Consider the following 56,567-nt stretch of genomic DNA (forward strand, 5'->3'; position numbering starts at 1 on the left):
GCCCCCCACCTTCCCAGCGCGGCGCCCACGGCTGGCGCGGTGCCCCGGCCGCGAGGCGCCTCCGCCCGTTGGCAGTGGTCGACGATGCACGCCACTCGCCCACCACTCACAGGCCGAAGGCGATTACCTGTAGTTGACGAACTGCAGGGCGATCCCGAAATCCTCACCGTCGAGAAGCGAAATGACGGCCTGCAGGTCGTCCCGTTTCTTGCTGCTGACGCGCAGCTCCTCACCCTGAATCTGGGCCTTCACGCCCTTGGGTCCTTCGTCGCGGATCTTCTTGGAGATCTTCTTCGCGTTCTCCGTGCTGATTCCCTGAACCAGGCTGCCGGACAGTTTGAACACCTTGCCCGACTGCGCGGGCTCGCCGGCGTCGAACGCCTTCAGTGAGATGTCGCGCCGGATCAGCTTCTCCTTGAAGACATCGAGGGCTGCCTTCAGGCGCTCCTCGGTGTCTGCGGTCAATGTGATCGATTCCTCACCGGACCAGTCGATCGACGCCCCGGTGTTGCGGAAGTCGTATCGCGTCGACAACTCTTTGCCGGCCTGATGCAGCGCGTTGTCCACCTCTTGTCGGTCGACCTTGCTCACCACATCGAAGGACGAATCAGCCACGTCACACTCCCGGTCTCGTCTTGTTCTGCCCGCTCCGGTCCCGCAGCGGGTGCCCGACCTCATCGGTGGGGCCCGATCGACGCTATCGGTTCGCAACCACCCGTAGCCACCCGGTTTGCAAAACGGGGGCAGGTTCGTTGTATTCTTCTCAGCGCATCGGAGATCGATTTCCTACCGAAATCGGGCTCCACGTGCGACGGCAGATTGCCCGAGCGGCCAATGGGAGCGGACTGTAAATCCGTCGGCTTTTGCCTACGTAGGTTCGAATCCTACATCTGCCACCCACAGAACCCCGGCGAACTTCGGTTCGTCGGGGTTCTGTCGTATGACGGACGCCCCCGAACCCTGTGAGTGGTTTGCGAGTCTCTGGACTCGTTGACCACTCACAGGGGAAGGTGGTCTCACCAGCCGGTTTGGTAGTCGACGGGAACTCTGTGTAATCTCGTCAAGGCTTCAGCGCGCAGCGATGCGCAACCGAAGCACGCCCCCTTAGCTCAGTCGGCAGAGCGTTTCCATGGTAAGGAAAAGGTCAACGGTTCGATTCCGTTAGGGGGCTCGCTGGATTGTGGTGAAGCGCCCAGTGCGCGACACTCGACACCGAGGCGGTGTAGCTCAGTTGGTAGAGCAAACGACTCATAATCGTTGCGTCGCCGGTTCAAGTCCGGTCACCGCTACACAGTATGAATGAACCACCCTGATCGGCAGTTGATCAGAAATACCCGAAAGAAGGCATCCCGTGGCCTCGACCGACGTTCGGCCCAAGATCACCTTGGCCTGCGAGGTATGCAAGCATCGCAACTACATCACGAAGAAGAATCGGCGCAACGACCCCGATCGCCTCGAGATCAAGAAGTTCTGCCCCAACTGCGGAACTCATCAGGCTCACCGCGAATCCAAGTAATACCAAACCTGGGTTCGGCCAGAGGACACGAAGAGGACGCTGACGCCGCCTCTTCGTGTTGTCCGTCCAGGGGGAAGTAGGGGAGTTCGTGACCGATATCAACGAGACCCAGGCAGTGCCGGATCCACAGGTCGATCCAGCCGCGCACGCGAAGGCCATGGTCGGTCACCACTACCGTGTCGACGACTTCTACGAGGTCGGACGCGAGAAGGTGCGCGATTACGCTCGTGCCGTCCAGGATTTTCATCCGGCGCACTGGAGTGAGAATGCTGCGAAGGGCCTAGGTTATGACGGCCTGGTCGCGCCGCTCACCTTTATTTCCATGGTGGGTTTGATCGCCCAGCGCCGCCTGTTCGACGAGATCGTCACCGGCTACGACTTGAGCCAGATCATGCAGGCCGACCAGATCCTCGAGTTCGCCAAGCCCGTCCAGGTCGGCGACCGACTGGTGTGCGATGTGTACCTCGACTCGTTCCGTCAGATGGCCGGCAGTGATCTGATCGTCACCAAGAACATCGTCACCGACCAGAACGACGAACTGGTCATGACCACCTACACCACACTCGTTGCCCGTAGCGGTGGGACCGTGGACGAGAACTGGATGGACGCGGTCAAGGAGGTGGTCATGCATGGTGTCGCTTCGTAAGTTCGCGGACATCGAGGTGGGCCAGGAACTCCCTGCTCGCACCGTCAAGCTCACCCGCGGCGACCTGGTCAACTACGCCGGCGTCTCCGGGGACGCGAATCCGATCCACTGGAGCGACGAGGTCGTGAAGCTGGCCGGTCTCGACGACGTCGTCGCGCACGGCATGCTCACGATGGGCCTCGGAGCCGGGTTCGTGACGTCGTGGCTCGGTGATCCGGGTGCGGTCACCGCATACAACGTCCGATTCACCAGTCCGGTCTACGTCGGTGCGCACAAGGCTGCGTCCGTCGAATTCACCGGAAAGGTGAAGTCCGTGGACGAGGACAACAAAACTGCAGTCGTCGCAATCGTGGCCAAGTCCGAGGGTAAGAAGATCTTCGGGCGGGCCACGGCAACGGTCCGTCTGGCCTGATTTTCAGTCGGATTGGGTTAGTTCCGGGGCTTGAAGTACACTGAGATTTCTGGGATTACTCAGCGCTGCGCGCTGCCCTACGGTGCTGTTTCGCCGAGGAGGGTAGCGCGCGTGTCGTGTAATCGCAGAGTGGTCGGTCGATTCGATTCGTGAGAATCGGTCCGTCCGACCGAAGGGGCGTAGCTCAACTGGCAGAGCAGCGGTCTCCAAAACCGCAGGTTGCAGGTTCAAGTCCTGTCGCCCCTGCCCCCGGATGCCAGCGACTGAGAGGAACGACGTGAGCGAGGAGCGCGGAAAGCGCGACGGCGACACTTCAGGGTCCACGCGCCCGGAGGGTGTCGACGACACCGACGCCGTCGCAGGTACGCGTTCCAGTGCTCCGACGGGAAAGCCGAGCGGTAAGCGTTCGGCCCGTCGCCGGCAGGACGACGTTGTCGCCACCTCGGTGAAGGCACCGGCAAAGCCCGCGCGGACCTCGGCGAAGGATTCGAAGGACCAGGCGAAGAAGCCGAACATCTTCAAGCGCCTTCGTCGGTTCATCCGCGAGGTCATCGCCGAACTTCGTAAGGTGATCTGGCCGAATCGTAAGCAGATGATCACTTACACCAGCGTTGTGATCGTGTTCCTGATCTTCATGGTGGCGTTCATTTTCGGCGTCGACCTTGCGGTCGGCCAGGGTGTCACTTGGTTGTTCGGCTGACAAGACGTGTAAGCGGATTCGCGATGTATGTGAGTGACGAGAGGAAGCGAGTGCCCCAGTGAGCACCCCCGAGAACGACACGAATGAGCCTGTGGCCGACGACGCCGCGGTCGACGGACGTGTCTCTGCCGAGGCGGCAGCCGAAGTGGATGTCGAGGCTGCAGGCGAGGGCACGGAGTCCGCGACCGAAAGCACGGAGTCCGCGACCGAAAGCACGGAGTCCGCGACCGAAAGCACCGAGTCCACGGACGAGGCCGTAGCGGCCGAGGACGGCGCGGAGGCTTCCGAGGAAGCGGTCGACCCCGTCGCCGAGATGAAGGCGGCTCTGCGTCGCGCCCCCGGCGACTGGTACGTCATTCACTCCTATGCGGGCTACGAGAACAAGGTCAAGACCAATCTCGAGACCCGTGTTCAGAACCTCGACGTCGGCGACTACATCTTCCAGGTGGAGGTCCCGCTGGAAGAGGTCACCGAGATCAAGAACGGCCAGCGCAAGCAGGTCAACCGCAAGGTGCTGCCCGGCTACATCCTGGTCCGGATGGAACTCAACGACGAGTCGTGGGGAGCTGTGCGCAACACCCCCGGCGTCACCGGGTTCGTCGGTGCAACGTCTCGTCCGTCGCCATTGACCCTCAACGAGGTCATCAAGTTCCTGCTCCCGCAGCAGGAGGCGAAGAAGCAGGCAGCTGTCGTCGCCGACACGGCCTCCGGCGAGACCGGCACCGAGGCCGCAGCCAAGCCGCTCATCGAGGTCGATTTCGAGGTCGGCGAATCGGTCACCGTCATGGACGGCCCATTCGCGACACTTCCTGCGAGCATCAGCGAGGTAAACGCCGAGCAGCAGAAGCTCAAGGTTCTCGTGTCGATCTTCGGCCGTGAGACTCCTGTCGAGCTGTCGTTCACGCAGGTCTCGAAGATCTAGCAGGTCCGCACGGACTCTGCCCCACACTTGCAATGCAGTACGCAAGAACCACACCCGCAAGAAACTAGGAACTGAGATGCCCCCCAAGAAGAAGAAGCTCGCCGGGCTCATCAAGCTTCAGATCCAGGCTGGTCAGGCCAACCCTGCACCGCCCGTGGGTCCCGCGCTTGGTCAGCACGGCGTGAACATCATGGAATTCTGCAAGGCCTACAACGCAGCGACCGAGTCGCAGCGTGGCAATGTGGTGCCTGTCGAGATCTCGGTCTACGAAGACCGTTCGTTCGACTTCAAGCTGAAGACCCCTCCGGCCGCCAAGCTGCTCCTGAAGGCTGCAGGCGTGCAGAAGGGCTCCGGCGAGCCGCACAAGACCAAGGTTGCTTCCGTGACCATGGATCAGGTGCGCGAGATCGCGAAGACCAAGGCAGAAGACCTCAACGCGAACGACATCGATCAGGCCGCGAAGATCATCGCCGGTACTGCACGTTCGATGGGAATCACGGTCGAGAGCTAAAAGCTCCTCGACGAGGTTCCGCCTCGACATAGATCGCGTGGGAGGGCCGGCCAGGCCCGAAACCACAACTGAACCATTCGCCCGGTAACGGGTGAGAAGTAAGGACAGAAGAAATGGCAAAGCGCAGCAAGGCATACCTCGCCGCCGCCGAGAAGATCGACGCCACCCAGCTCTACAGCCCACTGCAGGCAACGAAGCTGGCGAAGGAGACGTCGTCGAGCAAGATGGACGCAACCGTCGAGGTTGCTGTTCGTCTCGGTGTCGACCCCCGCAAGGCGGACCAGATGGTGCGCGGCACCGTCAACCTCCCGCACGGCACCGGCAAGACGGCTCGCGTGGTCGTGTTCGCCGTCGGTGAGAAGGCCGCAGAAGCAGAAGCCGCCGGCGCCGACGCCGTCGGTTCCGAGGATCTGATCGAGCGCATCAAGGGCGGCTGGACCGACTTCGATGCCGCGATCGCGACCCCTGACCAGATGGCCAAGGTCGGCCGCATCGCCCGCGTCCTCGGACCGCGTGGCCTCATGCCGAACCCGAAGACGGGCACCGTCACGGCGGACGTCACCAAGGCTGTCAACGACATCAAGGGCGGCAAGATCAACTTCCGTGTCGACAAGCAGGCCAACCTGCACTTCGTGATCGGCAAGGCATCGTTCGACGACGCCAAGCTGGTGGAGAACTACGGCGCCGCACTGGACGAGATCCTGCGTGCGAAGCCGTCCTCCGCGAAGGGTCGTTACGTCAAGAAGGTCACGGTCTCGACCACCACCGGACCGGGCATCCCGGTGGACCCGAGCCGTACCCGCAACCTCCTCGAGGATGCAGACGCGTAACTCACGTTCAGACAGTTCGGCCGGTACGGAGAATCCGTACCGGCCGAACTGCGTTTCGGGGCTCAGTCGAGGTCACCGGATTCGGGTTGCTTTCGCCATGCCAGCATCACCGAGTCCGTGCGAGCAGGTCCCCATGGCATGAACAGCGCGACGATCGATCCGAGTACGGCGACGCCGAGGGCTCCGCCGATCTCCCGGGTCGTGTCGTTCACGGCTGATCCCGCCCCGGCTTCGTCGAGTGGCAACGACGCCATGATCGACTCGGTCGCGGGCCCCTGCACGATGGCCAGACCGAGGGCCATCGAGTCCATGGAGGGAAGGACGTCGGTGAATTGATTGCTGTCGACCCTCTCGACCGCCGAGGTAGAGACCGACGCCGGTCAGGAGGAGGCCGAACACGATGACGGGGGTTGTTCCGGTTCGCTGAGCCAGCAGCGTGGCCACGGGCGCGCTGACCGCCACCGACACTGCGAACGAAGCGGCGCGACTCCGAACTCGAACGGCGTGTACTCGCGCACCCGCTGGAACTACTGCGTTATGAGGAACAGGAATCCGAACATCGAGAAATACCCGATGGCGATCGCGAGTGCAGGTAGCGAGAACCTGCGGTTGCGGAAGAGATCGAGGTCGAGGATCGGGTGTTCGGTACGCAGTTCCCAGACCACGAATCCGATCAGGACCGCGATCGAGAACGTCACCGCGCCGACTGTCACCGCCGACGTCCACCCGTGGTGTGGGGCTTCGATGATCACCCACACGAGGGCGGTGATGCCCGCCATCGGACCGATTGCGATCGCGAATCCGACCATGGCAGTCCATGCGGCGATGGCAAGTGTTCTTTCGTGCACGTCGGTGAAGATGTTGATGATGAGGGCGAGGGTTGCGGGAAACACCGCAGCCGCAAAGACCCCCATGGCGGCGCGTGCTGCGATGACCTGCCCCAGGCTCTCGGGGTTCGCGCCTGCGATCGAGATGACGGCGACGCCGATCGACGGGAGGGCGACGTTGACGATGGTGTTGTCGAGTACGACCAGCAGTTCGGCGAGGCAGATCACGGCGAGCGCCAGGAACCGGCGCGTCCGGGTCCCGGCCGGACGACAGTGTGGGATGAGTCACGAACTGCTGCGGCGACGGTCCGATTTGGCGTTCTCGCTGTTCTCGCGTAGTCTGGCCTGCGGAGTTCAGCGCATTATTCGAACTTCACCCAAATCATGTTCTACCCAAGACCGTTGGTGATCGACCCGCAAGGGAATCGATTGAAAGTCCGGAAATGCCCGGCGGCCCACGCAGGAGGACGAGGTATGGGGATACGCCGACCGTGTCCGTCACGTTCGCTGGTTTCCTTTCACGCCCCGTGTGCCCTGCACCGGGGCGTTTTGCATGTCGTGGACTGTGCGCTTCGGATCCCCGTGGCGCACAGCGGTTCCGAAGTGGGATAACGACTGTCATGAGAGGAGGCGAAGTATGGCAAAGGCCGAGAAGGTTTCCGCAGTTGCGGAGATCACCGAGCAGTTCAAGGGTTCGACCGCAGCCGTGATCACGGAATACCGTGGTCTGTCGGTGGGTAGTATCTCGACACTGCGACGTGCTCTCGGAGAGGGTGCCACCTACTCCGTCGCCAAGAACACCCTGGTCAAGCGTGCCGCTGCTGAAGCGGGCGTCGAGGGCCTCGACGACCTGTTCGTCGGTCCGACCGCCATTGCATTCATCAAGGGCGAGCCGGTCGACGCTGCGAAGGCTCTGAAGAACTTCGCGAAGGACAACAAGGCACTCGTCATCAAGGGCGGGTACATGGACGGCGCACCGCTGTCCGTGGACCAGGTCAACCAGATCGCGGACCTCGAGTCCCGCGACGTTCTGTTGGCCAAGCTCGCCGGCGCGATGAAGGGCAACTTGGCAAAGGCTGCAGGCCTGTTCAATGCTCCCGCGTCGCAGGTTGCCCGTCTGGCAGCTGCACTGCAGGAGAAGAAGGCTGCCGAGGGCGGAGCGGAAGCTCCCGCCGAGGCTGCCTCAGAAAGCTGATCCGCACCCGCGCATCACTGCTACAACCCCGCCCGGTCGCGGATCAGCGACATGGGACTTACAGGAAGGACCGCCACAATGGCGAAGCTCAGCACCGAAGAGTTGTTGGACCAGTTCAAGGAGCTCACCCTCCTCGAGCTCTCGGAGTTCGTTAAGGCATTCGAGGAGACCTTCGAGGTCACCGCTGCTGCCCCGGTCGCCGTTGCGGCTGCCGGTGCCCCCGCTGCCGGCGGCGAGGCTGCTGCCGAGGAGCAGGACGAGTTCGACGTCGTCCTCGAGTCGGCCGGCGACAAGAAGATCCAGGTCATCAAGGTCGTCCGTGAGGTCGTCGCAGGCCTCGGCCTGAAGGAGGCCAAGGACATGGTCGAGGGTGCTCCGAAGGCTCTTCTGGAGAAGGTCGACAAGGAAGCTGCCGACGCAGCCAAGGAGAAGCTCGAGGCTGCAGGCGCCAAGGTTTCCGTCAAGTAAGACGGAACACTCGCGCTGCCTCTCGGCAAGCTCTGAAAGAAGGGCCGTTCCCCGTTCGGGGAGCGGCCCTTCTTCGTGTCGTGGAGCCGTGTCGGTTTCGGAGCCCCGAGGCAGTGCTTTAGTAGGACTTCAGTCGTCTGGCCAGTGCTTCGTCCGAACGCTGTGAAATATGGGCACCCTGCCTTGTCAGTCGTTCTTACTCCTGAGTAGCATTCACTGTCACTGGTAACACTCCGATGAGATAGAGTGACCCAACCCACAAGGGTGATCGCATCGGAAGTCGCGGAGGTAATGGTGGGAGTCGAGGTTGCAGTAGAGGGACTGACCAAGTCCTTCGGCTCGCAGAGGATTTGGCAGGACGTTTCGTTGACTCTCCCGGCGGGTGAGGTCAGTGCGTTGCTCGGACCGTCGGGTACGGGTAAGTCGGTGTTCTTGAAGTCGCTGATCGGTCTTCTCCGTCCGGAGGAGGGGTCGATCGTCATCGACGGCACCAATATCCTCGAGTGCTCCAGCAAGGAGCTGTACGAGATTCGTAAGCTGTTCGGCGTCCTGTTCCAGGACGGTGCTCTGTTCGGCTCCATGAACCTGTACGACAATGTTGCGTTCCCGTTGCGTGAGCACACGAAGAAGTCCGAGTCGGACATCCGCAAGATCGTGATGGAGAAGCTCGAATTGACCGGTCTCGTCGGGGCCGAGGACAAGCTTCCCGGTGAGATCTCCGGCGGTATGCGCAAGCGTGCCGGTCTTGCGCGTGCTCTGGTGCTCGACCCGAAGATCATTCTGGTGGACGAGCCCGACTCCGGTCTGGATCCGGTTCGCACCACCTACATCTCGCAGACGTTGATCGACATCAATGCCGAGATCGACGCCACGATTCTGATCGTGTCGCACAACATCAATCTGGCGCGTACGGTGCCGGACAACATCGGCATGTTGTTCCGTCGCAACCTCGTCATGTTCGGACCTCGCGAGGTTCTGTTGACCAGCGACGAGCCGGTCGTAAAGCAGTTCCTCAACGGCACCATGATCGGTCCCATCGGTATGTCCGAGGAGAAGGACGAGACGCAGATGGCTCAGGAACAGGCCATGGTCGATGCCGGTCACCATGCCGGTGGAGTCGACGACGTAGAGGGCATCGTGCCGCAGATGAAGGCCACGCCTGGAATGCCGTTCCGTCAGGCCGTTGCTCGTCGTCAGGAACGAGTTCGCCAGATCATGCACACCCTGCCCGAGAACGCTCAGATCGCGATCCAGGAGAGCCTCGCCGACGACCAGACCACCCAGGTGATCCCCGTGTACACGGACGAAGGCTACGAGGCCTCCTCGTACGAGCGCGGGTAATCGAGGCATGGGGGATACGAGTAGAGCGCTGCTCAAGCCTGTCAACGGGGCATTCACTCAAGCCGGAAATATCGTCGAACTGTTCGTCGATGTCGTACGGCAGACGTTCAAGCGCCCGTTCCAGTTCCGCGAGTTCATCGAGCAGGCGTGGTTCATCGCGAGCGTCACCATCCTGCCGACGGCAATGGTTGCCATTCCGTTCGGCGCCGTGGTGTCACTCCAGACCGGCTCGCTGATCAAGCAGCTCGGTGCGGAATCGTTCACCGGTGCGGCCAGCGTGCTTGCCGTCATTCAGCAGGGCAGCCCGTTGGTGACTGCTCTACTCGTCGCGGGTGCGGCAGGGTCGGCCGTCACAGCCGACCTCGGTTCACGAACCATTCGTGAAGAGATCGACGCCATGGAAGTTCTCGGCATCAACCCGATCCAGCGTCTGGTCGTGCCGCGAGTGCTCGCAATGGTGTTGGTCGCGATCCTGCTCAACGGCCTCGTGTCGGTGGTCGGTATCGCGGGTGGCTACTTCTTCAACGTCATTCTTCAAGGCGGTAACCCGGGTGCGTACCTCGCATCGTTCTCTGCCTTCGCGCAGCTTCCGGACATCTGGATCGGTGAGCTCAAGGCAGCGGTCTTCGGACTGATTGCCGGCGTAATCGCGTCTTATCAGGGACTTCATCCGAAGGGTGGCCCCAAGGGCGTGGGCGACGCGGTGAACCAGTCGGTGGTCATCACGTTCCTTCTCCTGTTCTTCGCGAACCTGATTTTGACGATGGTGTACCTGCAGGTCGTTCCGGCGAAGGGATCATGACGCGATGACAATCGCGAAAGGCCGCGGTGACCGGACGGTCATGCGGCTCAGGAAGGTCGGCCAGGCACCGCTCGGTGTTCTGGACAAGGCCGGGCAGCAGATGTCGTTCTACGCGCGTTCCATCGCGTGGATGCCGCATACACTCGTGCACTACCGCAAGGAAGTTCTGCGGCTCCTCGCAGAGGTGACGTTCGGGTCCGGTGCGCTTGCTGTGATCGGCGGAACCATCGGCGTCATCGCAATGATGTCCGGTTTCACCGGTGTCGTCGTCGGCATGCAGGGTTTCGCAGCTCTCGAGCAGCTGGGCAGCTCGGTCCTCACGGGCTTCCTGTCCGCCTACGTGAACACGCGTGAGATCGCACCGATCGTTGCGGCACTTGCGTTGTCCGCGACGGTGGGTTGTGGTTTCACGGCGCAGCTCGGCGCGATGCGTATCTCCGAGGAGATCGACGCGCTCGAGGTCATGGCGGTTCCCAGTGTTCCCTTCCTGGTGACCACTCGTATGATCGCCGGCTTCGTTGCCGTCATCCCGCTTTACATCGTCGGTCTTCTGGCCGCCTATTTGGCTTCGCGATTGATCAGTACGGTGTTCAATGGACAGTCTCCGGGCTCATACGACCACTATTTCAATCTCTTCCTTCCACCTCAGGACGTGTTGTACTCGTTCGCGAAAGTGCTCGTGTTCGCGTTCATCCTGATCCTGATCCACTGCTACTACGGCTACCACGCCTCCGGCGGTCCGGCCGGCGTGGGCGTGGCAGTGGGTAGGGCGGTACGTACCGCGATCGTGACCATCGCGGTGCTCGACTTCTTCCTGAGCCTGGCGATCTGGGGTACGACGACGACAGTGAGGGTGGCCGGATGATCGAGACTCCGTCGGTTCTACGCCGCCGCGTGCTGGGGCTCGTCTTCTTCCTCGTGCTCGCGCTCTTCCTGGTCTTCACGATCGGCACTTTCAACAAGGCTTTCACCAAAGTCGTGAAGGTCGATCTCATCACCGATTCGGTCGGTAATGCGCTGCCGCCCAACGCGGACGTCAAGGTTCGCGGGATGATCGTCGGCGAGGTTCGCGAAACCTCGAGCGACGACGGGGTTGTCACAGCGCAGTTGGCGATCGACCCGGACAAGGCCGAGTTGATTCCCTCCAACGTCACAGCCCGTCTTCTCCCGAAGACGCTGTTCGGTGAGCGGTACGTTTCCCTGATCATTCCCGAAGGTGACCGCGCTACTCCGTTGGAGGCGGGCGACACCCTCATGCAGGACCGCAGCGGCAACGCGGTCGAGGTCGGCGACGTCCTCGACGGGCTTCTCCCGCTCCTGCAGGCGATTCCGCCGCAGGATCTGGCGAACACTCTCGGCGCCCTGTCCCAGGGACTGAGCGGCAGGGGTGCAGAACTTGGACTCACGCTGGATCGGCTCGAGCAGATCTTCGCGGGCGTGAACACCGAGCTGCCCAATCTTCAGGAGGGTCTGCGTGGTCTTGCCGACTTCTCCCAGACCTACTCGGAGGCTGCGCCTCAGCTCATCGACGCGTTCGACAACCTGACGGTCACCGGCAACACCGTCGTGGAAAAGCAGGACGATCTTTCCTCGTTGCTGACGTCGTTGACAGGTACGTCGGCGAGCACCGCGGACCTCCTCGAGAGGAACGCCGATTCGATCATCAGCTTCTCTGCGGATTCGCGTGAGGCGCTCCAGATTCTGGCGCGGTACTCACCGATCTTCGGCTGCACCTTCGAAGGCTTCGCACGCACGGCGCCGGTTGCGCGTGAGCTGCTGGCTCCGGATGATCCGCATCCCGGCGTGCGCGCCAATGTGCAGTTCACCAACCCCAAGGGGCGGTACCTGCCCAACCAGGACGAACCGCGTCTCATCGACAACCGCGGTCCTGCTTGCTACGACAAGTACAACGAGCCGGGCAAGAAGTTCCCGCAGTATCCGGGCGGGTCCTCCTACAACGACGGTGCCTACCAGGTGCCTTCGCGTAACCCCGGTTCGACCGACCCGTTGGACATCTTCCCGCCGCCGCCGGGCATTCCGGACAAGGTTCCCACGTTCGGTGAGGCCACCCAGGCGAGCTATGCCGGGTCGCGTGCCGAGAAGGACACTTTGGATGTCGTGTACGGGCAGGCGAACGGTATTGCGCCGCAGGATGTACCGAGTTGGACGACGAGGCTGGGTGCGCCGGCGTTGAGGGGAGCAGAGGTGAGCTTCGAATGAGGGGATTGACGGCACCGCTCGTCAAACTGATCGTTTTCGCCGTCGTGACAGTCCTGGCCACCGGCCTGCTGGCTGCCACCATCGCGAACCTCGGGGGGGGCGGCGGAACCAAGTTCAACGCCGTGTTCTCCGATGTCACGTCGCTGAACGAAGGTGACGAGGTACGTATCGCCGGTGTCCGCGTGGGCCAGGTCGAGAAGATCGCGATCGTCAACGACAATCAGGCGAACGTCGAGTTCACGGTCGACGACCGCGATTGGCTTCCGGGAAGCGCAACCGCCACCCTCCGGTTCCGGAACCTGGTGGGCCAGCGCTACATTTCGCTGGCGCAGGGTGAGGGCGCGCAGGGCGAGAAGCTCACAGCGGGGGACACGATTCCTCTGGAGCGCACCAAGCCGGCGGTCAACCTCACCACGCTGTTCAACGGTTTCCGACCACTGTTCCAGACCTTGAGTGCGGAAGACGTCAACAAGCTGTCCTTCCAGATCATCCAGGTCTTCCAGGGTGAATCGGGCACGATCGAGGATCTCGTCCGGAATACCGCGAGCCTGACCAACACGATCGCCGACAAAGATGCGGTGATCGGCAGTGTGATCAACAACCTCAACAACGTGCTCGCGACAGTGAACGAACGTGACGATCAACTGGACTCGCTGATCACCAACACACAGCAGTTGGTGACGGGGTTGTCCAACGAGCGTGGTGTGGTCGGGTCGGCAGTGACGTCGCTCGCCGGTCTCACGGACGCGACCTCGGACCTCCTCGAACCGACACGGCCTTCTATTCAGGGCTCGGTATCCGCACTGAACACGTTGGCCGGCACCTTGAACCGAAACCGTGACACGGTCGACGGGGTCCTCGAAACCTTGCCGGTCAAGTTGGAGAAGCTGGGACGCGCAGCAAGCTACGGCTCCTGGTTCCAGTTCTACCTCTGCGGTGTCGATATCGCGGCCGGTCCGGGATCGTCGCCGTACCTGAACCTGCCAACCGGTCTTCCGACCGTGAACCAGCCGCTCTACACCAATGCGGCGAAGCGATGCACGCACGACGGTCTACAGGAGTTGCAGCAACGATGAGAAAACGACGCAGCCCAGCGGTCGCGGGCGCTCTCGGCATCGCTGTGGTGCTGCTTGCAACCGTGTCTGCCTTCTTCATCGACTCGCTGCCGTTCGTCGGCGCGGGATCGACGTACACGGCAGAGTTTTCCGAAGCAGCAGGACTCAAGTCGGGCAACGAGGTTCGTATTGCGGGCGTGAAGGTCGGCAAGGTGTCCTCGGTCGATCTCGACGGTGATCGTGTGGCCGTGGACTTCAAGGTGAAGGACGCCTGGGTAGGCGACCAGACTTCGGCGTCCATCCAGATCAAGACCCTCCTGGGTCAGAAGTATCTGGCCCTCGAGCCCCGCGGTACCGAACCACTCAACCCGAGCGATCGAATTCCGTTGGAGCGCACGACGGCGCCGTACGACGTCATCGAAGCGTTCTCGAGTGCGTCCGAGACTGTGGGCGAGATCGATTCCGATCAGCTCGCCACGAGCATGCGGACGCTGTCCCAGGCCTTCGAGGGAACGCCGGACGACATTCGCGCCTCGCTCGACGGTGTCAGTCGGTTGTCGACCACGATCGCGAGTCGTGACGAGGACCTTCGACGCCTGTTCGATGCCACCAGCACCACCTCGAAGGTGTTGGCCGATCGCAACGAGGAGTTCACACGTCTGATCAGTGACGCGAGCCTTTTGCTGAACGAGCTCAACACGCGTCAGCAATCGATCGCCCAGCTTCTCACCGGAACTCAACGTTTGTCGCAGCAGTTGACCGGCCTGGTCCGGGAGAACGAGGAGCAGATCGGGCCGGCGCTCGAGCAACTCAACGGCGTCGTCGACCTTCTGCGTGAGAACAACGAGAACCTCGACAAGGCCACGAAGTTGTACGAGCCGTTCGTGCGGCTCTACACCAACGTGGTCGGAAACGGACGTTGGTTCGACCAGGTGGTCGTGAACCTGCTGCCGCCAGGTCTGCCAGACATTCCGGGTGACCGTCCGCCCTTGCGTACTTTGGGAGGAAACTGATGAGCGCCGTCGACAACGCGTCGGGCGGGGGTAAGCGAGGCCGGTTGGCTCTCGTTGCTGTCGGTCTCGTCGTGGTGCTGGTCGTGGCCGGGGTGCTGTGGTGGGTGTTCACCCGCGCCGGAACCACGAAGATCGCCGCCTATTTCGACAAGTCGGTGGGCATTTACGAGGGTTCGGACATCCGTGTTCTCGGGGTCAAGGTCGGATCCGTGGATTCCGTCGAACCACAAGGCGATGTCGTCAAGGTCGGGCTTCGGGTCGACCGGGGCGTGGATATTCCGGCGGACGCCAAGGCCGCTCAGATCACGCCATCTGTGGTCGCGGACAGGTACATCCAGTTGGCCCCCGTTTACAAGGGTGGCGAGAAGATGCCGGACGGCGCGGTCATCGACAAGAGTCGCACCGCGACTCCGGTCGAGGTGGACCAGCTGTATTCGAGCATCGACAAGCTGACCGCGGCTCTCGGCCCGGACGGTGCCAACAAGGACGGCGCGCTCTCGGAGTTCGTCGAAACCGGTGCGGAGAACCTCCAGAACAACGGTGCGGCACTCGGGCAGACCATCACTGAGCTGTCGTCTGCTGCACGCACTTTGAACGAGAACCGCGACGACATCTTCGCGACGGTCGACAACCTGGAGGTCTTCGTCGGTGCTCTTGCCGCGAACGATCAGCAGGTCCGCGAGTTCAACACCCAGCTCGCCGACCTTTCCGGCTTCCTCGCCGGCGAGCGTGAGAACCTCGGCGCGGCACTGAATCAGCTTGCAGGGGCATTGGGCGAGGTTGCCACATTCGTCGCCGACAATCGCGAGATGTTGGCGAAGAACGTCAACGACCTGGTGCCGGTGACTCAGACGCTCGCCGACAACCGTCAATCGCTCGTGAACTCGTTAACACTTCTTCCTCTGGCTACCAGCAACCTCGCGAATTCCTACGATGCAGAGGCGGGTGTGCTCGCATCACGTCTCGCATTCCCCGACCTGCAGGATCCGGCGGGCGCGGTGTGCAAGTTGCTCGACCTCGGCAAGTTGGTGCCCGGTGATCCGCGCTTCGAGCAGCTCGGCGCGCAGATGCAACCACTGCTCGATCAGTGTGGCCGGGTGACTTCCGAGATCACCGAGGGGCTGAAGACTCCAACGCTGAACCTGCCTTTCGGAATCATGAGCGCGGACAACATCCAGCGACGCGTCGTACCAGGCACTGTGCCGGGTGTCGAGTCGCCCCGACTCAATGTCGGCGGAGAGGGGGAGTGACGATGAAGCGTCGCGCCATCGTTGGTGCAGGGGTCTGCGCAGTCGCCCTTGCCGTCACGTCGTGCTCGTCGGAAGGTATCTACGGAATTCCCCTTCCGGGCGGTGCCGACGTCGGTGACAACCCGATGCGGATCTCGATCGAGTTCGACGACGTTCTCGATTTGGTCCCGCAATCCGCCGTCAAAGTCGACGGGGTGCCGGTCGGCAGGGTCGATTCCATTTCGGTGGGCCCGGATGGCTGGAACGCCGACGTGGACGTCGTCATCGACTCCTCGGTCGATCTGCCGGCGAACGCGCTGGCCGCTGTGGAACAGACGAATCTACTCGGCGAGAAGTTCATTCAGCTGTCGGTCCCGGAAGGTGACCAGGATCCGAATCGATTGCAGTCCGGCGACAGGATCGCATTGGCGCAGACGCGTCACGCGACCGAGATCGAGCAGGTACTCGGCGCTATGTCGTTGTTACTCAACGGTGGCGGTGTGGGGCAGCTGCAGCCGGTCATCCACGAGCTGACGACGGCGCTCGACGGTCGCGAGGGTCGTGTCAAAGACCTGTTGCAAGAGGCGAACACCTTGGTCGACGGTCTCAATCAGCAGCGTGACGACATCACGCGCGCTCTCGACGGCCTCGACACGTTGACTGCCAGAGTCAACGACCAGAACGACAAGATCGCAAAGGTCCTCGACGAGCTGCCGGTTGCCACTCAGGTGCTCAACGAGCAGCGCCCACAGCTCACAGCAATGCTGGGGCAGCTGGACCGGCTCGGCGCCGTGGGTACGGACGTGATCAACAAGTCGAAGGACGACTTGATCAAGGATCTGATCGCATTGCGACCGACGCTGCAGGCGCTCGCCGATTCCGGAGACGATCTCCCGAACTCGCTGGCGTTCATCCCGACGGTGCCGTTCCCGGACGGTGTCGAGCAGATCGCACTCGGTGGATCGGTAAACCTGTTCTTGACGGTCGACATGCAGATCGGCGACACGTTGTCCGGTCTCGGCGTCGGACAAGGAGATCCGCAATACGTTCCGCCGAAGTTCGGTTCGCCCAAGCCGAATGTCGATCCGTCGAACCCGTATTACAACGGGAACGGCCCCGCGCCCGGCTGGCCGACGATCTCTTTGTTGCCGCTGCCTCCGCTCAAGACGGTCACAAATCCCGTTCCGGGGATGCCGCGAATCCCAGGTCTTCCGGGAACACCGGGCGCGCCTGCGGACGGCCGGACTCCTGCGAGTGGCAACGCGCCGGCGAGCGATGAAGAGCCTCCTTCGTCGAACCCGATCGAGGGAATGATCAAGAACCTCATTCCAGGGGGTGGGGAATGAGATCCCGCATAGTCAGAATTCAGTTGGTGGCGTTCATCGTCGTCGCGGTACTCGGTCTCACGTACGTGGGTGCGAAGTACGTGCGGTTGGACAACCTGCTCGGGTTCGGTGAGTACAGCGTCGACGCGCAGTTCAAAGATTCCGGCGGCATCTTCACCAATGCCGAGGTCACCTACCGCGGCGTTCCTGTCGGCCGCGTGGGCGAGTTGTCGCTGACACAGGACGGCCTGAACGTCGAGTTGAAGCTCGATAACGGTGGGCCGGACATCCCGGCCTCCGCAAAGGCGATCGTTGCCAACCGATCGGCGATCGGTGAGCAGTACGTGGACCTACAGCCGGACACCGATCAGGGGCCGTACCTCGAGGACGGCTCGATCATCACGGACACCGAAACGCCGATTCCGGTCGACGAGGTTCTGATGAGCATCAACGGTCTCGTGAAATCCGTTCCGGTCGACGATCTTCGGGTAGTCGCGCAGGAACTGGGAACGGCCTTCGACGGCAAGGGGGACAGCCTCAAACAACTGACCGATTCCTTGTCGACTCTGACGACGACCAGTGTCGAGCATCTTCCGCAGACGCTGTCTCTGATCAGGGACACTCGCACGGTACTGGACACGCAGTCGGATCAATCTTCGGCGATCCGGCAGTTCAGCACCGACCTCAACGCAGTGACTGCTCAGCTCCGGTCGAGCGATCCAGACGTGCGGGCACTGATCGACAACGGCAATCCGGCGAGCAACGAACTGGGACAGCTTGTGGCAGATGCCGGCCCCGGCCTCACGACGGACCTCACCAATCTTGCTGCGTTGGGTAAGAGTCTCGCGCCCCGCGCGATCGCTCTGCAGCCGCTGTTGATCTTCTTGCCCGGCCTGGCCGCTGGTGCGTCCACGATTGCACCGGGCGACGGCACCGTGCACCAGGGCATCGTCGTCGAGGCGAACCGGCCTCCCTCCTGCACGATCGGGTACGAGGGTACGCAGGAGATCCTCGATCAGATGAAGCGGGAAGATCCCAACTTCGACGACACTCAGCAGGATTTCCCGTTCAACACGGAAGCGAACTGTGACGCCCCTCAGGGCAGCGTCACGGGTGTGCGTAGCGCCGATCGGATCGTCTATGCGGATCCGAAGACGCCGCAGCCATGGGACAACAAGCCGAAGGTCGATCCGGACAAGTTGAACTTGAATCCGATCGCTTCCCAGCTGGCACCGCTCATCGGAGTTACTCCGAAGTAGCAGGCCACGTCGGCCGTGGGATGCCGACTCGAACAATCAGTAGGGTGTATTGGTGTGACGCGAACAACCACGACGCCGACGGCGGCAGAGCCGTCGTCGGGGCCGACAACGAAACTGACCGCAGCCTTCGTCGCGGTGGTGGCGCTGCTCGTGGTCGCGGTCGTCGCAGCCGGATGGTTCGGGTACCAGTGGGCACACGCCCTCGTGGTAGACCGTTCGACTGCACAGACCCGTGACGACGCGCTGTTCGGTGCCGAGCAGGCGGCTATCAACCTGAACACGGCAGATGCGAACAATCTCGAAGAGTCCTTGGAGAACATGCGCTCGTCGATCACCGGCGACACGATGACCAAGAGTCTCGAGGACACTATCGCCGGCATCACCGATCAGATGAAGAGCACCAAGGCCACCCAGTCGGCCGAGCTTTCCAACGGTGCCTTGCTGGAACTCGACAAGGACAACGACACGGCGAAGGCACTCGTAGCGTTGAAGGTGCGTTACGAATGGCCTACCCAGTACGAAGTCAATGTCGTCACCATGCGCATGACCGTGGAAAACGTCGACGGTGTATGGAAGGCGTCGGCGGTCGAGCCGGTCGGTGACCGAGTTCCGATCGAGCAGGGACCGACCCCGGGTGCAGAAGGCCAGCCTGCCGATCCGAATGCCGCACCCGCCCCGGAGGGCGCACCTGCGCCCGAAGAACAGCCGGCCGCACCTGCGCCCGAAGAACAGCCGGCCGAACCCGCGCCCGACAACGGCGGTCAGTAGCCGCACAGCGGAATGTGGATTGCCAGGGCGTCCGGAACGTACGGAACGCCGCGCAACGAGAGAGTGGTGAGAAGTGCCCCCGAAGCGTAAGAACAACGTGCCGACCGGCGCGGCAAAGGGTCGGCGTCCGCGCGTTGCCGGTACCCGCGGGCGGACGGTCGAACCGGGGAAGCCTGCGACCGAGAAGTCTGTGCCTGCGACCGAGAAGACTGTGCCTGCGACCGAGAAGACTGTGCCTGCGACCGAGAAGTCTGTGCCTGCGACCGAGAAGTCTGTGCCTGCGACCGAGAAGCCGGAGTCGGCAACGCCGGTGGAGTCGCCTGCGTCGGAAGCCCCCGAAGTCGCGGAGTCGAGCAAGACGGAGACGGCCGCTGCACCCGAGGCGAAGCCGACGCCTTCGGACGAGGGCGAGAAGGCGGACACGAAGGTCGAAGAGTCGGCCGATTCCGACTCGAAACGGGAAACCGCTGCTGCCCCGCCAAAAGCACGCGTCGCGAACCGAATGCCGCGGATGGGTGCGCGCCCGCAGTCGGAGGCGGCTTCCGTGTCCGGGGACGGGCCTGCACCGACGAGTGGCGACAGCCGTGTCACCTGGCGCTTGGTGAGCATCCTGGGAATCATCGCGTTGGTGTTGGGCATCTTCGCCGTCGTTGCGGCCTTCAAACCTTTTGCACGATTCGACAACACGGCCTGGATCGACGGGCCGACGACCGCCGAGGTGTCGGCTGCAGCAAAAGAAGCCTCGGAGGCGACGTTCAGCTACGGGTTCGAGACCGTCGACGAAGACTTCGACCGTGCGCGCACGTACATGAACGACGAGATGCGCAAGGAGTTCGACCAGACTGCGGACACGACCAAGACTGCGGTACAGCAGACTAAGACGGCTACCCAGGCCGAGGTGTCCGACGTCGGTGTCAGCATCCTCGACGGTGACCGCGCAACCTTGGTCGCGTTCATGAACGTGAGTTCGACGAACGAGGGTGCGGCTCAGGGCAGTACGTCCGGCTCTCTGGTCATCGACATGGAGCGCATCGACGGCAAGTGGGTACTCGCGGGCATCCGCGACGCCTGAGACGTAGAAGAACCCGGAGAGGGCCCGTATTGCTGTATCAGCTGGCGATACGGGCCTTCTCCGTTGCGGCGCGAGCTGCCGCGGGAAGCTTGATCATCACGTTTTCCTCGGGTCCGCCCCGGCCGATCTTGGCACGGCCGAGTAGTCCGCACCCGAACATTTCGTAGAACGGGACGTTCTCGTTCTTGCAGACCCCGATGACGGGCAGCGACATGGAGTCCGCCTTGCCGAGAAATGACCGAACGAGCGCTTCGCCGACCCCACGTTTCTGCAGATGCGGATCGCAACCGAGATACACACCGAAAATGTGGGGAACACCGGGAGTGATCTTTGCGAAAGTGGAGTCGAGTGACATCCCGGCGAAGACCCGTGATCGCATGGCCCACATCAATTGCGGCCCGGAAACGAAGTTGTGCCACGGGGTTCGCCGCGCCGGGTGGGTGTTCCACAGGCACACTCCCACCACGGTGCCGTCGACGACCGCGACCTCCGCGCCGTTCTGCGGAATGAATCGCCGACGGATGAGGATCGACATCATGCGCACCTGCCGTGTGTGGCGGGTGCGCCCGTCGGGAAACAGGTACTCGCCGACGGGGTCGTCCTCGAGGAAGGCGCGACCGAGCACTGCTGCCATCGCGGGAATATCGCTGCGCCCTGCTGGACGAATCTCAACGTCCACTTGGTTCGACACCTGGACTCCTTCGCTGATCGATGTGGGGTATCAGTGTCTGACGACCAGTGCGCCCCAGATGAATCCGGCGCCGATGGTCGCGATGACCGTGGTTTCACCCCGGGTCAATCCACCGGCACGGCGTAGTTGTGCGAGCGCGGTGAATATGCTTGCCGATCCGGTGTTTCCCAGCCGATCCAGACTGATGGGAGCCTTGGACCTGTCGACTCCCAAGGAGTCGAGCGCCGCATGGATGATGTTGATGTTTGCCTGGTGAAAGATGAAGTTGTCCACGTCGTCGATCTCCAGCCCGGCTTCGCGGACCGCGTCGGTGATCGCCTCGGGGAGCTTCTTGGTGGCCATCTCCATGACGCGTCGACCGTTCATGTGGATGAGATGTTCGCCCGCGTCCAGCGTCTCGTGAGTGAGTGGTCGCGCCGAACCACCGCCCCTGATGCCGACGGACATGTCGAGTTCCGAATCGATCACCGAGGAGACGATGCCGCGTCCGGGCTCGGCGTCTCGGGTGACGATTGCCGCGCCTGCCGCGTCACCGAAGAACACGCGGATTGTCCGGTCGGTGGGATCTGTTTGGCGCGAGAGAACTTCGACCGCGATCACCAATACCGTCGTGTAGCGGTCGCAGCTCACCATGCTCGAGGCCAGTTCCATCGCCATGAGACCACCGGAGCACGCGGCCTGGGTCAGATCGAGGGGGAGTGCACGGGTTGCCCCGATCTTCTCCTTGACCATGACTGCGCACGACGGAAAGGGCTGGTCGGGGGTACCGGTGGAAATGACGATTGCGTCGAGGTCGCGCGCATCGATACCGGCTTCGTCGAGGGACTTTCGGGCCGCTTCGGCGGCAAGGTCCGACGCTGCCAATCCCTCCTCGAGGTAGCGCCGATTCTCGATACCCGTGTTGGTCACGATCCATTCGTTCGAAGTGTCGAGGACGGCACAGAGGTCGGCGTTGCTGACGACCGTGTCGGGCACTGCCTCGTTGAAGTACGACACCGTGGCAGTTCGTGTTGTGCTCGATCCGATCTGTGTCATGTTCCAGGCCTTTCGTGGTGGCTCAGACTTCTGCGACGACTGTGCGGAGTGTGTCGATGGTGTGCTCGAGTTGTTCGGTCGTGTGCGCTGTGTTCACGAAGAAGCGCAGTCGCTCTTCTCCCTCGGGTACCGAGGGGTAGACGATGGCGTTGACGTTGATGCCGGCTTGCAGCATCTTCGCCGAGCAGGTGATTGCCTTGCTGCCCAGAATGATCGGAACGATCGGTGTGCCTTCCGAGATTCCGGTGTCGAACCCCGCTTCTCGCGCGAGGCGACTCAGTGTCGCCCCGTTGTTGCGGAGGGCGGCGACGCGTTGTGGCTCCTCGTCGAGGATGCGCAACGATTCGAGTGCCGCGGCAACGGCCGACGGCGCGGGCCCGGTGGCGTAGAGACTGAGACCCGGCGCCGTGTACTTGAAGGCCTGGACGAGTTCGTGACTGCCGGCGACGAAGCCGCCCACACTGCCCATGGCCTTCGAGAGGGTTCCCATCCACACGTCGACAGCGTCTCCGGGAAGGTCGAACAGTTCGCGCACACCCTTGCCGGTTTCGCCGAGAACACCGAAGGAATGAGCTTCGTCGATCATGATCGAGCATCGGTGTTTGCGAGCCACCTCGATGATCTCGGGTAGCCGGGCAATGTCGCCGTCCATGCTGTAGTGACCTTCGATGATCACCATTGCCCTGCCGAAGCTGCCACGCGACATCGACAGGATGGCGTCCAAGGACGCCGGGTCGTTGTGCCGGAAATTCAGCCGGCGGCAGCCCGCCCACTGCGTCCCGGACAGGACGCTGCTGTGCACGAGTGAGTCGCACACGGCGAGGTCACTGTTGCTCAGCAGGAAGCCGACCGTGGCCGCGTTGGTGAGGTAACCACTCGCGGTGACGATCGCGTCGTCGACGTCGTACAACCGCGCGAGGTGGGATTCGATGTCGTAGTACAGCGGGATCTCACCGGAGACGATGCGGGCTGCGGACACCGAGGTGCCGTAGGTGTCGATGGCGGCTTTCGCTGCCTCCCGAACCCGCGGTTCCACCGCCATGCCCAGATAACTGAAACTTCCGAAGTTCGGGATGTCTTCGTCGAAGTAGCGGACGGTGGGTCCGTTCGTGTCCTGGTGGGGAAGGTAGAACGGATTGGGAAGGTCGACCGCCGAGAAGACGGAGTCCAGATTCCCGAATGTGGATTCTGCTTCGACCACACCGGGATGCGTGCTGAAAGTGGGGTCGAAGTCCTGCCCTGCCGCAGGCTTGCCTGCGCCGCGTACTGCCGGCGCCGGCGTAGTGGACGGTGCGGGCTCGGCCCGTGCTGCAGGCGCCGAGCCCGCAGCACGGGCAAGCATCTGGCGGGCGATGTCTCTGGCGTCGGTGGTCATGTCACTCCACCGCCCCGGCGAGTTCACCCGCGTCGACTGGCTTCTCTGTGGCTGGGGCGCCTGCGGTCGTGGCCGGCGCAAGCGTGCTGCCCGCATCGGATCGAGGACCCTGGCTGGCCAAGTGAGCTGCCATTTTCGTGCCGACGTCGGACAGTCCGAGTCCACGGCCCATCTCGAGCGCCGAGATGTCCATTCCGAGGGTCTTGCCGGCACGCGCCGCGAACTCGACAGCCATGAGCGAGTCCATGCCGAGATCGGGGAGTGGCGTGACGACGTCCACGGACTCGGCGGGCACACCCATCACCACAGCGAGTTGCTCGGCAAGGATGTAGGTCACGACCTCGCCTCGCTGTTCCTCGGGGAGAGCGAGGATCTCGGCCTGCAGGGCAGAGGCACCGGAAGCGCCTTCACCCGCTGCTTCGACGTGTTCGGAGAAGCGAGGATTGGTCGCGCTCGGGTGGTTGGTCAATGTCCACTGTTTCCAGTCGACGTCCATTACAGCCACGTGCGGAATGCCCAGTGCCAGGCACTCACGCATGTAGAGCGTGGCGGCATCCATGTCGATGGGCGTGAATCCCAGCAGGGCGAGGAACCGAACGACCTCCTCGGTCGCTTCGGCCATGCCACCGCCTGCCATGGACCCCCAGCTGATCGTCAAGCCAGGCTTGCCCTGTGAACGCCGCGTCCACGCGAGCGCATCGAGCACGGAGTTCGCTGCCGAGTACGCGAGCTGGGGCGCGCCGCCGGTCAGTGCGCTGACCGAGGAGAACAGGACGAACAGTGAGAGATCGGCTCCGAGTTCTTCCACAGCCCTGTCGAGGTTGAGTGCGCCCTGGACCTTGGGGGCGAACACCTCCTCGAGAGACTCGAGGGTGACCTGGTGGACCGGAAGGTTGTTGACGACGCCGGCAGTGTGGAACACACCGCGTAGCGGATGTCCGCTGGTCTGGGCCCGCGTGACAGCGTCTCGCACCTGCGCGTAGTCGGACACGTCGACCCGTTCCGTGATCACCTCGACGCCTGCGGAGACGAATTCGTCCACCTGCGCCTTGGCCTGGTGGGTGGAGGCGCCGCTGCGTCCGACCAGGATGAGGTGCTTGGCACCTTCGGCGACCAGCCAACGGGCAGTGGCGAGTCCGAAGGCCCCGAAACCACCGGTGACGAGATACGAACCCTCGGGGTCGACTGCCACCGTGGGGATAGCGGGCAGGACAGGTGGCTCGGGGTCGTCGAGGGCGAGTACCACTCGGCCGTTCCGTGAAGCACGGACAACAGCTTCGAATGCCTTGTCCAGGTCGGCCAGTGAGAACTTCTCGAACGGCAGGTTCGTGTAGGTCCCGTCGCCGAGTGCTGCGTTGACACCACGCATGACCGACCGCACGACCTCGGGTCGTTTGGCGAGCATTCGGTCGACGTCCACCGCGAAGTAGGACAAGTTGCGGTCGAAGGGCTTCAACTCGAGGACTCCGCCGCCGTAGATGTCGGCTTTGCCGATCTCGACGATACGTGCGAACTCCGCTGCCACCCTGAAGTTCTGCTGAACGATCTCGCCCGGAGCCGAGTTGAGTACCACGTCGACGCCCTCGCCGTCGGTCAGGGCGAGAACCTCTTCGACGAAATTGAGGGAGCGAGAGTTGAGCGCATGATCGGCACCGGCTTCGAGAACCTGGCGGCGGCGGTCGTCGGTTCCTGCCGTGGCGATCACCGTGGCGCCGTAGCGCTTCGCGACCTGGATCGCGGCGAGACCGACACCACCTGCGGCGCCGTGGACGAGAACGGTCTCGCTCGCCTCGAGTCGTGCCAGGCGCAGCAGCCCGATCTCCGAAGTCATGAAGGGAAGCGTGGAACTGCAGTGATCCGGGACCGTGTTGGGTGCCGCGAGCATCGTGGCCCCTTCGTCGGCGTCGATGGTGAGGTAGCGGCTGATCATGTTGCGCGCACAGACCGCTACCAGGTCACCAGGGGACAAGTGGTCCACCCCGTCGCCCACGCGGGTGACGACGCCGGCCCCCTCCATACCGGCAAAGGTGTCGAAGTAAGTTCCGGCAAGGTCCTTCTCGGTGAGTAGGCCCATGATCTTCAGGGGGTCCTTGTAGTTGAGACCCACTGTCTTCATTTCGATCTCGATCTGACCGGCCTTGGGAGCCACGCGTTCGACAGTGCGCAATCCGACGTCCGAGATGAGCTTCGATTTCGGGACTTCGAGGGTGAACGACTTCTCGGGATCGGTCATGACCGCCGCTTGTTGCCTGACCCCGAGATGATCGGCGAGAGTGCGACGTACCCGCAGTACCCACCGCGCGCCCTGTCGCAGGCACACTTCGTCGGCGACGTCCTCGACTTCGCTGCCGTCTCCGAATACCTCGGCTGTGAGTTCCGCGGCGCCGGTATCGGAATCGGTGTCGACGAAACGCCATTGTGCCTGCGGCTGCTCGTTGCGTAGGGACCTGCGAGCTCCGGTGAGCGCGGAGTGTGCGGGGGCGGCTCCGTCGACGTCGCTGGGAAGACAGAATCCGCGCTCGGCGACGATCACCGCGCTGACGGTGCGCTGCCGCTCGGCGGCCGACGCGGTCTCGTCCTCTGCGTGGATGACGAGACTGATGGCCTTGGCGACCTCCACGATGGCGTGAACGTTCTGTACCGCGTCGAACTCAGTACCTGCAACGACGACCACGCGTGCGGTTTCTGCCGTGTTCAACCCCTCGGCGATGAGTGCGCCGAGATGTTCGGCGACGTCTTCGGTGACGGGTTCGACGATGTTCGTGATGATGGAATTCGGATGTGCGTCGGCGATGTGCTGTGCGTTGCGTGACGTTTCTGATCCCAACGCGACGACGAGAGCGAATTCGCCCGAGACAGGTGCTGTCGATCTGCGGTTGTCCCTGAGTTCCCACTCGGGCTCGTAGAAGATTGGATCCAGCTGCGAATGCAGGGGTGCCGAAGGCGAGATCGGCCGGAACTCGACGCCGGCCATGTCCACCGACACGTTGCCGGAGCGGTCGGAGATCGAGATGTCCGCGGTGAACGGAGATATCGTTCGCCTGCGCACGACGACGCGGGAGGCCGCCGCGAGCGGGCGGTACCGCCTGATCGAGTCGACACTCGACGGGACCGTGGCGCCCGCGCCGGCCGAACCGGATGCGATGAGGGCAGCCACGCACTGCAGGGCAGTGTCCACCACCGCCGGGTGCGCCAGGTGATTTCCGGCGGAGGCGATGGCGGAGTCGATGTCCGCCACCACGATTCCGTCGCCGACCTCGGCCGATTCGATTCCCTGGAAGGCAGAACCGTAAGAGAGTCCCGCAGCCGACAGTCCGGCATACAGGTCGGTGCCGGCGATCCTCGTGAAGCCCTCCGTGTCGACAGGCTCTGCCATGACCGGATCGAGCGCGCCCTGGCGAAGGCGGCCGGTGGCGTGCACCGTCCAGTTGGTGGAGGTCGCCTGCCTGGATCTGATCGTGACACGTCGGGTCGATTCCTCCACCGACAACCGCACGACGGGGATGTCGTGCTCGTCCAGGACCAATGGTACGACGAACTCGACGGATTCGAGGGACAACGTTTCGTTTCCGGTGCGAGCGCACGCGGCGCTCAGTGCCGCATCGAGGTAGGCCGCGCCGGGCAGAACCACGCGACCGTTGACGACGTGATCGGGCAGCCACGGGAACCTGGTGGCAGAGAGCTGAACTTCCCATTCGTCGGCAGCGGAGTCCGTCCGTTCTCCGAGCATCGAGAACGTGCCCGCGACGCCCAGGCGGTCCTTCGTGATGGCTTGGTCCTCGGTCCAGAGCCTGGTCCGCTGCCACGGGTACGCCGGCAGGGGCACATGCGGGGTGGAAATGCTCGACAACCCCGGTGCGCGCGAAGAATCGAGGGCGCCATGGGCGTACAGGTTGCCCAGCGCGCGAAGCATCGACGCCCGGTCGTCTTCACCGCGCACGAGGGTGCCGATCGAGGTGCCGTTCTCTCCGGCCCGGACCAGGATCTCGCGGATGTTGCCGCCCAGCACGGGGTGTGGACCGATCTCGAGGAAGAGTCGGTGGCCACGACCGACGACGGCGGCAACGGTATCGGCGAAACGAACGGGCTCGCGAACGTTGTCGCACCAGTACTGCGGCCCCCACGAAACCTCGGCGACTTCCTCTCCGGTGACCGTCGAGAACAGGGGCAGAGTGGGAGTTCGGGGTACGAGCGATGCCAAGGATTCGCGAATTTCGTCGAGAATCGGGTTCATCAAGTGACTGTGGTAAGGCACCTCCACCTTCAGCGTTCGCGCGAAAATCCCTGCTTCCGTGAAGCGTTCCTGCCAGCGGGCGATCGTCTCGTCGTCTCCGGCCAGCGTCGTCGCGGAGGGGCTGTTGACGGCTGCGATCGAAATGGATGCGCCGTCCGGGTCACCGTCCAGCCAGGTTGCGGCGTCCTCGGCGGACAGCCCGACGGCGAGCATCCCGCCCGTTCCCGCGGTCGTCGCCTGCAGCCGAGAGCGGTGGAAGCTGACGAGAAGAGCGTCGTGCAACGACAATGCACCCGAGACGTACGCTGCCGTGACCTCGCCGACGCTGTGTCCGAGCACCGTGTGCGGGTGCACTCCGACGGAGGCGAGTTCGGCGACGAGCGCGGCCTGGACGAGGAAGTTTGCGGGTTGCGCGAATTCGGTACGCGGGATACGCGACTCGTCTTCCTCGCGCAGTAGCTCCTCGATGATCGACCAACCCGTGATTTTCACGAACTCGGCGTCGATGCGGCGTGCTTCATCGGCGAACGCTCCTTCGGCGTTCAGGAGCTGTCGACCCATCGCCCACCACTGTGGCCCCATGCCGCTGAAGACGAAGACCGGTCTTGCCGCTCCGTCGGGGAGCGCCCGGGTGGTCGCGCTTCCGGCTCCTTCGGCGAACTCGGCAAGTTGGGCAACGAGATCGTCCCTGTCGGTGAAAGGGAACGCGATACGAGCGGGGTGGTGTGCGCGACGGGACCATGCGGCGGTGACGAAGGACCCGAACTCGTCCGGGGAGCACGACGCAAGTGCATCGGCGGTGCGGGTTGCCAGATCGCGGGCAGCCGCGTCGTTACGTGCCGACAGCGGGAACAGCGACACGACGGGCTTCTCGTGTTCGACGACCACCGTCGGCTCCGGTGCTTCCGTCATGAGCACGTGGGCATTCGTGCCACCGTATCCGAATCCGTTCACAGCAACAGCGGCCCGCTGGCCGTTCAGGGTGAGAGGCTCCGGTTCGGTCGGTACGCGAAGGTTCAGGTCGTCGAACGGAATCTCCGGATTCAGAGTGTCCAGCCAACCCTGCGGAGCGACCGTGCGGTGGTGCAGCGTCAGTGCTGCCTTGATGACGCTGGCGACACCGGCGGCGGCTTCGGTATGCCCGATCGAGGCCTTGATGGAGCCGACGACGAGAGGGTCGCGTCGGCCCTCCACCGCTCCGTACGCGTTGCCGAGTGCGGAGAGCTCGAGCGGATCGCCCACCGACGTACCGGTGCCGTGTGCCTCTACGTACGAAACTTCGTGTGGGGCAATGCCTGCTTCTGCGGAAACCCGCTCGGCGAGGTGTTGTTGCGAAACGGGGTTGGGAACCGGGATGGCGAGAGTGCGACCGTCCTGGTTGGACCCGGTTCCGCGGACCACCGCATAGATGCGGTCACCGTCGGCACGTGCAGCGTCGAGTGGCTTCAGCAACACCATGCCCGCACCTTCGCCGCGGCCGTAGCCGTCGGCCGCGGCATCGAAGGTCTTGCTTCGTCCGTCCACGGCGAGGAAGCGCCCCTTGCACATGGAGATGAAGGTTTCCGGCTGGATCATCGCATTGACACCGCCGACGAGGGCGACCTCACACTCGCCTCGGGCAATTGCCTGCGTCGCCTCGTGGAACGCAACGAGCGAAGAGGAACAAGCCGTGTCGATCGTCATGCTGGGCCCCTGCAGATCCAGGGCGTAGGAGATGCGGTTCGACAGCAGAGTGAATGACGAGCTGGTCGGGGTGTGCAGGTTGATCGAGGCCCGAGCCGATGCAGCCACCCGCGCGTACGCCGAGTCGTTGGTGAATCCGCCTACGTACACACCGACGCTGCGTCCCCCGACGCGCGCAGCCATACCGGCATCGTCGAGTGCTTCCCAGGCGACTTCGAGCAGCAGTCGCTGCTGAGGGTCCATGATCGAGGCTTCACGCGGCGAGATGCCGAAGAACTCTGGGTCGAAGTCCCACAGCGACTGTGTCAGGAACCCGCCCTTCTTCGTGTACATGCGACCGGGCGCATCCGGGTCGGGGTCGTAGAACTTCTCGAGACTCCAACGGTCCTCGGGGACCTCGACGATTCCGTCGCCCTTGTCCATGAGGAACTGCCAGAAGCTCGCAGGGTCGTCGATTCCTCCCGGGAAGCGGCATCCGATACCGACAATTGCAACCTCAACCATGTACGTCCCCTCCGCTATCTCTTGTCTGACAGGTGTTGTGGATCAATGAGTGGGAAGCGAATGCTTCGACGAGTCGGGTTCCGCCTGCTGCGGTCCGATCCCGGTGAGCGGTGGCCGTTTGCGTGCGAATGCGGCGGGCCCCCACCAGTTGGCGTTGCCCATCAACTTCATGAGTGCTGGCACCAGTGCCATCCGGACGACGGTGGCGTCGATGACGAGAGCGATGATCATTCCGATTCCGACGAACCGCATCATCGAAAGGTCGGATATTGCAAAGGCTCCGGTGACGACCAGCAGCAAGAGAGCCGCAGCCGTGATGATGCGGCCGGTTCGACCGGCGCCTTCGAGGATCGCGGCCTCGTTGGAGGCGCCGCGTTCCTTCGCCTCCAGCATCCGCGACATGAGGAAGATCTCGTAGTCGGTGGACAGTCCGAATATCAAGGCGAGGATGACGATCACCATCGTGGCGAGCAACGGCCCTGCGTCCACACCGAAAATTCCCGATCCGTGCCCGTGTTGGAACAGCCATGTGAGGATTCCGAACGTTGCGGACAAACTCACGGTCGCCATGAACACGGCCTTGAACGGCAGCACTACCGACCGGAAGGCCGCGAACAGGATGACGAGGGTCGCCAAGACCATGATCGCGATCATCACCGGGATCGCCCCGGCGATGGAGTCGAGCCCGTCTGCAGAGAGGGCGGTGATACCGCCGAGAAGGAGTTCGGTGCCCTCGGGTGTACTCAGATCGCGCAGGCCTTCGACGGTCCCGTATGCCGATTCGGATCGATCCGGGCTGTCGAAAATCGCTTTCACCACGGTGAATTCGGGGGTGGTGTTGGTGACGAACGCTGCCGCCACTCCGTCTACACCGTTGGCTGCATCGGCGACCGCGGCGCCTTCGCTGGGGGACGGTGTACCCCCGTCGGTGGCACGCACGAGAATCGTGGCCCCGTTGTTGGCGAGCGGAAAGTCCTTCTGGGTTTCTTCGACGACGACGCGAGCCGGGTTGTCGGCAGGTAGCCCGTCGACGCTGAGATCACCGAGCTGTGTTCCGAGCGCGGGAACGCTCACGAAGGCGAGTGCACCCAGAATGAGCGTCACCGTGACCACTGGTCGGCGCATGGATCGACTAGCGACACGCGTCCAGAATCTGAACGACCGTTCCTCGCCCCGCCGAAGGCTTCCCGGACGCCAACTCCACGCATCGATGCGCGGACCGAGTATCGCCAGCGCGGCGGGAAGGGCGGTCATGGAGATCGTTGCGGCAACGGCGACGGCGCCGATCCCTCCGTATCCGAACGAACGGACGAAAGCTTGTGGGAATGCAAGCAATCCGAGGAATCCGCAGATGAGCAGGAGTGAGGAGTATCGAATGGTGCGCCCTGCTGTCGCGACCGTCCGTTCCACCGCAGACCTGGTGTCGTGGCCGGCACGCACTTCCTCCCGGAAACGACTGACGATGAACAAGCTGTAGTCCACCGCCATACCGAGACCGATGAGGGTGGCGATGTTCACCGCGAAAGAGCTGACCTCGGTGAAGTAGGAGAGCACGTGCAGCCAGGCGAGTGCGCCGAGCGCCGAGAGCCCGCCGATCACCAAAGGCATGGAGGCCGCGACGAGCCCACCGAAGAACACGAGCAGCAGGATCATCAGCAGCGGAAACGACATCGATTCGGCCATGACGAGGTCACGTTTCGACTGTTGGTTGTAAGCATCCTCGATGACGCTGTACCCGCCGTACTGGGTCTCGATTCCGTCGAACTGCAGGAGTTCCTGGATGCGAGGCACCAAGTGGAGCCGATCGTTCTCGTTGCCGAACAGGGAAAATGCTGCGAGCGCAGTGCTTCCGTCCGCGGAGCGTAGTGCCTGCTGGGTGAATGCCGGCGCGGTCCAGTACGTGAGTGGGGGGCCGGCGAGCCAGTCGTCGTCGATCTGCGCGAGGCGCTCGGAGACGACGCCCTCGACCTCGTCGATGGATCGGCCGTCGGTCGGCCGGAAGGTGATTGTGAGGTCGGCCGAATCACGGCCGACGGACTCCGTCATCAATCGGTCCACTTCGGCGGACTGGCTGTTCGGGTCGTTGTAACCCCCGAGGCTCAGTCTGTCGAACACGCCGAGACCGAACAGTCCGCTCAGGAACACCGCCACCAGGACGACGACCAGCACTGTTCGGCGACGGGAGACCACGAACGATCCCCATCCGCCCATGTTTTCCTTTCGAGGTGATCAGGGGAGAGTGTTGTCCCCGAATTCAATGGTTGTGTCGGAGTACAGATCTGCCGGAGCGCTCCACTCTCCGGGACTGTTCGGGTCGGGCAGTCGGTACGGCGGGCGGCTTCTGCCGAAGATGCGATACCGGTCCCAGACGTCGGGGTCACCAACGGTGGCCGGTGCAGAGCCGGACGGTGTGTGAATCTTGGCAGCGGCTTTTGCGCCCTTCAGGTGCTCCGACAGTCGAGCGCTCTTCGCAGCGCGTCCGTACCACCGATACACGCCGTCGATCGGCTCGGGGTGTCCATGTAGGACGATCTCCACTTCTGTTGTGAAGCAATCGAATTCGATCGTTGCGGTGCCTTTGTACCCACCCTCGTGGTGATCGGGCGTCTCTTCGTGAGTGCTCAATGCACCTTCCCCCATGTCGCGTCGTTGAATCTTGAATAGTGTTCGAAGAAGGCCGATTTGGATTCGAACGCGATCGATGAACCAGGCTTGTGGCTCCGGTCACTCCGGGTGAACGCTAGTGGGGGATGCGACACCTGTCCAGCTTTTGGGTGGACTCGTCGGTCGAGCTCGTCGAATCCTTGACAAGGGTTGCGGTGTCGCTGACACTTTCCCCGGGCTGGGAGGTAATTCGCGGGAATCGGCCCCGTCAACTGTGTCGATCGATCAAAGTCATTACGTGAGGGGAGTTTTCGTGACGGTAACTGACGGCGAGAAGCGAGACAGGGTTGCGTCGCGACTTCTGAAATCCTCGGCGGAGAAGTTCTTCGATCCCGAAGTGGACATGGATTGGGATGCGCCGCTCGAGGATGGGAAGGCGTGGCTCCCAGAACACAGGCAATCGTTGTACGGCACGAAATTGTGGGACAAGCTCACTCCTGAGCAGAGGATCGAACTGGGGAAGCAAGAACTGGCCAGCATCCTTAGCTACGCGATCTATGCCGAGTGCTGGGTCGGCATGATGTTCCTCCGGAGCGTCACGGAGGGCGATCTGATCGGAAAGCGCTCGCAGTACGCGCTAACCGAGACGGGGGAGGAAGCCCGTCACTCCACGATGTTCGCGCAACTCCTGTGCAAGATGGGCGTGGAACCCTACCGTCAGCCGAAGTTTCTGCTGTATATGTTCCGCTTCATCTCGTTCGTCCCGCTCGGACCGTTCGCGTACGGCTCCGTCATGCTCGTCGAGGAGATTCTCGACCGAGCGCAGCGCGAGGCGATGAATGATCCGACCATCCAGCCCCATGTGCGTCAGGTGATGCGTTTGCACGTCATGGAGGAGGCGCGACACATCGCCTTCGCGCGCGACGAGGTCCGTCGCGGTATGGAGTCGCGTGGCAGGATTCGGCGAGCTCCGCACCGCTTCTTCTTGGCTCTGCAGGCATTCGGGGTCTTTCCCAATCTCGTGCACCCGTCGATATACCGGTCCGTGGGGATCAATCCGCTGCGTGGATTCATCGCGGCTCGGAGGGGGCCTCACTACAAGGCGAACCTCCAATACTTCTGTGAGCCGATGGCCCGGTTCTTCGTGGATGTCGGAATGTACGAGGGATTCCTCACCAAGAAACTGTGGCGGATGAGCAAGGGCCTGCCCGACGACCTGATCTAGGGGAGACGAACATGGTGAACACGGAACAGCAGAAGGAATCGACAGGGCTGAGCGAGAACGACCCCGACTTCGCGACTCGGTTCGCGCAGGCCTGGTTGGCCGCGTGGAACTCGGGTGATTCGCAGAACGTGCTCGATCTGATGATGCCGGACTGCGAATACACGGACAACGGGTGGCCCACGGTAATGCGCACCCATGAGGAAGCCCGGGTATTCGTCGAGCACATGCTGGCGGGTTTCCCGGACGTCCGGTTCGAACTCGAGGGGGCGGTGATGACGGACCCCGGCAACCGCAGGGCTTCGTTCACGTGGCGGATGACGGCCACGCATTCGGGCACCATCGAGCCGCCCGGGTTGGCGCCTACCGGCAAGTCCATCGACGTTCGTGGCTTCGACGTGCAGGAGTACGTCGGTTCTCGGGTCGCGAAGGTGTGGATCGGGTGGGACATGGCGGACTTGCAGCGGCAGCTGGGGGTGATGCCGCCGATGCACAGCAAGACCGAGCGCATGATGGCCAAGATGAACGGCAGCAAGAAGCTGTTCGGGCTCCTCGGTAGGTAGTCGGAGCTTCTGCTCCTGGGAAGAAACGCCGTGCGTGGATCTTGACGCCGGGCGCGTTTGGGGCCACTCTGATCCGTGAACTTGCGCGCAGCTGGCGCCGAAGCACCGATCGGGGTGCTCTCTTCTGGACCCGACTCGACATCTCTCGAGTTTGGGTGTACTTTTGGACGTTGCGCTGGCTGCCTCCTGTCCACCCTTCGTTCGTACACCTGTGAGAGACCTTCTCCTCAGTGTTCGTGGCGAGTTTCGTTCGGGTTGTGACCAGCGAAATTCGAAGCAGATACAGCGGCGGTCGCGACAGCAAGAGCGGCCCGCGTGAGGTGCTGGAAGGACGCATCTTGGCAGTCTCTAGCCAGACCAAGGCAGTTTCCGGAATCCCCGGAGCCCCGAAGAGGGTTTCGTTCGCGAAGATTCGCGAGCCCCTCGAAGTTCCCGGGCTTCTTGATCTACAAACCGATTCGTTCGAGTGGTTGGTCGGTGCGCAGAGCTGGCGTGACCGCGCCGAAGCTCGTGGCGACAACGCAGTGTCCGGCGGTCTCGAGGACATTCTCGCGGAGCTTTCTCCGATCGAGGACTTCTCGGGCTCGATGTCCCTGTCTTTCTCGGACCCTCGCTTCGACGAGGTCAAGGCCTCGACCGACGAGTGCAAAGACAAGGACATGACCTACGCGGCGCCGTTGTTCGTCACCGCGGAGTTCATCAACAACAACACCGGTGAGATCAAGAGCCAGACGGTCTTCATGGGTGACTTCCCGATGATGACCGACAAGGGCACCTTCATCATCAACGGCACCGAGCGTGTCGTGGTCTCGCAGCTGGTGCGTTCGCCGGGCGTGTACTTCGACCACTCCGTGGACAAGGGCACCGAGAAGGACCTGCACAGCGTCAAGGTCATCCCGGGCCGTGGTGCATGGCTCGAGTTCGACGTCGACAAGCGCGACACCGTCGGTGTCCGTATCGACCGCAAGCGTCGTCAGCCGGTCACCGTGCTGCTGAAGGCTCTGGGCTGGACCACCGAGCAGATCACCGAGCGTTTCGGGTTCTCGGAAATCCTCATGGCCACGCTGGAGAAGGACAACACTGCCGGTACGGACGAGGCCCTCCTCGACATCTACCGCAAGCTGCGTCCGGGCGAGCCGCCGACCAAGGAGAGCGCACAGACCCTTCTGGAGAACCTGTTCTTCAAGGACAAGCGCTACGACCTGGCTCGCGTGGGTCGCTACAAGATCAACAAGAAGCTGGGCCTGAACGCCGGCGAGCCGATCGTCGCATCGACCCTCACCGAAGAAGACATCGTCGCGACCATCGAGTACCTGGTGCGCCTGCACGCAGGCGACACCACGATGACCGCCCCGGGTGGCGTCGAGGTTCCGGTCGAGGTCGACGACATCGACCACTTCGGTAACCGCCGCCTGCGCACCGTCGGTGAGCTCATCCAGAACCAGATTCGTGTGGGCCTCTCCCGCATGGAGCGTGTGGTTCGTGAGCGCATGACCACGCAGGACGTCGAGGCCATCACGCCGCAGACGTTGATCAACATCCGTCCGGTCGTCGCCGCGATCAAGGAGTTCTTCGGAACTTCGCAGCTGTCGCAGTTCATGGACCAGAACAACCCGCTGTCGGGTCTGACGCACAAGCGTCGTCTTTCGGCCCTCGGCCCGGGTGGTCTGTCCCGTGAGCGCGCCGGCCTCGAGGTGCGAGACGTTCACCCGTCGCACTACGGCCGTATGTGCCCGATCGAGACCCCTGAGGGTCCGAACATCGGTCTGATCGGTTCGCTCTCGGTGTACGCGCGGGTCAACCCGTTCGGCTTCATCGAGACCCCGTACCGGAAGGTCGAAGGTGGCAAGGTCACCGATCAGGTCGACTACCTCACCGCCGACGAAGAGGACCGCCACGTCGTGGCGCAGGCCAACTCGACGCTGGACGCCGACGGTCGCTTCACCGACGACCGCATTCTGGTTCGTCGTAAGGGTGGCGAGGTCGAGTTCGTCTCCTCGGACGAGATCGACTACATGGACGTCTCGCCGCGACAGATGGTGTCCGTCGCGACCGCGATGATTCCGTTCGTCGAGCACGACGACGCCAACCGTGCGCTCATGGGTGCCAACATGCAGCGTCAGGCGGTGCCGCTGGTTCGCAGCGAGGCTCCGCTGGTCGGTACCGGTATGGAGCTGCGTGCCGCCGTGGACGCGGGCGACGTCATCGTCACCGAGAAGAGCGGTGTGGTCGAGGAGATCTCCGCCGACTACGCGACCGTGATGGCCGACGACGGCACGCGGACCACGTACCGGATGCGCAAGTTCGCACGTTCCAACCAGGGCACCTGCGCCAACCAGCGTCCGATCGTGGACGAGGGTCAGCGTGTGGAGGCCGGCCAGGTTCTGGCCGACGGCCCCTGCACCGAAAACGGCGAGATGGCGCTCGGCAAGAACCTGCTCGTTGCGTTCATGCCGTGGGAAGGCCACAACTACGAGGACGCGATCATCCTGTCGCAGCGCCTTGTGGAAGAGGACGTCCTCACCTCGATCCACATCGAGGAGCACGAGATCGATGCCCGCGACACCAAGCTCGGTGCCGAGGAGATCACTCGTGATATCCCGAACGTCTCGGACGAGGTCCTCGCCGATCTCGACGAGCGCGGCATCATCCGTATCGGTGCCGAGGTTCGTGACGGTGACGTCCTGGTCGGAAAGGTCACGCCGAAGGGTGAGACCGAGCTGACCCCGGAAGAGCGTCTGCTCCGCGCGATCTTCGGTGAGAAGGCTCGCGAGGTTCGCGACACGTCGCTCAAGGTGCCGCACGGTGAGACGGGCAAGGTCATCGGTATCCGCGTGTTCTCGCGCGACGACGATGACGATCTGCCTCCCGGCGTCAACGAGTTGGTCCGTGTCTACGTTGCCCAGAAGCGCAAGATCCAGGACGGTGACAAGCTCGCCGGCCGCCACGGCAACAAGGGCGTCATCGGCAAGATCCTCCCGCAGGAGGACATGCCGTTCCTGCCCGACGGCACCCCGATCGACATCATCCTGAACACCCACGGTGTTCCGCGTCGTATGAACATCGGTCAGGTGCTCGAGACTCACCTGGGCTGGATCGGTAAGACCGGTTGGAACATCCAGGTCGCCGATGACGGTTCGCGTCCCGATTGGGCCGCGACGCTGCCGGAGGAAATGCTGTCCGCTCCAGCCGACTCGAACATCGCAACCCCGGTGTTCGACGGTGCCAAGGAGGACGAGCTCACCGGTCTGCTGAGTTCGACGCTGCCGAACCGTGACGGTGAGGCGATGGTCCAGCGCGACGGAAAGGCCACGTTGTTCGACGGCCGTTCCGGCGAGCCGTTCCCGTACCCGGTCTCGGTCGGTTACATGTACATCATCAAGCTGCACCACTTGGTCGACGACAAGATCCACGCACGTTCGACCGGCCCGTACTCGATGATCACCCAGCAGCCGCTCGGCGGTAAGGCCCAGTTCGGTGGCCAGCGATTCGGTGAGATGGAGTGCTGGGCGATGCAGGCCTACGGCGCGGCTTACACGCTGCAGGAGCTGCTCACCATCAAGTCGGACGACGTGGTGGGCCGCGTGAAGGTGTACGAGGCGATCGTCAAGGGCGAGAACATCCCCGAGCCGGGTATCCCCGAGTCGTTCAAGGTGCTCCTGAAGGAGCTCCAGTCGCTCTGCCTCAACGTGGAGGTGCTGTCCTCGGACGGTGCGGCCATCGCGATGGCGGACGGTGACGACGAGGACCTGGAGCGGGCCGCAGCGAACCTGGGCATCAACCTGTCCAGGAACGAGGCGGCGACGGTCGACGACCTCGCGAACTAGATTTCGGTCCCCGGGCGGCGGGAACGCCGCCCGGGGGCGTAGTTCACATTTGAATTGGCAGACAGGATTCGGCGGTCCCCGCTGATCCGCAATCCCTCTGGGGAAAGGAAGTTACGTGCTCGACGTCAACTTCTTCGATGAACTCCGCATCGGCCTGGCCAGTGCCGAGGACATCCGCAATTGGTCCTACGGCGAGGTCAAGAAGCCGGAGACCATCAACTACCGCACGCTCAAGCCCGAGAAGGACGGCCTCTTCTGCGAGAAGATCTTCGGCCCCACCCGGGACTGGGAGTGCTACTGCGGCAAGTACAAGCGTGTCCGCTTCAAGGGCATCATCTGTGAGCGCTGCGGCGTCGAGGTGACGCGTGCCAAGGTGCGTCGTGAGCGCATGGGCCACATCGAGCTCGCGGCGCCGGTCACTCACATCTGGTACTTCAAGGGCGTGCCCAGCCGTCTCGGTTACCTGCTCGACTTGGCGCCGAAGGATCTCGAGAAGATCATCTACTTCGCCGCTTACGTCATCGTCGGTATCGACGAGGAGCTCCGGCACAACGAGCTGTCCACGCTCGAGGCCGAGATGCAGGTCGAGAAGAAGGCAGTCGCCGATCAGCGTGACGCCGATCTGGAAGCCCGCGCTCAGAAGCTCGAGGCGGACATCGCCGAGCTCGAGGCCGAGGGTGCCAAGTCGGACGTGCGTCGCAAGGTCAAGGACGGCGGCGAGCGCGAGATGCGTCAGCTCCGTGACCGTGCGCAGCGTGAGCTGGATCGTCTCGAGGAGATCTGGAACACCTTCACCAAGCTGAGCGTGAAGCAGCTCATCGTGGACGAGCTCCTGTACCGCGAGCTGGTCGATCGTTACGGCGAGTACTTCACCGGCGCGATGGGTGCCGAGTCGATCCAGAAGCTCATGGAGAACTTCGACATCGATGCCGAGGCCGAGAACCTGCGCGAGACGATCCGCAGCGGCAAGGGGCAGAAGAAGCTCCGTGCGCTCAAGCGTCTCAAGGTTGTCGCCGCCTTCCAGGCCAACGAGAACTCCTCGCCCATGGGCATGGTTCTCAACGCTGTTCCGGTGATCCCGCCGGAGTTGCGCCCGATGGTTCAGCTCGACGGTGGACGTTTCGCGACGTCCGACCTCAACGACCTGTACCGCCGCGTGATCAACCGCAACAACCGCCTCAAGCGACTGATCGACCTCGGTGCTCCCGAGATCATCGTCAACAACGAGAAGCGGATGCTGCAGGAGTCCGTGGACGCGCTGTTCGACAACGGCCGTCGTGGACGTCCGGTCACCGGTCCGGGTAACCGCCCGCTCAAGTCCCTGAGCGATCTGCTCAAGGGCAAGCAGGGCCGTTTCCGTCAGAACCTGCTCGGTAAGCGCGTCGACTACTCGGGTCGTTCCGTGATCGTCGTCGGTCCTCAGCTGAAGCTGCACCAGTGCGGTCTGCCGAAGCTGATGGCTCTCGAACTGTTCAAGCCGTTCGTGATGAAGCGTCTGGTCGATCTCAACCACGCGCAGAACATCAAGTCGGCGAAGCGCATGGTCGAGCGCCAGCGTCCGCAGGTGTGGGACGTCCTCGAAGAGGTCATCGGTGAGCACCCCGTGCTGCTCAACCGTGCACCCACTCTGCACCGTCTCGGTATCCAGGCATTCGAGCCGCAGCTCGTGGAGGGCAAGGCCATCCAGCTGCACCCGCTCGTGTGTGAGGCGTTCAACGCCGACTTCGACGGTGACCAGATGGCCGTGCACCTTCCGCTGTCCGCGGAGGCTCAGGCCGAGGCTCGCATCCTGATGTTGTCCTCGAACAACATCCTCTCGCCTGCATCGGGTCGTCCGCTCGCCATGCCGCGTCTGGACATGGTGACCGGTCTGTTCCACCTGACTCGTCTCGACGAGGATGCTGTCGGTCAGCTCGCCGCGGCCACCAAGGACGAGGCGGAGCAGGGCGTGTACTCGTCCCCGGCCGAGGCTCAGATGGCCGTCGACCGTGGTTCGCTCGCCGTGCAGGCACGGATCAAGGTGCGGCTGACCACGCAGCGCCCGCCGCGCGAGGTCGAGGCCGAGCTGTTCCCCGAGGGTTGGACCTACGGTGATGGCTGGACCGCGGACACCACGTTGGGGCGCGTGATCTTCAACGAGCTGCTGCCGGCCGATTACCCGTTCATCAACGAGCAGATGCCGAAGAAGCGCCAGGCGACGATCATCAACGATCTCGCAGAGCGGTACCCGATGATCGTGGTTGCGCAGACCGTCGACAAGCTGAAGGACGCGGGCTTCTACTGGGCCACGCGTTCGGGTGTCACGGTCTCGATCTCCGACGTCCTCGTGCCGCCGGAGAAGGCTCAGATCATGGAGTCCTTCGAGGGCCAGGCAGACCAGATCGAGAAGAAGTACCAGCGCGGTGCTCTCAACAAGACCGAGCGCAACAGCGCACTGGTCAAGATCTGGTCCGAGGCCACCGACGAGGTCGGTAAGGCCATGGAGGCGCACTTCCCCGACGAGAATCCGATCCCGATGATCGTGAAGTCCGGCGCCGCCGGCAACATGACTCAGGTTCGCTCGCTCGCCGGCATGAAGGGCTTGGTGACCAACCCGAAGGGTGAGTTCATCCCGCGTCCGATCAAGTCTTCCTTCAAGGAGGGCCTGACCGTTCTCGAGTACTTCATCAACACGCACGGTGCCCGTAAGGGTCTGGCAGATACCGCGCTCCGCACCGCCGACTCGGGTTACCTGACCCGTCGTCTGGTGGACGTCTCGCAGGACGTCATCGTCCGCGAGGTCGACTGTGGAACCGAGCGCGGCATCGTCACCACGATCGCCGAGAAGCAGGCCGACGGCTCGCTGATCCGCGATGCACACGTGGAGACCAGCACCTACGCCCGCACTCTGGCCGCGGACGCGGTCGACGAGAACGGCAACGTCGTCGTCGAGCGTGGTCACGATCTTGGCGATCCGGCGATCGACGCGCTCCTCGCAGCCGGCATCACCAATGTCAAGGTCCGTTCGGTGCTCACCTGCACCACTGGAACCGGCGTGTGTGCCACCTGCTACGGCCGTTCGATGGCCACCGGCAAACTGGTCGACATCGGTGAGGCCGTCGGTATCGTCGCCGCACAGTCCATCGGTGAGCCCGGTACCCAGCTGACCATGCGTACCTTCCACCAGGGTGGTGTCGCCGGAGACGACATCACCGGTGGTCTGCCGCGTGTGCAGGAGCTGTTCGAGGCCCGCGTCCCGAAGGGCAAGGCGCCCATCGCGGATGTCAGCGGTCGGGTGCAGCTCGAGGACGGCGATCGTTTCTACAAGATCACGATCATCCCGGACGACGGTGGCGAAGAGGTTGTGTACGACAAGCTCTCGAAGCGTCAGCGTCTGCGTGTGTTCAAGCACGACGACGGCAGCGAGCGCCTGCTGGCCGACGGTGACCACGTCGAGGTCGGACAGCAGCTCATGGAAGGTGCCGCCGACCCGCACGAGGTGCTGCGTGTCATGGGCCCCCGCCAGGTGCAGATCCACCTCGTCAACGAGGTCCAGGAGGTGTACCGGAGCCAGGGTGTATCGATCCACGACAAGCACATCGAGACCATCGTGCGTCAGATGCTGCGTCGCGTGACGATCATCGATTCGGGTGCGACGGAGTTCCTGCCCGGTTCGCTCACCGAGCGTGCCGAGTTCGAGGCGGCCAACCGTCGCGTCGTGTCCGAGGGTGGCGAGCCGGCGGCCGGACGTCCGGTGCTCATGGGTATCACCAAGGCATCGCTGGCGACCGATTCGTGGCTGTCGGCGGCGTCGTTCCAGGAGACCACTCGCGTGCTGACCGATGCGGCGATCAACTGCCGCTCGGACAAGCTGATCGGTCTGAAGGAGAACGTGATCATCGGCAAGCTGATCCCTGCCGGTACCGGTATCAACCGTTACCGCAACATCCAGGTTCAGCCCACCGAAGAGGCACGTGCTGCCGCGTACGCGGTCCCGTCCTACGACGACCAGTACTACAGCCCGGACGGTTTCGGTCAGAACACCGGCGCTGCAGTTCCGCTGGACGACTACGGATTCAGCAACGACTACCGCTAGCCGGTAGCCGAGAAAAGGCCCCGCCCCGATCTTCGGGTGCGGGGCCTTTTCGATGTCTGCGCTATTTGTACGGCATGTACTGCACGGCCCACTTGTTGCCGTCGGGGTCGTCGAAGTAGACGAAGTGCCCCCAGTCCTGGACGTCGATGTCACTGACGTCGACGCCGGCGTCGGCCAAGTGGTCGTGGGCCCTCTCGATGTCGTCGACCACCACCTGTAAGCCCTTGACCGTGCCCGGCTCGGCATCGGTGATGCCCTTACCGATGGCAATCGAACAGGCCGAACCCGGCGGTGTCAGTTGGACGAAACGAATGTCCTCACTGACAACCTGGTCGTGGTCGGCGTTGAAGCCGATCTTGGTGTAGAAGTCCTTCGCCCGGTCGACGTCGCTGACTGGGATGATGACAAGTTCGAGCTTGAAATCCATGAAGTTCCCTCTTCTGCCTGTGGACGAGCCGGTCGGGCTCAGTCAACAGCAGCAGCAGGACCCGTGAATTCCTTTCGCGGACATTCGGGTGGAGACACATAAGAGCGGCGAAGCGCCGGGGTGGCTTCGCCGCTCTTTCTGTGCGATCAGATCAGGGAACGAGAATGCCCACCTGAACGGGGAGCGAAAACTGAGGCTGGAAACGGGTGAGGTGGGCATCCGCGTACGAAGCGCCGATCGCGAAGATTTGCGGGCCCGATCCGGTGGGGACTTCGGTCCACGTGATCTCGCTGGGGGTCGGACCGAACTCGAGCTCGACCTCTCGAACCGAGTTGGTGAAGACGCCCGCACCCCAACCAATCGAGACGTTGACCTTGCATTTCGAATCCGGGCCCCATCCGGGCCCGACGCCGTGCATGCCCTGCGAAGAGAGTCCGATGTAGGCAACTCCGGGGCGCGTGGGGTCGGTCTTGGTGTGCGTGTCGATAATGCCGTTGCAGAAATCGTTCTGACCGACTGTGGGCGAGAACGGCCCGTTCCAGTAAAGGTGGAGCTGGGGTGCGGGCACCGAGGCCGGTCCCGGGGCGACCGGCGCGGGTGCTGGCGCCGCGATTGCAGGTGCTGCCAGACCCAATGTTGCGGTCGCAATGGCTGCGGCGCCGATTGCGCGCACAGCAAGCTTACGAATGTTCATGAATCCCCCTCGACAGAATTAACGGTGTTGTCCCCGGCGAAGACGCCGGGAACGTATCCCGCGTCTGCCACCGAAAGTTTCTCACACTGGGTAAGAAACGGACCAATCGGTACTCCGACGGTCAGCCGATTCGAATGTCGGTCCACACCAGTCGGTGGTCGCTGCTGGTCTGCGGGGACATGAGGTCGGCTCCCTCTTCGCCTTCGGCCGGCCAGAAGACCGTCGAGTCGGTCACTTCCAGATTTTCGGACGGCAGCACGTAGTCGACACGGAGGTTGCCGGGGTCCGGTTCGCCGAAGTCTGCGGTGTCGAGTTCGGGCGGGGTGGTGTGGTTCGGTCCGCCCTGGGAGCGTGCGGATTCCACGGCGCCAGTGGATTTGGGAGACGGGTCCTGTACGCGTGGGAGTTCGAGAACCTGAGCGATGGTGTCGGGCACCGAGCCACCGTCGGCGGGGTCGCTGTTCTGGTCGCCTGCCATCACGAACCGAGCGCCGTCCTCGAGCCCGCCGCGCGCGCCGGCGTCGTCGTACAGGTACCCGGCGCGGCCACCACCCGCGATGTAGTCCGCAGACATCCGGACCTCGTCGTGATTGCGTTTGCCGTTGCGGTCTTCAGGACCGTCGAACGACGGGGGTGTGGGGTGCGAGGCGAGGAGGTGGACGGTTTCGCCGTTCACGTCGATCGGTACGTCCCAGTGCGATTTGCTCGACAGGCGCAGGGATTCGGCGTTGTCGCCGTAGTAGTCCCGGGGGAGCAGCGAGTTCGGCATGTCCTTCCAGAGGAAGTGCCGGAAGGTGCGAATGCTGTCTGTGTCGATGGGGTGCTTCGACAGCACCAGCATTCCGTACTGGCCCGGGAAGTTCCCGAACCCGTGTGCGTCACCTGGCCCATCCGACTTGCCGTCGTTGTCGAGGTCGCGTCCACTGGGCTCGCCGGTGTTGACGGGTGCGGTGAAGGCGTATGGGTAGTCGATGCCGTCGCGCCCGTTCCGGCCCACCTTCAGATAGTTCTCTCGGAACAGGTCTGCCGCGCGGTTCTGGGCGTCGAAGTCGAACTCGTTGACCAGCAGGACGTCCGGCTGATTGATCTGCACTATCTCGGCAATGGTCTTGGCCTGTGCGTTGTCGCCGGTGGATAGATCGTCGATCAGGCGGCCCGGTTCGCTGCGGTTGAGGCTGGCGTTGAAGGTGGCGAACCTGAACGGGTCGGACGAGTCGGTACCCGACCCGCCGTCGTTCGAGCATCCCGCGGCCGAAAAAGCGAGCAATCCCGCCACCGCGATTCTTCGGATTACGTCTGCGCGAGCGACCTGCATGTCTTCTCCCTCGTCCCCGTGGCTGTGTGCCGGGTGAACCTAGGGGAGCAGGGCGAACGCTCGGTGACGAAGCGGCGACCAGGGGATTGCGACTACCCTCGTGGGAGAAGGTCGATCTCGCCGAATGGAGACAACATGTCGCAGAAGAATCGTGGCGGACTGAACCGCCAGAACGCGGGCACGGCCCTCGAAGTGGTGCGGGAGAACCCCGCGATCGCCCTGATCACCGCCGCACCGGCAATCGTCGTGTTCGGTGTCGTGTGGTGGCTCTTCGGGTTCTGGCCCGCGTTGCTGCTGGTACTCGTACTCGGTGGTGCTGCACTGGTGCTGCGGAAGGTTCGCTGACCTCTACTGGTCGCTCGGCTGCCTGGGCACGTGGAACGTGACGAGTGAGGCTGCGCCGGATGTGAGATCGGCCCAGTCGCCCTCGACGGACAGCACCGCGAGCGCCGACGTGGGGAACTTCTCTCGAATCGCCCGTGCGTCGTCGCTGTCCGGGTTGCCGACCAGGTCGAGTGCTGTGGACGGCATGCCCGGCGCGTGCCCGATCACGAGCAACGTCTGGACCGATTCGTCGACTTCACTGATGTCGGTGAGGATCTCGGCGGGGTAGGCGCCGTAGAGACGTTCCAAGAACTGGGTGGGTGCGTCGATCCCTGTGGCTGCGAGTGTCTGACGCGTGCGCACCGATGTGGAACACAGCACCGTTTCGATCGGCGGCTGATTGGCGCGCAACCACTCGCCCGCAAGGGCAGCCTCGTTCTCGCCGCGTTCGGCGAGCGGTCTGTCGTGATCAGCCACCCCCTCGGGGTAGCCGGACTTTCCGTGACGCATCAAGACGAGCGTGCGATTCGCGGTCATGAAGTAGACGCTAAACCACGAACCCGCGAGCGTCCCGATGTGCCACGGCGTACCCGCCGGTAGTCAGTTCGGGAGTTGCCCGACGCGTGCGACGGCCCGCACCGAATCCTCGACGAGAAACCAGACGGTGACAGCGGAATCGTCTCTGCGCGTGCGGAGAACGACCTTGTCGCTGGACTGGATCGGCGCGAGGTACTCGATGACGGCGCGATGGGGCGCGGTTCGCAGTTCGGAACCGAGTACCTCCTCGATGGCCTGGCAGTAGACAGCATTGTTCACGTGGTCGAACGGGTCGATGTCGGTCGCACGCAACGGAAACGGCGTGTCCTCGACGTCCGGTCCGGGTTCCGGCAGTGGCTCGGTGAGGATCCGCTTCCATTTGAGGCGGTGTTCGTCGGTCGAACCCGCTATCGCTTCGATGAAGGAATCGCTCATGCGGGTGGGCATTCCCGAATCGGGGCTGATATTGATCCAGAACCCTTCGGTTTCGATGAGAGCACCCTTGTCGCCTTCGATGCGCACGCGCATCGCTGCCCATCGGGTGGAGAAGGCCGTGCACCATCGGCTGAGGTCGAGGTGTTCGGGCCAGACGGCGGGGCGGACGACGTCGATGACGGTTCTGCGCACGATCCACAGCGGGTGGCTGTCCAGGACGTCCAAAGCCTCGAGATTGTCGATGCCGATGTCCTGGAGATAGCGGGCGACGCCGTCGAGCCGTAAGCGTCGATCCGCATCGATGTCGCCGGTTCGGACGGCGCGTGAGACCTCGAAGACGGTGGCCCCGTCCGTGCGTTCGGTCAGCGGTCGATCGAGTTCCATCGGAGTCCTCACTTCGCAGTTCGGCCGGGTCGCCCTCCTGTTCGGGCAGTGACCACCGACACAGCACAGTAGCCTCGATTACATGCGCGCGATGGTTGTGTCGGAGTTGTCGGGACCGAGCGGGATGTCGTTGCAGGAGACCGCGGAGCCGGAATCGAACGGGACGGTCGTGATCGACGTTCGTGCTTCGGGTGTCTGCTTCCCGGACCTGCTGGTGACCTATGGGAAATATCAGATGCGACCGAAGCTGCCATTCGTTCCGGGGTCGGAGGTGGCGGGGGTAGTGGTCACTGCGCCGGACGGCAGTGGTCTCGCGGTCGGTGATCGGGTGCTCGCCGACAGTCTGATCGGTGGGTTCGCCGAACGTGTCGCGGTATCGCCCAGCCAGGCACTACCCATCCCGGACAGTCTTGAGTTCGCCGAGGCGGCCTCGATGACGATCAACTACCAGACCATCGAGTTCGCGCTCGAACGCCGAGCACGGCTGCGTTCCGGAGAGACGGTGGTCGTCCTCGGCGCGGCGGGGGGTGTCGGCACGGCGGCCATTCAATTGGCGTCTGCGCATGGCGCACGCGTGATCGCCGTTGTTCGGCGCGAGGGGCAGGAGAGTTTCCTTCGCGGCCTCGGTGCGGCAGAAGTGGTCCAGCTCGGCGAGGGTTGGGGCAGCGAGGTGCGGAAGCTGACGGGTGGTGGCGCCGACGTGGTGATCGATCCGGTCGGTGGTGAGGCCTTCGACGAAGCTGTGCGGGTACTCGCCCCGGAAGGGCGACTCGTGGTGATCGGTTTTGCGGGCGGTCGGATTCCCGAGCTCAAGATGAATCGGGTGTTGTTCCGCAACATCACGGTGATGGGCGCGGCGTGGGGCGAGTTCGCGATGCGCAATCCTGCCGCGATGGAGGAGACACACGCAGCGCTGGTCCGGCACGTCGAACGTGGTTTGCGGCCGGTGGTCACCGCTCGCTACGCACTCGGGGATGCGGCGCGCGCGCTGACGGACCTCGAGGAGGGGCGTATTGCGGGCAAGGGCGTGATTGTCCAGGAGTGATCTTCGTCGCTTTGGGGCTACTGGTCGGTAGCTAGCATTTCGGTGATAGTTGCAATTCCGCTACTATTTTCAGGTGTCTGCATCCTCATCCGACGATCTCTTCGGCGTCCTGGACGAGTTCTTCACGCGCTTGATGAGTGCGAGCGAGCCACAGTCGATGGATGTGCTCGTGGGGTTGGACCTGTCCTTCTCTCAGGTGCGGATGCTTTTCGTTCTCTCGTGGACCGACTACCTGCCGATCAACGAGTTGGCGGAGCGGTTGGGATTGTCTGTTGGCACTGCCGGGCGCAACGTCGACCAGCTCGTCACGCAGGGTCTCGTGTTCCGCGAAGAGTGCGAGTCGGACCGGCGCATCAAGCGCGTCTCCCTGTCGGAGGCCGGGCGTACGGTCGCGACGACTCATCTCGAGTGCAAGCGAGATCAACTCCGCCAGTTCGCCACGCGAGTTCCAGAGTTGGATCGGCGGCGATTGATCGACGCGCTAGACCCCATTCTCTCAGGTGAAAGCCTGCCCACTTCGACCCAGGAGATTTCCCGATGACCTCGCCCGATGTTGTGGCGGACAAGCCAGACAAGCTTGACGCCAGGGTCCTGAAGATCGCTTCGGTGGTGGTGCTCGGTGCCATCATGTCGATCCTCGACGTGACCGTGGTCAGTGTCGCGCTTTCCACCTTCTCCACCGAATTCGAAGCCACCTACGCCACGGTCGCCTGGACCATGACGGGATACACCCTCGCGCTCGCCACGGTCATTCCGCTGACCGGCTGGGCGGCGGACCGGTTCGGTACCAAGCGGCTCTATCTCACCGCTCTTGTTCTGTTCATCCTGGGCTCCGTGCTCTGCAGCATGGCCTGGGACATCACTTCGCTCATCGGCTTCCGCGTTCTACAGGGACTCGGCGGCGGCATGTTGATGCCCTTGGGTATGACGATCATGACCCGCGCGGCCGGTCCCGAACGTATCGGTCGCGTGATGGCCGTTCTCGGTATCCCGATGCTGCTCGGCCCCATCGGGGGCCCGATCCTCGGCGGCTGGCTGATCGAGAGCGCAAGCTGGCACTGGATCTTCCTGATCAACCTGCCCATCGGCATCGTCGCCCTCGCGGCAGCGGTCATCATTCTTCCCTCGGACAAGCCGTCGCCTTCGGAGTCGTTCGACTTCGTGGGCATGCTGTTGCTGTCGCCCGGTCTGGCGCTGTTCCTGTTCGGTGTGTCCTCGATTCCCGAGGTCGGCACGGTTGCGTCGGCGCGGGTCCTGGTCTCGGCGGGTATCGGTCTTGCCTTGATCGTGGGCTTCGTCTTCCACGCGCTCAACAAGAATCACCCGCTGATCGATCTGCGGCTGTTCAAGAACCGGCAGCTCACGTTCGCCGTCATCACCACCTCGATATTCATCGTCGCCTTCATGGGTGCCGGGTTGCTGTTCCCCAGCTACTTCATTCAGGTGCGCGGTAACACCACCCTGGCGGCCGGCCTGCTGATGGCCCCGCAGGGCATCGGCGCGATGTTGACCATGCCGGTCGCGGGTCGCCTCGTGGACAAGATCGGTCCCGGCAAGGTCGTTCTGACCGGTTTGCCGCTGATCTTCGTCGGTATCAGCGTGTTCACTCAGATCGGCGCCGACACCCCGGCGTGGCTGTTGATGGCTGCCCTGTTCGTGATGGGCCTCGGCATGGGTTGCACCATGATGCCGCTGATGACTGCAGCGATCGTCACCCTGTCGAACGAGCAGATCGCTCGCGGTTCTTCGCTGATGAACATCGTGCAGCAGACGGCGGGTTCGATCGGTACCGCCGTGATGTCGGTCGTTCTCACCAACCAGCTCCTCGATCGAGATCTCGACACTGCCAAGGTGGCAATGCAGCACATTCCAGAGGTGACCGCGCAGGAGCCTCCCGGCATGCCGGAGCAGATTCTCAGCTTGGCCGCTGACGCGTTCGGCAACACCTTTCTGGTGGCCGCAGTGCTCGTCGTGGTCGCCCTGATTCCGGCCTTCTTCCTGCCGCGGACCAAGTTCGTCCGTCCGGAGGGGGACGAGTCGGAAGCGGCTCCGATCGCCATGCACTGACCTTCCGAGCTTCTTCTCGAACGAACGGGACGGTCGTCCAGTCGGACTGGACGACCGTCCCGTTCGTCCGTAGGAACGGCCATGCAGTTCGGAATCTTCACCGTCGGTGACGTGACCACCGACCCGACGCTGGGTCGCGTTCCCACTGAGCACGAGTTGTTTCGCGCCCAGGTCTCGGTGATGCGGGGTTTGTCCGCCCAGGACACGTGGGATCAGGTGACCCAGCGCGAGTACGATGTGCTGTTCAATCTGAGTCTCGAGCCGGACGGGCAGATGCGGTTGTGCGATCTCAATCGGTCGATCCTGTTGGCGCAGCCTTCGCTCAGCCGAATAGTGGAACGGCTGGAGCTTTCCCGCCCCGACTTGCGATCGGGCAAGTTTTCGGGGGAGCGCAGCGGCGGAGAAAAGTTGTTCGACCCCAAAGGGGCAAGCGCAGCGCTGTCGTCTGGTTGCGGAGCGGGAACCGCCGGCCACAATCGGAAGGCCAGAAGGGAATCTCAATAGGTTTTGTCAATCCCTCTGCACGCCGCGCAGCGGTGTTCCGATCGGCCGAGTTCGGTGCGCAGCGCAGCGGAGCTCCGCCCTGCACGTCGCAGTCCCGCTGCCTCAGTCCGGTGGCAGTTCCTCGTGCTCCGGCCGGTCAGTTGGGTTGGAGGTGAACATCGCAACCATGTCGTGAACGAAGACCACCAGGGCTATCGCTCCGATTGCATATTGGATGTAGGGAATCAGCATGTGCGAACCGTGGCACGCGGGTTCTCCAGACCAGTGACAGCGCCTGCCAGCAACCCTCTTCGAAACCTGCAAAATAGGTTTCTAGCTGGTAAAATGGCGTGAAACCTAGTTGTGAAGGGGGGGTCGCTGTGACTCGCAGTCATGTCAAGCGTGATGTCGAGGAAGTGATCGCGGCGGTCGATGCCGGCCACACGATGGCGGGGATGCCGTTGACGGAGTTCGATCGCGAGATGATGCGTCGGCAGGCGTCGGGGGAGTTCACGGGTGATGAGGCTGTGCGGATCGGTCTCGATCAGATCTTGGGGAAGTCCCCGAAGAAGTGAGTGATCGGCTCGCCCCGTATGAGGTTGCGCCTGGTGTTCTGCGCAACAAGCTCGGTGTCACCGATCCGGATAAGCTCGCAGAAGCTGAGCGGTATGCGGCTGGTCAGCGTGTGTTCGAGCTCGAGCTCGGTACAGCTGACGTGACGTTGCCGGCGAAGTTTTCGTTCGAGCGCCTGCAAGCAACGCATCGGTACATCTTGCAGGACGTCTACAGCTGGGCGGGGGATATGCGCACGTCGGAGACGGGTGCGATGGGTCAGACTCATTGTCGGCCGGAGTTTTTGCCTGAGCAGACCCGGCATACGTTCCGGCAGATCCAGCGAAATCTTCCGTCGTCGACGGATCGGGATGCGGCGGTCGATCAGGTTGCCAAGCATTGGGGTGAAACCACCGCTTTGCATCCGTTTCGTGATGGCAATTCTCGTTCCCAACGGTCGTTCTTCGATCAGATGTTGCGTGAATCCGGGTGGGCGGTGGATTGGCGGCGGGTGGATGCGAACGCGGTTCATGCGGCGCGGCATGTGGCGATGGCGACGGTGGATTCGCGGTATCTGGCGGATCTGCTGCGGCCGGCAACCATGTGCAGCGACGAGCTCGCACCAGGAGCATTTTCGGAGACCACCGGTTCACGGGATGCGCGCAGCTCGCAGGAGCTGTTTCGGTCGATGATGGAGCACAAGAGCGCCGGGACCGCGGAAGTGTGGGTGCCACCAGCCCGGTAACCCCGTATCGGTCGTTGTCGTTTCCATCTCAACGACGAGCCATGCAGACCGTCGTCATCACTCGGGTCGCCTCCTCGTGGCCGAGAGCTGTGACCTGCCTGGTGACGTCATATCCGGGCGGCTGATGTACGCCACTGACACGCCGAGTAGTTGTCGGCGTGGACACGGCTGATCTCGGCTTTGAGATGCATGTCCCGCACCGCCCGTTTCGATGCCACCCGTTTGCGGGCCTCGTAGTAGGTGGATGGCGCGATCGGGCAACCGTGCTCGGTGAGCACCCTGCAGATCGGCTCGACGCCGTACACCCGTTTGTTCTTCTCGATGTAGTCGACGATCATTTGTTGTTGCGACCCCGCTCCGCCGCGAAGAAGACCGATGCCGACTTCAGAATGTCGTTGGCACGCTTCAGTTCTCGGTTCTCGGCGCGGACCTTGCGCATCTACGCCGCCATCTCGGTAGTCACACCCGGACGTTCGCCGGCATCGGTCTGCGTCCTGCGGATCCAGTTGTGCAACGTCTGTGCGGTGCCGATCCCTAGTTTGGCCGCAACCGACTCGATCGCTGCCCACACCGAGACGTGTTCGTGCCGGACTTCGGCGACCATCCGCACCGCCCGCTCACGCAGCTCGGGTGGGTACCTCGTTCGCGAACCTGACGACATGACTCCATCCTTCTCAAAGAACGAAGTCTCCCGACACACCGGGGCGATTCAGTCCCGGCACTATCGCGTCATCTACCTCACCGGCCGCGTAGCTCGACGGCATCACACCGACGCCATCAACAATGGGGTCGCCTCGATGTCGGCGGCGTGGAGTGCTCCCACCGATTGCCCGATCTGATACATCGTCTGCGGATGTGAAGTCCGCTCGATCAGTCTTTGCTGCGCGGTAGGAGATCGTGGGATGACGTCGTACACCTGGACGTGACCGTCCTCAGAGATCGCGCGCAATGCTGGTGTCGAGACGCGATGACGAAGTGCGTCATCGGACTCGAGCAACCTGTGGAACGTCTCTGTGCGCGAGTGCAGTTGCTGCGCAGGAAGCGGATTGGCCTCGTACTTCACGAAGAGGCAATGTCCCTTCGTGGTTCTGCTGACCCAGTTCGGATTTCGACCACCGAGTTGGATCGGGCTGGTGCCTCGACACGGCGATCCGGACGCCAAGCAGCGCACCGTGGTCGAACCGACGGCGGAGGGTCGACGAGTCCAACAGTCGGTCGGTCGTCGACATGTTGCGCGAATCCGGCGGTTGGTCGGGTCTGCTCTGGAACCGGACGAGCTCGAGATGTTGGCGCAGTTGTGTCGCAAACTTCGGCTCGCGAACGAGCTGTGAAAGGCACGATGAAGAGGTGAGCAACGTGGAGACGGACCCCGTCGAACAGCGATGCGCGGACGTGGGTGATCCCGAGTCCGGCATTCAGGTACTGACTTCGCGAGAAGTGCCGCTCGGCGGCCCGCGGGCGATGGCCGTCCGGCGCACCCTGCCGCAGCGTGCGCGGTCGCTGATCGGTGCGTGGTGCTTCGCCGATCACTACGGCCCGGACGATGCGTCGGTGAGCGGTGGCATGAACGTGGCCCCACACCCGCATACCGGTTTGCAGACCGTCAGTTGGCTCTTCACCGGTGAGATCGAGCATCGGGACAGTATCGGCAGCCACGCGATGGTGCGGCCGGGCGAGCTGAACCTCATGACGGCCGGACACGGCATCGCGCACTCTGAGGTGTCCACTCCTGCCACACAGACATTGCACGGTGCCCAGCTGTGGGTGGCATTGCCCGAAGCAGCACGCGACACGGCGCCGGCGTTCGAACACTTTCGCCCGGACCCGATAGAGGTGGCGGGTGCAACGATTCGGGTTTTCCTCGGTTCGTTGGCTGGGTCCACGTCGCCGGTCGACACGTTCACCAAGCTTCTGGGAGCGGAGATCTTGCTGGCCCCGGGAGCGTCGCTGTCCCTCGACATCGACCCGGAATTCGAGGTCGGCGTCCTGGTCGACCAAGGCGAGACCAAGATGGCCGGTACCCGCCTCGGCTGGGCCGAACTCGGCTATCAGGGTGTCGGCAACGAGGTTCTCGAGCTGCGCAACGATGGTGACGTCGAGGCACGCTTGCTGGTGCTGGGCGGCGAGCCGTTCGGTGAGCAGGTGATCATGTGGTGGAACTTCATGGGGCGAACGCACGAGGACGTCGTGCAGTATCGCGAACAATGGCAGGCCGAGATCGAGTCGCGCGGCGTAGATCAGGGCCGGTTCGGTTCCGTCGAGGGGTATGACGGGTCGCCGTTACCTGCGCCGGTTCTCCCGAACAGTCGGCTGCGTCCGCGCGGCCGATAACCGTCTCGGTTCACGCGAAACCTGAGACGATGTTGTGGTGCACATTCCGCGACCGGGACGTCTGGTGTCGCCGCTGCCGAGGTCTTTGCGGCGAACCACGTCAGCATGTGCGCGCGCCGACGAGTTCGAGGAGGCGGGCCTTCTCGGTGATCTGAGTGGTGCGGAGCGTGCCGCACGCGTCGATGTCTTGACCCGGTTGGTTGAATCGGGAGAGTCGCTCGACGAGTTGGTGCACGCCACCCGCTCCGGACAGTTGGCGCATCTACTTCTCGAACATGCTCTGTCACCGCAAGGGAAGTACAGCCTGGGGGACATCGCCCGTCTGTCCGGGTTGAGCGAACTGGAGGTGCGGCGCTGGTTCCGCGTCATCGGTCGGGGTGTATCCACCAACGAAGGCTTCTACAACGACGGTGACCTGGCGTTGGCGAAGGCATTTCAGGAATACAGGAAGCTCGGGCTCGACGAGAAGGCCGTGTTCGCTGCAGCCCGCGTGATGGGCAGAAACATCTGGACGGTCGCGGACGCTGCCGACGTGTTGTTGCAGGACCGCCTCGATGCAGCGCGAGAACACCCGGAGCTGGCCCTGCGATACTCCGAGGAGATTCGCCGCCTTGCCGAGTATCAGGCCCAGATTCTCGCCCAGATCTTGGCGACCAACATCCGTTACCGGATTCACGCGGACGCGGTCGGCGTGCAGGGTTCGGAGTTCCACCTCCCAGATGCCGGAACGATGGGTGTGTGTTTCGCCGACCTGGTCGGATTCACTTTGCTGGGTGAGCGGGGTACTGCAGACGATCTTGGGAGGGTTGCCGCGAACCTGGATCGTCTGGCATCCGATGTCGTCAGCCCGCCTGTCAGGGTGGTGAAGACCATCGGTGACGCCGTGATGATGGTCGCCCCCAACGCAGATGGCCTGGCGGCCGCGACCTTGGACCTGGTGGAAGCGGCCAGGGGAGCGGGCCTTCCGCCCTTGCGGGCAGGGATCGCATGGGGCTCGGCGATGCATAGTTCCGGTGACTGGTTCGGGAGACCCGTGAACCTCGCCAGTCGAGTGGTCGCGGTGGCTCCGGCGCACGAAGTGCTCGTGACCGGGGACTTCTACGACCAGCTCGACACCGACAGCTTCTGGTGCGAACCCGCCGGCTCCTTCCGTCTCAAGGGCCTCGATCTGCCGCAAGAACTCCTCGTCATCGGGCGTCGGCAGGTTGCGTGAGACAGAACACCCGGTTTTGTGCCGATTGCGCTGATGTGGGATTGTTGAGGTCAGTCGTCGTGGCGGTCACGCTGTGACGTGTCGGGGTCACGTTTATGGGGAGGAATCCAATGAAGTTGCGTAAGTTTGCTGTGCGCGCATTCAGCGTGGCCGCAGTTGCGGTCACCGCTTGCGTGGGGGTCGGGGGAGCTGCCAACGCAGCACCAGTCGATGCTCCGCGGTACGGTCCGCTTGGCGAGTTCATTCACATGGTGCAACTCGACGGGACCTGCAACGGTACGGTTCACGTGAACATGCAGACCGATCAAGCGCGTCCAGGCAAGGTGCGGGTCGTGTTGACACCTAACGGGCTCCAAGGCCCGAAGCCGTCATGCGATCTCGAGATGGGCGCTACACCCATGGTGCCCCGATACGATGGTTCGGGAGTCGATGGATTCGGTAAGGAGATCGTTCCCGTGAGTTTTCCTCGGGGGTCCCATGAACCGGTCGCATTCGACGTCACCGCAGGTTCGGGTCTGAACATGATCACAGTTGGCCCGTTCAACCCCTATGTGGGCTTCCACACGGGCTACTACATGATCGTTCCCTGATCTCGGCCAGTACGTTTCGGAAGGGCCTCGGCGCGGCAATCCCTGTGCCGAGGCTCTTTGCGTTCTGCGGCATGGCGTCCCCGGAATTGTCGTACCTCTCAGTTACCTTGGTCACACAAGCCTCGACCAGGGAAAGAGGCGGATATGGCTGGCAGTTCCGGTCCCGCAGCAAACTCGAATCTCGATGCCGACTGGCTCTTCTTCGCAGAGGTCGGCACCTCCGTTCACGGCGGCCATTCGTTAGCCGCCTTCGGCCCGTTACCTTCTGCGCTCGACGCGCTGGCACTGGCCATCAACTCGATCAATCACACGGCCTACTCGCTCTTCGAGCAAGGGTACGCCGGAAGCTTCAACGCCGATGCGCACCTGGTCGAGCGATTGCCGATCACATCTTTCACGATCCGGCGGCATCACCCCGAGACCCGTGCACCCGATGATCAATGGGCGCTCACGGGTGGACGGCACCATCGCGTGCGTCTCGGTGGGCGGGGTGCAGCCTGATTGCAGCTGTTTACTTCAGCTCGATCAGGCGTGCCGAACCCTGCGCTGCGGCACAGAGTTTCGCTTCACCCGAATCGCTCACCACGTAGATGTCGCACCGACACAACGCCTGCCGCTTGCTGGCATTGACGGCCTTCGCTTCGGCTCGCAACAGCTCGCCCTTGGCGGGGCGAAGATAGTCGATCGTGAAGCCCGTCGTGACGATCGACGGCCCGAGTGCGAGCCCAGCAGCGAAGGTCAGCGCGTTGTCTGCGGTGTAGGACAGCACACCGCCGTGAGCAAACCCGAACTGCTGCAGCAACTCGGCGCGTAGCGGGACTTCGAGAGTCACGCCGTCAGGACCGTACCGGGCGATGCGGGCACCGACCAGAACGCTGAACGGTTGGGATGCCAGCACTGCATTCGCGTCATCGATGGTCGTCGTCGTCATCGTTGCCCTCCTGTGAACGTGGGTGGGCGTTTGTCGAGCATGGCGCCCACCGCCTCGTGATGGTCGTCCGTATGGTGCGCCAACGCCTGCATGGCCGCCGACAGTTCGAGCAGACTCTCGAGCGATTGGTGCTGCCCTTCCCGCAGAAGCTTCTTCGTCATGCGGAGCACCTGCGGTGGGTTGGCCGCTACTCGTTCGGCCAGGGCAAGCGCGGCTGGAAGGAGGTCTTCGGGTTCGGTGATCCTCGAAACCAGGCCCCACTCGAGGGCCGTGTCCGCGTCGATGGCCTCACCGGTGAAAGCCATTTCGTTCGCACGCGCCTGTCCGATCGCGCGGGGCAGGAACCACGCGCCACCGTCGCCGGGAACCAGACCGACCTTGACGAAGCTTTCCGCGAATCTGGCGTTGATTGACGCGATCCGCATGTCACACATGAGCGTGAGGTCGCATCCCGCTCCGATCGCCGGGCCGTTCACAGCCGCGATGGTCGGCACCTCGCAGTTGTAGAGCGCTCGCGGAATGCGCTGAATGCCATGCCGATAGCCCTGGCGCAGGTCGGCCGGTGTGCCA

54 protein-coding genes, 4 tRNA genes and 1 pseudogene (1 of these 59 only partly in view) are annotated in these 56,567 nt (G+C 63.2%); 40 read left to right on the top strand and 19 right to left on the bottom strand.

Going from position 1 to position 56,567, the window contains the following annotated elements:
• Window positions 1-123: 123 nt before the first annotated feature.
• Window positions 124-615, bottom strand: a complete 492-nt coding sequence (locus tag ACFWO3_RS00695) for a YajQ family cyclic di-GMP-binding protein (protein ID WP_378572675.1) — start codon at window positions 613-615, stop codon at window positions 124-126.
• Window positions 616-813: 198 nt separating this feature from the next.
• Here ACFWO3_RS00695 and ACFWO3_RS00700 point away from each other — a divergent pair.
• The 11 genes from ACFWO3_RS00700 to rplA all read left to right on the top strand — a co-directional run bounded on the left by ACFWO3_RS00700 (window position 814) and on the right by rplA (window position 5,537).
• Window positions 814-896 (top strand) — tRNA-Tyr (locus tag ACFWO3_RS00700).
• A gap of 202 nt (window positions 897-1,098) precedes the next feature.
• Window positions 1,099-1,171: transfer RNA gene (locus ACFWO3_RS00705), tRNA-Thr, on the top strand.
• Window positions 1,172-1,216: 45 nt separating this feature from the next.
• Window positions 1,217-1,289 (top strand) — tRNA-Met (locus ACFWO3_RS00710).
• 62 nt (window positions 1,290-1,351) lie between these two features.
• The gene (gene rpmG / locus ACFWO3_RS00715) at window positions 1,352-1,516 is read left to right on the top strand and encodes a 50S ribosomal protein L33 (RefSeq protein WP_142099888.1); all 165 of its coding nucleotides are present in this window, start codon (window positions 1,352-1,354) and stop codon (window positions 1,514-1,516) included.
• A gap of 88 nt (window positions 1,517-1,604) precedes the next feature.
• A complete protein-coding gene (hadA, locus tag ACFWO3_RS00720) occupies window positions 1,605-2,162 on the top strand; it encodes a (3R)-hydroxyacyl-ACP dehydratase subunit HadA (RefSeq protein WP_378572678.1) in 558 nt (185 codons plus the stop codon).
• Window positions 2,149-2,574, top strand: coding sequence for a (3R)-hydroxyacyl-ACP dehydratase subunit HadB (gene hadB / locus ACFWO3_RS00725; protein WP_378573938.1), 426 nt, complete (start codon window positions 2,149-2,151; stop codon window positions 2,572-2,574). The genes hadA and hadB overlap by 14 nt, the downstream gene beginning before the upstream one ends.
• A gap of 173 nt (window positions 2,575-2,747) precedes the next feature.
• A tRNA-Trp gene (locus ACFWO3_RS00730) sits at window positions 2,748-2,820 on the top strand.
• 31 nt (window positions 2,821-2,851) lie between these two features.
• Entirely contained in the window at window positions 2,852-3,274 is a 423-nt protein-coding gene (secE, locus tag ACFWO3_RS00735; protein WP_378572681.1) for a preprotein translocase subunit SecE, read from the top strand.
• 58 nt (window positions 3,275-3,332) lie between these two features.
• Complete coding sequence (nusG, locus tag ACFWO3_RS00740; RefSeq protein ID WP_378572683.1) at window positions 3,333-4,196, top strand: transcription termination/antitermination protein NusG; 864 nt, start codon at window positions 3,333-3,335, stop codon at window positions 4,194-4,196.
• 76 nt (window positions 4,197-4,272) lie between these two features.
• Window positions 4,273-4,707 carry a 50S ribosomal protein L11 gene (rplK, locus tag ACFWO3_RS00745; protein ID WP_378572685.1) on the top strand — a complete coding sequence of 145 codons (435 nt, stop codon included), beginning with the start codon at window positions 4,273-4,275 and terminating at the stop codon, window positions 4,705-4,707.
• Window positions 4,708-4,820: 113 nt separating this feature from the next.
• Window positions 4,821-5,537 (top strand): 50S ribosomal protein L1, encoded by a 717-nt coding sequence (gene rplA, locus ACFWO3_RS00750; RefSeq protein WP_378572687.1) that lies wholly within the window; start codon window positions 4,821-4,823, stop codon window positions 5,535-5,537.
• Between the two features lie 62 nt (window positions 5,538-5,599).
• Here rplA and ACFWO3_RS00755 read toward each other — a convergent pair.
• Window positions 5,600-6,646: pseudogene (locus ACFWO3_RS00755) on the bottom strand (MFS transporter).
• Between the two features lie 355 nt (window positions 6,647-7,001).
• Here ACFWO3_RS00755 and rplJ point away from each other — a divergent pair.
• From rplJ to ACFWO3_RS00820, 13 genes are all read left to right on the top strand, one after another.
• Window positions 7,002-7,559 carry a 50S ribosomal protein L10 gene (rplJ, locus tag ACFWO3_RS00760; protein ID WP_378572689.1) on the top strand — a complete coding sequence of 186 codons (558 nt, stop codon included), beginning with the start codon at window positions 7,002-7,004 and terminating at the stop codon, window positions 7,557-7,559.
• A gap of 78 nt (window positions 7,560-7,637) precedes the next feature.
• Window positions 7,638-8,027, top strand: coding sequence for a 50S ribosomal protein L7/L12 (gene rplL, locus ACFWO3_RS00765; protein WP_378572692.1), 390 nt, complete (start codon window positions 7,638-7,640; stop codon window positions 8,025-8,027).
• Between the two features lie 291 nt (window positions 8,028-8,318).
• Window positions 8,319-9,368, top strand: coding sequence for an ABC transporter ATP-binding protein (locus ACFWO3_RS00770; protein ID WP_378573940.1), 1,050 nt, complete (start codon window positions 8,319-8,321; stop codon window positions 9,366-9,368).
• 7 nt (window positions 9,369-9,375) lie between these two features.
• On the top strand, window positions 9,376-10,170 hold the full coding sequence (locus ACFWO3_RS00775; RefSeq protein ID WP_378572694.1) for an MlaE family ABC transporter permease: 795 nt from the start codon (window positions 9,376-9,378) through the stop codon (window positions 10,168-10,170).
• A gap of 4 nt (window positions 10,171-10,174) precedes the next feature.
• Window positions 10,175-11,035 carry an MlaE family ABC transporter permease gene (locus tag ACFWO3_RS00780; protein ID WP_378572696.1) on the top strand — a complete coding sequence of 287 codons (861 nt, stop codon included), beginning with the start codon at window positions 10,175-10,177 and terminating at the stop codon, window positions 11,033-11,035.
• Window positions 11,032-12,390 carry an MCE family protein gene (locus ACFWO3_RS00785; protein ID WP_378572698.1) on the top strand — a complete coding sequence of 453 codons (1,359 nt, stop codon included), beginning with the start codon at window positions 11,032-11,034 and terminating at the stop codon, window positions 12,388-12,390. The genes ACFWO3_RS00780 and ACFWO3_RS00785 overlap by 4 nt, the downstream gene beginning before the upstream one ends.
• On the top strand, window positions 12,387-13,466 hold the full coding sequence (locus tag ACFWO3_RS00790; RefSeq protein ID WP_378572700.1) for an MCE family protein: 1,080 nt from the start codon (window positions 12,387-12,389) through the stop codon (window positions 13,464-13,466). Before ACFWO3_RS00785 ends, ACFWO3_RS00790 begins: the two co-directional genes overlap by 4 nt.
• Window positions 13,463-14,458 (top strand): MCE family protein, encoded by a 996-nt coding sequence (locus ACFWO3_RS00795; RefSeq protein ID WP_378572702.1) that lies wholly within the window; start codon window positions 13,463-13,465, stop codon window positions 14,456-14,458. The genes ACFWO3_RS00790 and ACFWO3_RS00795 overlap by 4 nt, the downstream gene beginning before the upstream one ends.
• Window positions 14,458-15,708, top strand: a complete 1,251-nt coding sequence (locus ACFWO3_RS00800) for an MCE family protein (protein WP_378572704.1) — start codon at window positions 14,458-14,460, stop codon at window positions 15,706-15,708. The genes ACFWO3_RS00795 and ACFWO3_RS00800 overlap by 1 nt, the downstream gene beginning before the upstream one ends.
• 2 nt (window positions 15,709-15,710) lie before the next feature.
• Window positions 15,711-17,033, top strand: coding sequence for an MCE family protein (locus ACFWO3_RS00805; RefSeq protein ID WP_378572706.1), 1,323 nt, complete (start codon window positions 15,711-15,713; stop codon window positions 17,031-17,033).
• On the top strand, window positions 17,030-18,271 hold the full coding sequence (locus tag ACFWO3_RS00810; protein ID WP_378572708.1) for an MlaD family protein: 1,242 nt from the start codon (window positions 17,030-17,032) through the stop codon (window positions 18,269-18,271). Before ACFWO3_RS00805 ends, ACFWO3_RS00810 begins: the two co-directional genes overlap by 4 nt.
• Before the next feature lie 54 nt (window positions 18,272-18,325).
• Window positions 18,326-19,039, top strand: a complete 714-nt coding sequence (locus tag ACFWO3_RS00815; RefSeq protein WP_378572710.1) for a hypothetical protein — start codon at window positions 18,326-18,328, stop codon at window positions 19,037-19,039.
• 73 nt (window positions 19,040-19,112) lie between these two features.
• Window positions 19,113-20,111: a hypothetical protein gene (locus tag ACFWO3_RS00820; protein ID WP_378572712.1), complete on the top strand. Its 999-nt coding sequence runs from the start codon at window positions 19,113-19,115 to the stop codon at window positions 20,109-20,111.
• Window positions 20,112-20,148: 37 nt separating this feature from the next.
• On the opposite strand, the gene ACFWO3_RS00825 is transcribed toward ACFWO3_RS00820, so the two are convergent.
• From ACFWO3_RS00825 to ACFWO3_RS00850, 6 genes are read right to left on the bottom strand one after another with little or no spacing between them, the layout of a single operon-like run.
• Window positions 20,149-20,802, bottom strand: a complete 654-nt coding sequence (locus tag ACFWO3_RS00825) for a GNAT family N-acetyltransferase (protein ID WP_378572714.1) — start codon at window positions 20,800-20,802, stop codon at window positions 20,149-20,151.
• A 30-nt stretch (window positions 20,803-20,832) separates the two neighbouring features.
• Complete coding sequence (locus tag ACFWO3_RS00830) at window positions 20,833-21,837, bottom strand: 3-oxoacyl-ACP synthase III family protein (protein ID WP_378572716.1); 1,005 nt, start codon at window positions 21,835-21,837, stop codon at window positions 20,833-20,835.
• Window positions 21,838-21,859: 22 nt separating this feature from the next.
• Window positions 21,860-23,212, bottom strand: a complete 1,353-nt coding sequence (locus ACFWO3_RS00835) for an aminotransferase class I/II-fold pyridoxal phosphate-dependent enzyme (RefSeq protein ID WP_378572718.1) — start codon at window positions 23,210-23,212, stop codon at window positions 21,860-21,862.
• A 1-nt stretch (window position 23,213) separates the two neighbouring features.
• Window positions 23,214-29,633, bottom strand: a complete 6,420-nt coding sequence (locus ACFWO3_RS00840) for an SDR family NAD(P)-dependent oxidoreductase (RefSeq protein WP_378572720.1) — start codon at window positions 29,631-29,633, stop codon at window positions 23,214-23,216.
• 42 nt (window positions 29,634-29,675) lie between these two features.
• Window positions 29,676-31,844 carry an MMPL family transporter gene (locus ACFWO3_RS00845; protein WP_378572722.1) on the bottom strand — a complete coding sequence of 723 codons (2,169 nt, stop codon included), beginning with the start codon at window positions 31,842-31,844 and terminating at the stop codon, window positions 29,676-29,678.
• 18 nt (window positions 31,845-31,862) lie between these two features.
• Complete coding sequence (locus ACFWO3_RS00850; RefSeq protein ID WP_378572724.1) at window positions 31,863-32,258, bottom strand: DUF4873 domain-containing protein; 396 nt, start codon at window positions 32,256-32,258, stop codon at window positions 31,863-31,865.
• Between the two features lie 292 nt (window positions 32,259-32,550).
• Between ACFWO3_RS00850 and ACFWO3_RS00855 the strand changes: the two genes are divergently transcribed.
• From ACFWO3_RS00855 to ACFWO3_RS00870, 4 genes are all read left to right on the top strand, one after another.
• Window positions 32,551-33,462 (top strand): diiron oxygenase, encoded by a 912-nt coding sequence (locus ACFWO3_RS00855; RefSeq protein ID WP_378572726.1) that lies wholly within the window; start codon window positions 32,551-32,553, stop codon window positions 33,460-33,462.
• 11 nt (window positions 33,463-33,473) lie between these two features.
• Window positions 33,474-34,022 carry an ester cyclase gene (locus ACFWO3_RS00860; protein ID WP_378572728.1) on the top strand — a complete coding sequence of 183 codons (549 nt, stop codon included), beginning with the start codon at window positions 33,474-33,476 and terminating at the stop codon, window positions 34,020-34,022.
• A gap of 320 nt (window positions 34,023-34,342) precedes the next feature.
• A complete protein-coding gene (gene rpoB / locus ACFWO3_RS00865; RefSeq protein ID WP_378573942.1) occupies window positions 34,343-37,849 on the top strand; it encodes a DNA-directed RNA polymerase subunit beta in 3,507 nt (1,168 codons plus the stop codon).
• Between the two features lie 115 nt (window positions 37,850-37,964).
• Complete coding sequence (locus ACFWO3_RS00870) at window positions 37,965-41,924, top strand: DNA-directed RNA polymerase subunit beta' (protein WP_378572730.1); 3,960 nt, start codon at window positions 37,965-37,967, stop codon at window positions 41,922-41,924.
• A gap of 61 nt (window positions 41,925-41,985) precedes the next feature.
• Here ACFWO3_RS00870 and ACFWO3_RS00875 read toward each other — a convergent pair whose 3' ends face one another.
• The 3 genes from ACFWO3_RS00875 to ACFWO3_RS00885 all read right to left on the bottom strand — a co-directional run bounded on the left by ACFWO3_RS00875 (window position 41,986) and on the right by ACFWO3_RS00885 (window position 44,360).
• On the bottom strand, window positions 41,986-42,351 hold the full coding sequence (locus tag ACFWO3_RS00875) for a VOC family protein (RefSeq protein WP_378572732.1): 366 nt from the start codon (window positions 42,349-42,351) through the stop codon (window positions 41,986-41,988).
• A gap of 151 nt (window positions 42,352-42,502) precedes the next feature.
• Window positions 42,503-43,045, bottom strand: a complete 543-nt coding sequence (locus ACFWO3_RS00880) for a hypothetical protein (RefSeq protein ID WP_378572734.1) — start codon at window positions 43,043-43,045, stop codon at window positions 42,503-42,505.
• A 121-nt stretch (window positions 43,046-43,166) separates the two neighbouring features.
• Window positions 43,167-44,360 (bottom strand): endonuclease/exonuclease/phosphatase family protein, encoded by a 1,194-nt coding sequence (locus ACFWO3_RS00885; RefSeq protein WP_378572737.1) that lies wholly within the window; start codon window positions 44,358-44,360, stop codon window positions 43,167-43,169.
• A 135-nt stretch (window positions 44,361-44,495) separates the two neighbouring features.
• Between ACFWO3_RS00885 and ACFWO3_RS00890 the strand changes: the two genes are divergently transcribed.
• Window positions 44,496-44,705: a hypothetical protein gene (locus ACFWO3_RS00890; protein ID WP_378572739.1), complete on the top strand. Its 210-nt coding sequence runs from the start codon at window positions 44,496-44,498 to the stop codon at window positions 44,703-44,705.
• Window positions 44,706-44,708: 3 nt separating this feature from the next.
• On the opposite strand, the gene ACFWO3_RS00895 is transcribed toward ACFWO3_RS00890, so the two are convergent.
• Together ACFWO3_RS00895 and ACFWO3_RS00900 are read right to left on the bottom strand one after the other, a co-directional pair.
• On the bottom strand, window positions 44,709-45,221 hold the full coding sequence (locus tag ACFWO3_RS00895) for a SixA phosphatase family protein (RefSeq protein WP_378572741.1): 513 nt from the start codon (window positions 45,219-45,221) through the stop codon (window positions 44,709-44,711).
• A gap of 63 nt (window positions 45,222-45,284) precedes the next feature.
• Window positions 45,285-46,040 carry an acyl-[acyl-carrier-protein] thioesterase gene (locus ACFWO3_RS00900; RefSeq protein WP_378572743.1) on the bottom strand — a complete coding sequence of 252 codons (756 nt, stop codon included), beginning with the start codon at window positions 46,038-46,040 and terminating at the stop codon, window positions 45,285-45,287.
• An 82-nt stretch (window positions 46,041-46,122) separates the two neighbouring features.
• On the opposite strand from ACFWO3_RS00900, the gene ACFWO3_RS00905 reads away from it, so the two are divergent.
• From ACFWO3_RS00905 to ACFWO3_RS00920, 4 genes are all read left to right on the top strand, one after another.
• A complete protein-coding gene (locus ACFWO3_RS00905) occupies window positions 46,123-47,085 on the top strand; it encodes an NADPH:quinone oxidoreductase family protein (RefSeq protein WP_378572745.1) in 963 nt (320 codons plus the stop codon).
• 73 nt (window positions 47,086-47,158) lie between these two features.
• Window positions 47,159-47,626 (top strand): MarR family winged helix-turn-helix transcriptional regulator, encoded by a 468-nt coding sequence (locus ACFWO3_RS00910; RefSeq protein ID WP_378572748.1) that lies wholly within the window; start codon window positions 47,159-47,161, stop codon window positions 47,624-47,626.
• Window positions 47,623-49,152, top strand: a complete 1,530-nt coding sequence (locus ACFWO3_RS00915) for a DHA2 family efflux MFS transporter permease subunit (protein WP_378572750.1) — start codon at window positions 47,623-47,625, stop codon at window positions 49,150-49,152. The genes ACFWO3_RS00910 and ACFWO3_RS00915 overlap by 4 nt, the downstream gene beginning before the upstream one ends.
• 81 nt (window positions 49,153-49,233) lie before the next feature.
• Entirely contained in the window at window positions 49,234-49,656 is a 423-nt protein-coding gene (locus tag ACFWO3_RS00920; protein ID WP_378574063.1) for a hypothetical protein, read from the top strand.
• Window positions 49,657-49,758: 102 nt separating this feature from the next.
• Here the strand turns inward: ACFWO3_RS00920 and ACFWO3_RS00925 are convergent, their stop codons facing one another.
• The gene (locus ACFWO3_RS00925) at window positions 49,759-49,887 is read right to left on the bottom strand and encodes a hypothetical protein (RefSeq protein WP_378572752.1); all 129 of its coding nucleotides are present in this window, start codon (window positions 49,885-49,887) and stop codon (window positions 49,759-49,761) included.
• 128 nt (window positions 49,888-50,015) lie between these two features.
• Between ACFWO3_RS00925 and ACFWO3_RS00930 the strand changes: the two genes are divergently transcribed.
• Together ACFWO3_RS00930 and ACFWO3_RS00935 are read left to right on the top strand one after the other, a co-directional pair.
• Complete coding sequence (locus ACFWO3_RS00930; RefSeq protein WP_378572754.1) at window positions 50,016-50,210, top strand: antitoxin VbhA family protein; 195 nt, start codon at window positions 50,016-50,018, stop codon at window positions 50,208-50,210.
• Complete coding sequence (locus ACFWO3_RS00935; protein WP_378572756.1) at window positions 50,207-50,932, top strand: Fic/DOC family protein; 726 nt, start codon at window positions 50,207-50,209, stop codon at window positions 50,930-50,932. Before ACFWO3_RS00930 ends, ACFWO3_RS00935 begins: the two co-directional genes overlap by 4 nt.
• A gap of 107 nt (window positions 50,933-51,039) precedes the next feature.
• Here ACFWO3_RS00935 and ACFWO3_RS00940 read toward each other — a convergent pair whose 3' ends face one another.
• The 3 genes from ACFWO3_RS00940 to ACFWO3_RS00950 form a co-directional block, all read right to left on the bottom strand.
• Window positions 51,040-51,270: a hypothetical protein gene (locus tag ACFWO3_RS00940; RefSeq protein ID WP_378572758.1), complete on the bottom strand. Its 231-nt coding sequence runs from the start codon at window positions 51,268-51,270 to the stop codon at window positions 51,040-51,042.
• Between the two features lie 101 nt (window positions 51,271-51,371).
• Window positions 51,372-51,593: a hypothetical protein gene (locus ACFWO3_RS00945; RefSeq protein ID WP_378572760.1), complete on the bottom strand. Its 222-nt coding sequence runs from the start codon at window positions 51,591-51,593 to the stop codon at window positions 51,372-51,374.
• 102 nt (window positions 51,594-51,695) lie between these two features.
• Window positions 51,696-51,995: a hypothetical protein gene (locus tag ACFWO3_RS00950; protein ID WP_378572762.1), complete on the bottom strand. Its 300-nt coding sequence runs from the start codon at window positions 51,993-51,995 to the stop codon at window positions 51,696-51,698.
• A gap of 19 nt (window positions 51,996-52,014) precedes the next feature.
• On the opposite strand from ACFWO3_RS00950, the gene ACFWO3_RS00955 reads away from it, so the two are divergent.
• The 5 genes from ACFWO3_RS00955 (at window position 52,015) to ACFWO3_RS00975 (ending at window position 55,567) form a co-directional block, all read left to right on the top strand.
• Window positions 52,015-52,263, top strand: coding sequence for a hypothetical protein (locus tag ACFWO3_RS00955; protein ID WP_378572764.1), 249 nt, complete (start codon window positions 52,015-52,017; stop codon window positions 52,261-52,263).
• A 16-nt stretch (window positions 52,264-52,279) separates the two neighbouring features.
• The gene (locus tag ACFWO3_RS00960; RefSeq protein ID WP_378572766.1) at window positions 52,280-53,263 is read left to right on the top strand and encodes a pirin family protein; all 984 of its coding nucleotides are present in this window, start codon (window positions 52,280-52,282) and stop codon (window positions 53,261-53,263) included.
• 37 nt (window positions 53,264-53,300) lie between these two features.
• Entirely contained in the window at window positions 53,301-54,476 is a 1,176-nt protein-coding gene (locus ACFWO3_RS00965) for an adenylate/guanylate cyclase domain-containing protein (protein ID WP_378572768.1), read from the top strand.
• Window positions 54,477-54,586: 110 nt separating this feature from the next.
• Entirely contained in the window at window positions 54,587-55,066 is a 480-nt protein-coding gene (locus ACFWO3_RS00970) for a hypothetical protein (RefSeq protein WP_378572770.1), read from the top strand.
• A gap of 144 nt (window positions 55,067-55,210) precedes the next feature.
• Window positions 55,211-55,567: a hypothetical protein gene (locus ACFWO3_RS00975; RefSeq protein WP_378572772.1), complete on the top strand. Its 357-nt coding sequence runs from the start codon at window positions 55,211-55,213 to the stop codon at window positions 55,565-55,567.
• A 10-nt stretch (window positions 55,568-55,577) separates the two neighbouring features.
• On the opposite strand, the gene ACFWO3_RS00980 is transcribed toward ACFWO3_RS00975, so the two are convergent.
• Both ACFWO3_RS00980 and ACFWO3_RS00985 read right to left on the bottom strand, forming a co-directional pair.
• Window positions 55,578-55,997 (bottom strand): PaaI family thioesterase, encoded by a 420-nt coding sequence (locus tag ACFWO3_RS00980; RefSeq protein WP_378572774.1) that lies wholly within the window; start codon window positions 55,995-55,997, stop codon window positions 55,578-55,580.
• Window positions 55,994-56,567, bottom strand: partial view of a crotonase/enoyl-CoA hydratase family protein gene (locus ACFWO3_RS00985; RefSeq protein ID WP_378572776.1) — the 3' portion only. 233 nt of this gene lie beyond the right edge of the window; 574 of the gene's 807 nt are visible here — the last part of the coding sequence; its start codon lies off the right edge, out of view; it ends in the stop codon at window positions 55,994-55,996. The genes ACFWO3_RS00980 and ACFWO3_RS00985 overlap by 4 nt, the downstream gene beginning before the upstream one ends.

Source organism: Rhodococcus sp. NPDC058521 (genome assembly GCF_042719695.1).
Taxonomy (GTDB): Bacteria; Actinomycetota; Actinomycetes; order Mycobacteriales; family Mycobacteriaceae; genus Rhodococcus_F.

Bases quoted from the DNA above. Each gene is read 5' to 3' on its own strand.
- ACFWO3_RS00915 (WP_378572750.1), top strand. From the start codon at position 47,623: ATGACCTCGCCCGATGTTGTGGCGGACAAGCCAGACAAGCTTGACGCC.
- ACFWO3_RS00810 (WP_378572708.1), top strand. From the start codon at position 17,030: ATGAGATCCCGCATAGTCAGAATTCAGTTGGTGGCGTTCATCGTCGTC.
- ACFWO3_RS00905 (WP_378572745.1), top strand. From the start codon at position 46,123: ATGCGCGCGATGGTTGTGTCGGAGTTGTCGGGACCGAGCGGGATGTCG.
- ACFWO3_RS00980 (WP_378572774.1), bottom strand. From the start codon at position 55,997: ATGACGACGACGACCATCGATGACGCGAATGCAGTGCTGGCATCCCAA.
- ACFWO3_RS00775 (WP_378572694.1), top strand. From the start codon at position 9,376: ATGGGGGATACGAGTAGAGCGCTGCTCAAGCCTGTCAACGGGGCATTC.
- ACFWO3_RS00805 (WP_378572706.1), top strand. From the start codon at position 15,711: ATGAAGCGTCGCGCCATCGTTGGTGCAGGGGTCTGCGCAGTCGCCCTT.
- ACFWO3_RS00880 (WP_378572734.1), bottom strand. From the start codon at position 43,045: ATGAACATTCGTAAGCTTGCTGTGCGCGCAATCGGCGCCGCAGCCATT.
- ACFWO3_RS00835 (WP_378572718.1), bottom strand. From the start codon at position 23,212: ATGACCACCGACGCCAGAGACATCGCCCGCCAGATGCTTGCCCGTGCT.
- ACFWO3_RS00785 (WP_378572698.1), top strand. From the start codon at position 11,032: ATGATCGAGACTCCGTCGGTTCTACGCCGCCGCGTGCTGGGGCTCGTC.
- ACFWO3_RS00780 (WP_378572696.1), top strand. From the start codon at position 10,175: ATGACAATCGCGAAAGGCCGCGGTGACCGGACGGTCATGCGGCTCAGG.
- ACFWO3_RS00860 (WP_378572728.1), top strand. From the start codon at position 33,474: ATGGTGAACACGGAACAGCAGAAGGAATCGACAGGGCTGAGCGAGAAC.
- ACFWO3_RS00800 (WP_378572704.1), top strand. From the start codon at position 14,458: ATGAGCGCCGTCGACAACGCGTCGGGCGGGGGTAAGCGAGGCCGGTTG.
- ACFWO3_RS00940 (WP_378572758.1), bottom strand. From the start codon at position 51,270: ATGATCGTCGACTACATCGAGAAGAACAAACGGGTGTACGGCGTCGAG.
- ACFWO3_RS00875 (WP_378572732.1), bottom strand. From the start codon at position 42,351: ATGGATTTCAAGCTCGAACTTGTCATCATCCCAGTCAGCGACGTCGAC.
- ACFWO3_RS00920 (WP_378574063.1), top strand. From the start codon at position 49,234: ATGCAGTTCGGAATCTTCACCGTCGGTGACGTGACCACCGACCCGACG.
- ACFWO3_RS00900 (WP_378572743.1), bottom strand. From the start codon at position 46,040: ATGGAACTCGATCGACCGCTGACCGAACGCACGGACGGGGCCACCGTC.
- ACFWO3_RS00975 (WP_378572772.1), top strand. From the start codon at position 55,211: ATGGCTGGCAGTTCCGGTCCCGCAGCAAACTCGAATCTCGATGCCGAC.
- ACFWO3_RS00890 (WP_378572739.1), top strand. From the start codon at position 44,496: ATGTCGCAGAAGAATCGTGGCGGACTGAACCGCCAGAACGCGGGCACG.
- rplJ (WP_378572689.1), top strand. From the start codon at position 7,002: ATGGCAAAGGCCGAGAAGGTTTCCGCAGTTGCGGAGATCACCGAGCAG.
- ACFWO3_RS00885 (WP_378572737.1), bottom strand. From the start codon at position 44,360: ATGCAGGTCGCTCGCGCAGACGTAATCCGAAGAATCGCGGTGGCGGGA.
- rplL (WP_378572692.1), top strand. From the start codon at position 7,638: ATGGCGAAGCTCAGCACCGAAGAGTTGTTGGACCAGTTCAAGGAGCTC.
- ACFWO3_RS00840 (WP_378572720.1), bottom strand. From the start codon at position 29,633: ATGGTTGAGGTTGCAATTGTCGGTATCGGATGCCGCTTCCCGGGAGGA.
- ACFWO3_RS00795 (WP_378572702.1), top strand. From the start codon at position 13,463: ATGAGAAAACGACGCAGCCCAGCGGTCGCGGGCGCTCTCGGCATCGCT.
- ACFWO3_RS00895 (WP_378572741.1), bottom strand. From the start codon at position 45,221: ATGACCGCGAATCGCACGCTCGTCTTGATGCGTCACGGAAAGTCCGGC.
- ACFWO3_RS00830 (WP_378572716.1), bottom strand. From the start codon at position 21,837: ATGACACAGATCGGATCGAGCACAACACGAACTGCCACGGTGTCGTAC.
- ACFWO3_RS00970 (WP_378572770.1), top strand. From the start codon at position 54,587: ATGAAGTTGCGTAAGTTTGCTGTGCGCGCATTCAGCGTGGCCGCAGTT.
- ACFWO3_RS00945 (WP_378572760.1), bottom strand. From the start codon at position 51,593: ATGTCGTCAGGTTCGCGAACGAGGTACCCACCCGAGCTGCGTGAGCGG.
- ACFWO3_RS00770 (WP_378573940.1), top strand. From the start codon at position 8,319: ATGGTGGGAGTCGAGGTTGCAGTAGAGGGACTGACCAAGTCCTTCGGC.
- rplA (WP_378572687.1), top strand. From the start codon at position 4,821: ATGGCAAAGCGCAGCAAGGCATACCTCGCCGCCGCCGAGAAGATCGAC.
- ACFWO3_RS00925 (WP_378572752.1), bottom strand. From the start codon at position 49,887: ATGCTGATTCCCTACATCCAATATGCAATCGGAGCGATAGCCCTGGTG.
- ACFWO3_RS00790 (WP_378572700.1), top strand. From the start codon at position 12,387: ATGAGGGGATTGACGGCACCGCTCGTCAAACTGATCGTTTTCGCCGTC.
- ACFWO3_RS00845 (WP_378572722.1), bottom strand. From the start codon at position 31,844: ATGGGCGGATGGGGATCGTTCGTGGTCTCCCGTCGCCGAACAGTGCTG.
- rplK (WP_378572685.1), top strand. From the start codon at position 4,273: ATGCCCCCCAAGAAGAAGAAGCTCGCCGGGCTCATCAAGCTTCAGATC.